Consider the following 56840-nt stretch of genomic DNA (forward strand, 5'->3'; position numbering starts at 1 on the left):
GAGCTAATTTGTGAGCAAGCGAGATTGGAAGTGGCATTAACTCTTGTGTTTCATTACATGCGAAACCAAACATTAAACCTTGGTCTCCTGCACCAATTGCCTCAATCTCAGCGTCAGTCATTTGACCTTCGCGTGCTTCTAGCGCTTGGTCAACACCCATAGCGATGTCAGCAGATTGCTCATCGATAGATGTTAAAACTGCACAAGTTTCTGCATCGAATCCGTATTTTGCGCGTGTGTAACCAATGCCTTGAATTGTTTCACGAACGATTTTTGGAATATCTACGTAAGTAGAAGTCGTAATTTCCCCCGCTACCAATACTAAACCAGTTGTTACAGTTGTTTCACAAGCTACACGTGCATTTGCGTCTTTTGATAAGATCGCATCTAAAATTGAATCAGAAATTTGGTCACAAATTTTATCTGGATGTCCTTCAGTTACAGACTCAGATGTGAACAGATGACGTTTTTTTGTCATGTGGTAAACCTCCCTACAGTAATTGTATATATTGTACGGAACTCATCCTTAATTTGCCACAAACTGCGACATACATTTATTCTCCCACACAAGCATACAGAAAAACCTTTCCTACTTTACATAGAGGAAAGGTTTAATTTGCTACTTGCATACTGCTTTTTGCCCTTCGCTCTTATCGTTCGAGACCTGTAGCCTCGCACAGGTTTTAGCACCTATTCACCTGTATTTACCACTACAAGTGAGGTTGCTGGGCTTCATCGGGCCTGTCCCTCCGCCAGCTCGGGATAAGAGAGTATCCGTCCCAACCTATACTAAAGAAATGATATTCATTTGTCAATTAATATTCACATTTTCCTGAAAGTTTTTCTCAATACGCCTGAAATGAAATATTAATAGGGAAATAATGCATTCACACAAACAAAAAGAAATAAATAGTATACATTATTTATATAATTGTGTTATACTCTTGTTGGGGATTACGAGAAATATTTCATTAAATGAAAAGGATGGTATATAAATATGAGTACTGTGAATGTCCAAATTGGTTTACACGAATTATTGAACGGAAGCAATGCACAGATTCAACTAAGTGTTCCGCAATTAGTGGAAAAAGTATTAATGCGAAATGAAGGGAAATTAACTTCGACTGGTGCCGTTTCTGCTTCAACTGGAAAATATACAGGACGTTCTCCTAAAGATAAATTTATTGTGAAAGAAGCATCGGTTGCTGACAAAATTGCTTGGGGAGCTGTGAACCAACCGATTTCTGAAGAACATTTTAATAAATTATATACTAAAGTTTTAGAATACTTAAAAGAAAAAGAAGAGTTATTCGTCTTCAAAGGATTTGCAGGCGCTGACCGCAATTACCGCCTACCAATTCAAGTTATTAACGAATATGCATGGCACAATTTATTTGTACATCAATTATTCATTCGTCCAACTGAAGAAGAATTAACAACTCATGAATCAGAGTTCACAATTGTTTCTGCACCGAATTTCAAAGCTGATCCAGCTGTTGACGGTACAAACTCTGAAGCATTCATTATGGTTTCATTCGAAAAACGTATCGTACTAATTGGTGGTACAGAATACGCTGGAGAAATGAAAAAATCAATCTTCTCTATTATGAACTTCTTATTACCTGAACAAGATATTCTTTCTATGCATTGCTCTGCAAACGTAGGTGAAGAAGGCGACGTAGCACTATTCTTCGGTTTATCTGGAACAGGTAAAACAACATTATCTGCTGATCCAAACCGTAAACTAATCGGTGATGATGAGCACGGTTGGTCTGATAACGGTGTATTCAATATTGAAGGCGGTTGCTACGCGAAATGTGTAAACCTTTCTCACGAGAAAGAACCACAAATTTTCGATGCAATCACATTTGGATCTGTTTTAGAAAACGTTATCATTAATGACCAAACACGTATCGCCGACTACAACGATACTACTTTAACAGAAAATACTCGTGCTGCATACCCTATGCATGCGATCGACAATATCGTACTGCCAAGTGTTGCTGGACACCCAAATACAATTATTTTCTTAACTGCTGATGCATCTGGCGTATTGCCTCCAATCAGTAAGTTATCAAAAGAGCAAGCTATGTATCATTTCTTAAGTGGTTACACTAGTAAACTAGCAGGAACAGAGCGCGGCGTTACATCTCCGCAAGCAACATTCTCAACTTGCTTCGGTTCACCATTCTTACCACTTGATGCATCTCGCTATGCTGAAATGCTTGGTGAAAAAATCGAGAAACACGATGCGAAAGTATTCTTAGTAAACACTGGCTGGACTGGTGGCGAATACGGCGTTGGTAAACGTATGAACTTAGGTTACACTCGTGCAATGATTCAAGCAGCATTAAACGGTGAACTTGCGAAAACTGAAACAGCTAAACATGACATCTTCGGTCTTGAAGTTCCACTTCACGTACCAGGTGTACCTGACGAAGTGTTAATGCCTGAACAAACTTGGGCTGATAAAGCTGCTTACAAAGCAAAAGCAATCGAACTTGCAAATGAATTCAAAGCTAACTTCAAAAAGTTCGACAGCGTATCTGAAGACATTATTAACTTAGGCGGTCCAATCGCTTAAATTAAAACTTTCTGTTGGAATAACCCTTTACTCATATGAATAAGTGTCGTGTAACCGTAAAGTTTCGCGTACTCACCGACAAAACCCAATGCGGCTTAACGGTTACACACACTTACATAAAAAAGAAGCTTACGTGAAAACGTAAGCTTCTTCAGGCTGTGGAGAAAGTCTTCTCCACAGCCTGTTTTTGTGTCTGAACCTCTTTTTATGTGTCAACACTGATAAAAAAGAGGAAAAGGAGAGATTTTTTATGATGGGTGCTTTAAAAAATCATCGTGATGAGCGTGTATCTGTTTCTGTAGAAGAGTTGGTTCCACAAGAACATTTCCTTCGTGCAATTGAAGCGACAATTAGTTTTGATTTTATTGAAGAGAAGTTACGCCCTTATTACTGTGAAAACAATGGACGCCCGTCCATTCATCCTATTGTTTTATTTAAGATGATGTTTATTGGATATTTTTACGGTATTCGTTCTGAGCGTCAATTGGAAAAGGAAATTAAAACGAATATTGCCTACCGTTGGTTTTTAGGGTTTTCTCTATCGGATACTATTCCGGATCACTCTACAATCAGTTGGAATCGTCGTACTCGTTTTATTCATACAAATATTTTCGAAGAAATTTTTGATGAGATTGTGAGACAAGCGACGGAGCACCGGATGGTAGGAGGACGTGCACTGATGACAGATTCTACACATATTAAGGCCAATGCCAATAAAAATAAATTTGTACATAAATATAAAAAAGAAAAAGCAAAGTTTTATATAGACGAGCTAGAAGCTGCGGTAATCGAAGATCGTGAGGTACATGGAAAAAAGAATTAAAACCTAGAAAGGAAAGTGATACCCCTACCAAAAAAACTCGTATAAGTACAACGGATCCAGATAGTGGATTTTTAATGAGAGATGGAAAACCAAATGGTTTTCATTTCTTGGATCATCGTACGACTGATGCGAAGTACAATATTATTACAGATACCTATGTAACGGCTGGAAATATGGCAGATTCCGAGCCGTATTTAGCACGCCTCCAAGCTCAGATTGATAAATTCGACTTCAAAGTAGAAGCTGTTGCCCTTGATGCTGGCTATTTTACAGGATATATCTGTAAGAAACTATCAGAACGGAATATATTTATGGTGATGGGGTATCGCCGATTTGGAAAACGGAATAAAGAAGTACCGAAAAGCCAATTTAAATATGTAGAAGAAATGAATGTTTTCGCTTGTCCGATGGGATGTATTCTAGAATATGTAACAACTGATCGTGAAGGATACCGTCAATACAAATCGAATCCAGAAGACTGCGCTGTTTGTCCGTTACGTGAGGTGTGCTTTTCAAAGAAACAAAAACAAAAAGTTATCACTCATCATGTGTGGGAGAAATATAAGGATATTGCTAGAAAAAACAAGCTAACAGCTACAGGGAAAAGGTTGTATAAAGTACGCTGTTCCACTATAGAGCGAAGCTTTGCAGACGCCAAAGAACTACATGGCTACCGCTATGCCCGGTTTCGAGGGCTGAAGTCTGTCCAAATGCAAGCTTATCTCACCGCAGCTTGTCAAAACATGAAAAAAATAGCCCTCCACCTGACCAAAAAGGGTCAGGTGGAGGGCTATTTTTTAAAATTCTATTATTTTATGTTGTTTTTATTCGCTAAAATCAAAAAAGATTCCAGAGTGTTGGGAACCCTAAAGGGTTTCCCAACACTCTGAAGAAGCTTACGTGAAAACGTAAGCTTCTTTCTATATCTTATATAAAGTGAAACGCTAATCTCTTCATCTGTGACCTAGATTATAAAATTACAGCTTCGAATATATACATTATATCCCTACTCACTACATCTCTCGGGTTTCACATCGTATGGGGCTAAAAAAGGCCCTGACCGCTTCTATTCGTGACTGGATCATCTATTCCATCTAAAAAGAAGTCTTTTATCTCTTTAGCTCTTTGTTAGTTCTTTCTCATCTTTCATGCTATAGTAACCTAAGTTCACAACGATTAAAAAATAACCGCCCATAATCCCTACTGCAAATGCCCACATCACCATATGGTGCTCAATTTCGTACATAATAATAGCGCCCAAAATAGCAGCCGCAAAACGATTAAACATACCAAGCGTCGGTGCTTTCGTTTTCTTTACGATACTATCTCCAAGCTTCTCAATTCTTCTCCCTAAAAGCCAAACGCAATACATACTTACGATAAGTCCAATTCCTGCACCTAAAAAATGTGCTGAAAACGGTGTTATCATCCAGCCTAGTAAAAGAATACCTAGTATATAATACGATTGAATTTTAAATGATCTTAGTGACATACTAATCATGCTGTACCTCTCTTCATTCGTTCTTATCTATCCAACAAAAAATTTCTTTCAAATTCAAATTAAAAACAACATAAACAGTATGTTTATGTTGTTTAAATGTTTTTAGAAAATAATATTATACAAGATTTCAAACATCATATTCTCATATTTTGTGACGGTTTTTCAAACTTTTTTCGTCCATTTATGAAAAAAATGATATCAATCTATGAACATACGGATATGATGTAATAAGCACACAAATAAAGGGGGCGTCTAATGATTTATTTTTTAATGGCTCTCATTCACCTCATTATCCCTGCACTTATTGGACTTTCATTGTATTGGTACACGAAAAATCATAGCATTTTTTACGCTGTCCTCGGTGTTCTTCTTCCAGGTATTATTCTTATTACACTCTTCCGTATTCCATTTTTAAACTTAATTCCACTTATTACTGCTATCTTGTTTCTCATCTTCTTACCAAAAATAAAAAAATAGGAAAGCAGATCATAGGTGATCTGTTTTCCTATTTTGATATAGGTTCCTCTGCAATAGAATGAACTTTTACTTTCTCCGATTTCACAAACCATAGACCGACAAAAATGATAATTCCACCGATGATTTGTTGAAACGATACATATTCATTTGCCCAGACAGCTGCAAATAGAACCGCTACAAGCGGCGTTATATACATATATACCATCGTATGTGACGCCCCAATTTTTTGAACACCAACATACCACATTACTAGACCAAATACTGTTACAAAGAAAATAGAATATAGTAAAGCAAATAGTGTCATTCCGTGAGTAATGTGAAATGGCATGACAAACACATGTGGACCACTTAACAATAATAGCGGAATCGCACCCACTAATGCAGACCATGCAGTAACACGTAATGCTGAATATTTTTTAATTAATGGTCCTGCTAAAACAGGATAAAGCCCCCAGCATATTGATGTAATAAGTCCAATTCCATTGCCATAAAAAGAACTAGTAAGTGAATGTCCTGCTACTAAAACTAAGGCTACACCAACAAAGGCAGTCATAGAACCGATTAACTTTCGAGAAGAAAACTTTTCTTGTTTCAAGAAAATCGCAAATGCAGTTGTAAAAATAGGTGAAATAGAAATGAGTAAAGAGGCATTTGTAGCGGATGTATATTTGACAGTTTCCATAAATAACGTTTGATACAGTACAATACCTACAACGCTAACGATAATTAATCTAGGTATATCCGTTCGCTCCATATAAACCGACTTTTCAATACAAAAGGTAAGGAGTAACAGAAGCGGTGCCGCCGCCATCATACGAAGTGCAGTAAACTCAATTGCTGTAAATTCTAAAAGTCCATACTTCGCAATTGTATAGTTAATCCCCCAAATAATAACAACACTTAAAATTAATAACTCAATTCCCCATCTTCTCATGCGTATCCCCTCCGCAAAGAAGATTATACAGAAAATTCAATCACATGTACATTTCATTATGTGAAAAATCTTTTTATTATATGAAACGTTTTGGTAAATGAAATTATATCGGTGCAACTCCATTTATATCAGCGATTTTTTCAATATATCAACTTATAAAATAAAAAAAGTGAGTCCAAAATACATTTTGGACTCACCTTTACTATACTCGAACGTGTAATTTCATATTTGGATTATAAAACTGGCTTGGGCTCTTCAACTGAAAAGTTCCTCCACCTTCATGCCAATCAACCGTTAACTTATCGTCCATAAATACAAGCTTTGTACGATCAGCGATAAAATTCATTGTGCTTGATTCAATATCCACATCGCGCTCATCTTTCTCTGCTACAGCTACTAAATCGATGATTCCGCTCATAACACAACCGCAACCTTCATTATCATAAAATAACTTTATATATTTCGCTTCACTTGGAATCGTATCCATAATCTTTTTATATGCTGCTTCTGTTACAGTAACGTACATATGTTAATCTTCATCCTCTCTTCTCTTATCATTCATATATTGTATCACCATTTTTCTTAAAAGTTATATACAGAAAATTAAGACTAATATACAATGTATGTGATAAAGTTTCAGCAATCGAGCTTTTATGAGTAGTTCATGCAGGAGAAAGGATGTTTACTATCTGTGTTCAAACTACAACGATATCCCATGTTATTAGGTGTATTTAGTAGTTTCTTCATTTCTAGCGGAATGCTATTACAGCATGTACTTCCCTATTCTCCTTCTATTAGCTGGATTCTAGGTTTTATTTGTTTCCTATCCGCTTCTTATTTTGCTACGAAGAATACAAACAACTCATAAAGCAAGAATCATCTTAAGGAGGATTATCAAACATGCCAGCCTTAAAAAAAATAGAGCAATCACTCGATCACTTATTCCAAATTGAAAAATACGGAAAAGATAGTGCCTTTAGTCGATTTATCCCAGCCGTATATGATCCTATCAAATTTCCTTGGCAACAATTTTTCGAAGCAAATTTTGTAGATTTATTTAACGGCCTTATGATGCACGGATCTGAAAATGTAAACAAAGTATTTTTAGCTGTATTCCCTACAGATGACGTTCTTGAAACATTCATTTCACAATCCACACCCGGTGATTTACTCTTTATGCATCATCCCCTTGTAATGGAGTGCGGTGATCCGCTTGGAAGATCAGGCCGCGGTTTCTTACCAATTCCTGAAAAATATTTGCAAGGAATAAAAGAAAAACAACTTTCTATAATATACATGTCACGTACCAATGGATTTTCATCAAACACATGGAACGAGTATTTCAATTGCAAAAGCATTAAACGCTACTGTAGTGGACGACTTTGCATATGGAGGTCCAGAACAAGAACCAGTTGGCCTTATTTGTGAAATAGATGAAACATCAACAGAAGCACTCCAAAAACATCTAAAACAACTCTTCCAGATTCCTTACACAGACTTCGAAGGTAAACGACATGATTCCATCAAAAAAATCGCAATTATCGCTGGATGTGGCGATGTCGTATCTTTAATGAAGGAAGCAGAAGAAAAAGGTGCTGAAGCATATATTACAGGAGAAATCCATTGCCATATCGATAATGATTACGGCAGACATAAATACTCGCTCATTATGGATTATGTAAAAGAAACGAATATGTCTCTAATTGGTGTGTCACACTCTGCCTCTGAATATTTAGTGAAAGAGACATTGATGTATGATTGGTTTAAAGAGAATTTTGATGTGGATGTTATTTTACTTCCTCAGGAAAAATGGTGGCTCTAACACTACTTAATTCTCCTCCCGCTATCTTTTGAAATCTAGACACAAAAGACGATCTGCCACACAAAATTATAGAATTCATAATATATATATATTAGTTCTATTTTAAAAACTAGATTTTGAAAATATAGAAAGGAGAACATATATGTACCCACGTAATTTTTTTAGTTGCGATGGCAGACGCAACAGCGGTTCTAACGGAAATACTGGACCCACGGGGAACACCGGAACTACGGGGAACACTGGACCCACGGGGAACACTGGACCCACGGGGAACACTGGACCCACGGGGAACACCGGACCCACGGGGAACACCGGAACTACGGGGAACACCGGAACTACGGGGAACACCGGAACTACGGGGAACACCGGACCCACGGGGAACACTGGACCCACGGGGAACACTGGACCCACGGGGAACACCGGACCCATGGGGAACACCGGAACTACGGGTAATGCTGGACCTTCCGGAGCTGGTTTCCAAAGTACTACCACCTTTAGTCTAGCAGCGGCTCCCAACTATAAAAAAGGACAAGTTGTCACTTATACGGGCAGTGGCTATGTTGTAAAAAAAGATGCACCTCAAGGGTTTCCTAATATATCTCCAGATTATATCGTATTAGTAGAAAGTGGACCTACCGGTAGTACCGGGCCTACCGGCATCACTGGGCCTACGGGGAACACTGGACCTACGGGCATTACTGGACCTACGGGATCTGCCGATAGTGCTTCAGCAAAAAGTATTGTTTTTCAAGGAACAAATGCTGGTTTTCAACGTATAGCGGGTTCTCCTGGAATTGACTCCAATGTTATTCCATATGTCACTGCTGGAGCCGGTAGTATTGTCGGCTTTTCTGCGTCTATAAATATAAATAATTTACCTGCTGCTATTTATACGATTAATATTTGCAGAAATGTCCCAACAAACCTCACACCCCCTTCTTCTAGCTACATCCTATCTACTATTACCTTAACTACTACTGACAAAATTACCGGAACTATGGTATTTTCCATTAAACCAACGGATAGCGGAGCAGGACAAATTCAAGTATTTAATCCTACTCCGGCAGTAGGTCCCGCTACTGTAACTTGGACTAGTATTACAACTGGAAACCCAGTTGCAAGAGGAGATGCTATATCCCTTTATATTACCCCTGGAATTACTGCAAGTGCTGTATATTCTATTTTTCTAATTACCGATATATAGCAATTCATTTCATAAAAAAAGACCCGAAATTCGGGTCAACAAATAGAAATATAAATGAACTACAACAAATAACAGACAAAGCCATTATATATTTTTCATAGTAAAACATCCATTATTTTCTTTTTACACTATCAATATATTATTTTTCGTTATCGTCCTCTTTTTTAGAACGTCTACCTAAGAAGAACACAAGAACTAATAATATAATTAACAGTAGTACTCCGCCGATAATGTAATATAGTGTGTAGTCTTTTTTCGCTTCTACCGCTGTATCATTTAACTTATCAGCTGTCTTGCCTTCAATTGTAAATTTTTTCGTCCATTCCCATTTTTGATCGCCATCAGTAGCTTTCACTTCTACTCGGTACGTTCCTGGATCAAATGCTTTGTTTTCCCAGCTAATAGCGTAATCAAAGTTTGAGTTTGGCGCCATTCTTAAATTTTCTTTTTTCGCTTCAAATAAAACGTCCGTACCTTTTTCTTTATATATCTTTGCATCAACACTTAAATTTTTTAACATTGCTGGCTTTACGTTTTGTAAATTTGCAGTAACGACGTTACGCCCGTTAATTTGTGTTGGCTTTACTTCGTTTAATTTCATGTCTGGTTTTACTTCAGCATCTGTTTCTTTTAAAACAACACCAATTGCGTATGCATATTTATTTTCAATTTGCACACCTTCATCTTTTTTCTTTGCATTCTCATCTTCTTTTTCTTTAAAGTATAAACCACCTAGAATAACACCATCAAACGACTCACTTGGCATTTCCAAGTTTATATCAACTGTCACTATGCTGTTAGCTGGGACTTTCGTTTCTTTTGGCATTTTAGCAATTTTAGAAAACGGATATTTCAAAGTAGAATCCGTTTTTGGTTCTACTGTACTATAATCTGTAATACCATTGCTATTCGTAATTGCTGTATTAGCAAACGATTCTACCACAACTTCTTTATTCGTATCATTTTTCATTTGGACTTGAATTGTTTGCTTTTGTCCAGGTTGCATTTTCAAATCAAAGTACGTTTGATTTTTATCAATTTGATTTTCTGGTATAACTGCTGTCACAGCAAATTTCATTTCAGCTGCATATACTGAAAAAGCGTTTATCATGAAGAATGTAATTAATAGTAAGCTAGTAAATAGTTTTTTTACCATCTCTTATGTAGTCCCCTTCATATCCATTTTATAGACAAGAAAGAGATAAGGTTAAAGCCATTCCCTTATCTCTTCTCATTTTCCTCTTTTATCTTAAAATTCCTCTTACCTACATAGGAGCGTCTGTTAGCTCCCAAGTTAGTGAAGTTGTGTATTGTGTTTGTTCTTTTTTCGTTTTACCTGGTACAGATAACTCTACGCTTTGTTTCGCTTCTGTTGCATCTTTACCGAACGTATTTACCCACGTACCCATACCTTGGTTTTCTTTTGCATCGATTAAATCAGATGCTGCACCACTTGGATTTAATGTGATAGATTGCTCTGCTGTTGGTGCGTCGCTACCTGCATTTGATTTCAAAGCTGAATTTTTTAATGTTAATGCCGCGCCATCCAACGCTTTATCATCTGCAGTTTTGAATTGACCATTTTGTTTTACTGTTAAATGCCATCCTGCATTTGTACCACGGTTATCTGTTACTTGAACGTAGTTTGGCACGTCAATTACAGAACCGTCTACTTTTTTCTTTACTTTATCTAATTCTGCAAAATAGATTTCGTTATTCCCTGATGCTTTTTGTGTTTTAAAGTTGAAGTTAGATACATAATCAATACTTAGTGGACCATCTGTACCTTTTTTATCTGGATCAACTGGATCTACAGTTTCATCTGGATTCTCTGGATTAACAACATCAATTTTATCTGTATTTTTCTCGAATTTAATGAATGCTTTTGAATCTAATTTCCCGCCATCTTTCTCAGCTGCAAATGCAGACGTCCCTACTGATACTGATGATAATGTTACCGCTCCAATTAATGCTAATTTTGCTAGTTTCATAGTTTTATACTCCTTTATTTTTTAAAATTCATTTATTCTTAATTTTCAATCTTACACAACCTTAGTTTGGTGTATCTTCTAAAGTCCAAGTTAGCTCAGCTGAATATTTCGCACCTTTTTCTTTTGCTGTCGTACCTGGTACGAATAAGCTCACACTCTGTTTACCTTGTTCTGCTCCTTTACCGAATGCAGTGTCCAATCACCCATACCTTTATTCTTTGCGGCAGTAGCAATTTCCACCGCATCTCCACCTGGAGCTAACGTTACTTTATTTTTAAATGTGGTAGGTGCATATTGTGCATCAGTTACAGAATTTACAGCTGGGTTACTTAAGCTTAAAGCTGCATTTGTTAACTCACTATTACCACTTTTAAATTGTGCATTTTGCTTTACTTTCAATTTCCATCCTGCATTTGTACCACGGTTATCTGTTACAGATACGAAGTTAGGTACTTCAACTGTTTTGCTCCCTTGTTTCACTTTGTCCAATTTTGCAAAGTACGTTTGATTATTACCAGAGATAACTTGCTCGCCGAAGTGTAAGTTAGAAACGTAGTTAATACTTAATGGACCTTTTGTTCCTTTTTCATGGTCACCAGGGTTCTCTGGTGTAACTTTTTCATTTGGATTTTCTGGATTATTTGGATCTGTTATGCTTGTATCTTCAATAAACATTACATCTGTTTTAGATTTCATATTTGCTTTTTCTTCCGCAAATGCTGAGGTTCCTACTGCTGCAACTGATGTTAATGATACTGCACCAATTAATGCTAATTTTGCTAGTTTCATATGTACCTTCCCCTTTTCTCTGTTTTCATCTATTTTTTATTTTGAATACACTTGCTTTCCCCTAATTCTTTTGAATACATATAGAGATAAAACAATAGAAAACAATCCTATATATTGTTTGAAGTCCCGTGTCTGGCCTCCTGTTTTCGGTAAATATTTATCTCCATTTTTATTTTTATCAACTGTCTCTTTTTTTGGATTTATCTTTGTCGGATCAGTTGATGTATTTGGTGTATAGCTATTCGAAAATGTAATACCTGCTTTTGAATTCGCACTTGTAGCCGTTACTACATTTGCCATAAGAAACGGCACACATATAAATGTGGAAACGATAATACCAACTATTTTTTTCATTACTCTCTCCTTTCTAAAATTTATATATTTCATATATTTTTAGAGAGGAGCATCGGTTAATGTCCATTCTAGCTGTCCGGAATATTTTGTATTTGCTTTGACATTCGGCCCTGGTTTTACTTGTAAATGAATTCCCTCGTTTTCCTTCCAATTTAGTGAAACCTCCTCGTCGTTTTTAGAAGTATACGAGAATGCTTCTATACTAGAAGTACTTAAAGGTGTATCCTTTCCATTTCGTTTGTAAATCAATGCTCCTGTCAATGTGTCATTTTTTGCTGAAGTTAATGGTGTGATTTCCTTTACATATACACTCCATTTTTGCTTTTTAACACGATCATCGGTTACCTTTAAAGGATTTGAGATCGCTTTCGGTGCGTATGTCGTTGTTTTCGATGGAATTGTTAAATCTCCAAAGGTAATTTCTTTTGGTACGTCTACTAACTTTAAAGTTCCATCAACAACAGTAACTGGAACTTGAATTTCCGCTTGTACACCTTGCTTCGTTTCAATTACAACCGTTACAGTATGATTCCCTATTATTTTGGTATCCGGAATATTGATTAACTTCACTACTGATATTGGTTTATCTACATCCAAATTCGTATCTACAGATAAATCTGTCACAAATTTAGAAATATCCATTTTTGTTAAATCTGTTCCTTGCACTACTTTTTGTGGGACTGATTTCCCAATTGGAATACCTTTATACCTTATTTTTGCGATTCCATCTCGATTACTATCTTGCCCATTCTTATCGCCATCTAAATAATTTTTAGCTGACACCGGTATTTCAAGATAACCACCTTTGTAATATTTCATTACATCGGCACCTTTTACAGGAGAACCTGTAATTGTCATCTCGTAAATTTTCCCGTTGAATTCTTCTGTTTTTAGCGCATTTTCTTTCGCAACTGCAGTGACTTTATTGTTTTTCCTACTAATATCAAAGAAGCTACTTACATCATCTCCACTCTCCACATCTTGAATGGAAACATCATTCACAGTAAAATCCAGGGTTCTGGTGCAAAAAAGCGAAATGATTTGAAAATGCTCTTTCAAACTTGGCAATACTGGTGCTATTACTAAAAAAAGGTGTGTGATCAGTATGGAAAAAGAAAATATATTCAAATGGAAACAGTATCAGCCTGATATCATTGTATTAACCGTACGTTGGTACCTGCGGTACAACTTAAGTCTTCGTGATTTAGTGGAAATGATGGAGGAAAGAGGATTATTCTTAGTACATACAACAATTATGCGATGGGTGCATCAATATGGACCAGAATTAAATGAGCGTATTCGAAAACATTTGAAACCAACCAATGATTCTTGGCGTGTGGATGAAACATACATCAAAATCAAAGGAGAGAAAATGTACTTATATCGCGCGATTGATTCTGAAGGAAACACGATTGATTTTTATTTAAGTCGTAAAAGAGATGCGAAGGCTGCCAAACGTTTTCTAAAGAAAGCCTTGGCTTCTGTTCATGCCACAAAACCTCGTTCGATAACTGCTGATGGCGATAAAGCCTATCCTGTTGCAGTACGTGAACTAAAGGAAGAAAAGTGTATACCACACGGTATACCACTTCGTGTAAAAAAATACTTAAACAATATCATTGAGCAAGATCATCGGTTTATCAAAAAACGGATTCGGAATATGCTAGGATTGAAATCATTCCCTACAGCTATAAAAATGATTACTGGAATAGAAGCTATGCATATGATCAAAAAAGGACAAACTCTCCAAGGGGAGAAGTCTGTCCAAAAGCAGATATATCTTATCAATGAACTCTTTGGTTTAACAGCATAAAGTTCCATTCCGTTAGGAATCTTCTATTCTTTTTTCACATTCCACTATTGTTGCACCAGAACCTAAAATCCTTATTCACTTCACTTTCTAATACAAAAGATTTCGCATAGTGAATATCTTTCGATTGAGCAGGCATATTTTGATATACCTTATAAGAAAGTTGACGGGAATTATCTTCCACAATATCTCCTATTACACTTGGAGCTGGAATTTCAATTTGTGTGATCGCTAATTGGTCGTATGCTACATTAACACCTGAAGCATTTAATCTAACTTCTAGCGGTAATTCTGTTAAATTATCAAATGTAATTGTCATATCTGCTTCTGGAGTAGCTACTGGGCCTGCTGTTCCAGAAAACTCTATTTTATTATTCCCTTTATCTTGATACCTAATTGAACTCGTATCATACACGTATAAATTCGTTAAATGACTACCATCATTACGCAACGTAACATTTTTATAACTATTTATCCTTTTAAAATTCCACATTGCCGTTAATGGTACTTTTTTACTTGTTCCGTGCTCATAAAATTCAAAGGAAGCATTATAAGTTTGTCCTGCCCTTCCGTTCCCATATAATTGTAAAAAGTTTTTTGCATCACCTTTAGTTATTGGTGTTTTAACATCTACAGATGAAGCTGTCATAGATTGAATATTAATACGGACATCAATCCATTTCCCTTGATATTCACCAGCTTTTTTTACTAATACGTACTGTTCTCTATTTGAATTTCTAAATGTATATTGACTTTGACCAGTTCTGTCATCGCTACTACCCTTTACCTCATATGTTACTTGTGGGCTCCAAACAAATCTAAAAGCATATTTACCCGAGATAGAAGGCCCTTCACCTGTTCTATTATTTATTACCTTTACATTTGGATATTTAAGAATACTTGTAACAGGACTAGCAGCTAGTAGAGATTGGCTCTTTAATACCTTCTCAGCTTGAATAGCAGGTAATTCCTGATTATTTTCGTTGACCTTATTGCTCTCTTTTAATTCATTTTCCTTTGATACGAGTTCTTCATTAACCTTTTCTTTCGCTAAAGTCTTCGTTTCTTTTGGAATTTCAGCATTAGTAGCATTTATTTCTTGTTTTTTATTTTCTTCCGATACTTTCACTTTTTCACTGATTTCTTTTTTCACAACTTCCTCTGAAACCTTTGGATTTTCATCAGAAATAGCTACATGTAAAGCCTCTTTTTTCTCTCCAACATGCAGAGAAGGAGATTCAATTTTCTTTTCATTCCCTTCAAACTTCACCATCGGTTCAAATTTGTACTCTCCAGCTTTTTTCATTTGAATGACTACATATACGTCACCGATAGAATGACTTTGTTCATTCTTTTCAATTTTTACAATGTGATCTTCTGTTACTGAAATGTTTTGAATCGCTTTATTGTTTTCATTCATTTTTTTCGTTTCTGCTTCATTAAACAGCTGCTCATTAGATAATTTCAGCTCGATATTAGCATCTTGTTTATTTGTATTTGTAATCTTTAATACTACATTTTCATCAACTTTTATTTCTTGTTTATCCATATGAACGATAAAACGTCCTTGCTCGTCGTTTGTAACCGCATAAACTTTCGTTGCAGAGTAGTCTAGCACACCAACTTGTGTAAATAATATTCCTCCAGCGAGAAGTATACGCCCAAATTTCCCTATTTGTTTTTGCAATGTACTTCCCTCCCTCGCTTCCTATATACTGAATATTTCGAACATTAAATTTATTTTCTAGCTAAATTTACAATCATAGTGTATATTCCTAGAAAATAAAAAGCCTGGTTGCCTTTTCGATTTTCATACATCACAACATGTGTGAAAATCCAAACTGCAACCAGACTATCATAGTAATTTTCATTACCTTAGACTCTTAGCTTTGCGACCTATCCTTTCGAATAGTGTGCCAAATATAGGTATTTATTTATCGTGTTTTGAATATACCATTAAAACCCAAAAAAGAAAATAGTTTTTTTAGAAAAAAACTATTAATTTTTATAATCTGATTTTTTTCTAGGAAATCCATATTGAAAACTTTCAAAAAACATTTTGATGCTAGAAACACATCATACATTCTTTATCGATAAAATGAGATTTTTACCATACACAAATAGCGAGATAAAATAAAAAAACATCACTTCCAAATAAGTGATGTTTTTTGTAGTTAATGCAGTGGTAACATAACTTCAACCGTCGTTCCAACCCCAACTTCACTTTCAAAACTTATTTTACCGTTGTGGTCTTTAATAATTTTTTCTGTAACTACTAAACCTAGACCAGTTCCTGTTTCTTTCGTTGTATAAAAGGCTTCATTTAATTTTGGAATTTTATCTTTCGGAATGCCGCATCCCTCATCTTTCACTTGAACGATGATTCCATCTTTTACAGTAACTTTAATCGTAATTGTTCCGCCAACTGACATTGCTTCAATTGCATTTTTGATTAAATTAAAAAAGACCTGTTTTAATCGTTTTTCATCACATGTAATTGATGGTAAGTCTTTACTGTAAATACCTTGTATGTAAACTCCTTGTTTTAAAGCTGGCTTTTCCATAACTCGAATAACATAAGAAATAATTTCTTGTATGTTATGAGTTTCTGATTCTAGTGATTTAGATTTCTCAAATCCACTAAGTTCTGTAGCAATTATATGAATCCGATCTACTTCTTGTTTCATAATATCACTATAAATTTTATCCTCTGGATGCTTGTCTGCTTGTTTATTCACAAGTTTTTTTAAGTTTGCTAAAGGTCTTCTAATCTTATAACCAATAACCGTTGCCATCTTTCCAACAGCTGCTAGTTTTTCTGTCTGTTTTATTTCTTTGTCCATCATCTCAAGCGTACGAACGTAAGACTGAACCCTTAAAAATATAATCCAACATATGATAGTAAATACGCTATATAATGCCATTGGGATTAAAACGAGAGAAGATTGAATAATGATTCCTGTAAGAGCATACTTTCCGATAAGTATCGCTGGAACTAACCAGAAATATCTTTTATTCACAAAGATTGGTGCAAACAAAATAAAAAATCCTTCTACTATATTTCCACCGTCAAATTCTGCATCGCTACCATAATAAATCATAATGTTATGGATACAATCTAATACATTATAGCCAATTAGAATAATATACTTTACCGCAAAAGCATTCTTCCATTTCATAAAGTATATTCCAATGCAAAACAATACCACCATCAAAAAGTAAAGCCATAAACCTAAACCATCTTCAAACTCTCCTACACCTTCTTGCTCTCCACCGATTAATGGTACGATAAATTCATAGGCAAGATCATATACAAAAAATATAATAAAAAATAAACTTAAAAATGCTTTCAGCGCCTTTATTTCTTCATTTTTAAATATATAGCCTTTATTCATATGGTAACTCCTAGCTTTTCTTCCACTTGGATTTCAGTATTTCCACACTTCCTTGGGAGAATGATGTCTATTCTCGTTCCAGTATCTTTTTCACTTGAAATATGCAACTCACCAAGGTGCTCGGCGACAATTCGATTCGCTACCGTCAGTCCCAGACCAATTTTATCTTGTTTCGTTGTATAAAAGGCCTCTGTAACACGGGGTAAGTTTTCTTGCTTAATACCATGACCATTATCGATCACACTGATCATTACATATTCTTTCCCTTTATTTTCTAATTGTAAATGTAATATACCACCTTGTCCCATTGCCTCTAAAGCATTTTTTATCGTATATAAAAAGACTCCTCTTATTTTTCGTTCATCACATTCAACTTCTATTGTTTTTTCTTCCACATTAGAAATAAACTGAATGTTTAATTCATCTATTTTTTCAAGAAGACTTGTTATTACTTGTAATACAATTTTTCCTACATCATGTTTCTTATAAATAGAAGGTTTGCATGTAGCAACTTCCATTAACTCACTTATCATATTATTCATATTTTCTATTTCAAAAATCATACGTTTATAAATAGGATCCTCTTCATGCTTCTCTCGTTGTAATTGCGTAAATCCTTTTAATGAAGCAAGTGGATTTTTAATTTCATGTCCAACCGTCGCTGCCATTTTTCCGATTACTGCTAATTTCTGTGATTCACTAGCAATCGCAATACTTTCCTTTACAGCTGAAAGATATTGTAAAAATCGGTTTAAAATGATATATGCAGCTATTAACATAAGTGTATACATAATAAGGAACATAAATGCTTTTACTTCCTCTAATACAAATAAATAAATTAAATATTTTCCTACAATAGAGGAAAGTAAAAACACATAGAATTTTTTATTTAAAAATATAGGTACAAAGAAAATGAGAATAATTTCTATTATATTTGTCGCATCAAACGCCGCCTTATTATAAAAAACATACGAAAATATATTAGCGAGTTCTATCCCTATGTATGCAAATATCCATGCATATTTAACAAGGTTTGCCTTCTCTTTTTTCATTAAATATATATTCACGCACAGTATTGCTACTCCGCAAATAACTTGCCATATTATGCTGTATCCCTTATCCATTATTGATTTATCTTCTAATACGATTGCATAGAAAATTTGATATACAATAACAATGACATATAACACCCATAAAAGGATTTTTGCATTTCTTTCTTCTTTATATGATAGAAAACTTTCTTTCACTTCAACACCCCTTCAAAATAATATCTCGAAGAATACCATTTATTATAATAAATGATTTTCATAGACAAACAAAGATAAATCGAACATTTGAGGAAAATCATGCCAACTATGCAATATCTTCATGCTATATACAAGCATAAAAAACATAAACAATAATACGTATATTATGGGAGGTGTTTTTTATGGATGGCAAAAAAAATAAAAAGACCGAACAACTCCAATCTTTCATGCGTGAAAATGAAGGAAAGGAGATGACAACAAATACAGGTATTAAAATTTCAAACGATGAAAACTCTTTAACTGCCAGTGATCGTTTCCGAACGATTAGGCATAGTGCAGGGAACGCCAAATGGACAGTGGGAAGTAAATGATACTTTCTTAACAGGCTCACCACTCTTTTATGATGGATTACTTCTTATCGGCGGAAAGATGGATGATCATTTTCTTAACAACGCAAGTTCATTTGTCGTAGAATCATATAATCACTTTAAGCCGATTGGCTCCTTCCAAAACGGCTCTTCTATTATTCAATCTTTAAATATCGAAGGAAAGCCTGGTGTTTTAATAGAACAAGACTCTACGCGACTAGCAAATAAATTTATTAAAGCTATGACAAAACAACGCTTTTGGGATCGAGTATATTCATAGAATAGGGGGACATTTATGTTTGTTACTGTCGAGAAAGATGTGCATATTTTTGTGCAAGACGTTAATCCTGGTCCAGGTAGTAAGACTGTTTTCTTCGTTCACGGATGGCCTTTAAATCATCAAATGTACCAATATCAACTCAATGTTTTACCTGAGCATGGCTTTCGCTGTATCGCCATGGATATACGAGGGAATGGGCAATCTGATAAGCCATGGACTGGTTACACGTATGATCGATTAGCCGATGATATCGCAATTGTTCTGGAAGCACTTCAAGTAGAGAACGCTACATTAGTCGGTTTCTCAGTTGGTGGTGCTCTTTCTATTCGCTATATGTCTCGCTATAATGGACGCCGCATTTCTAAGCTCGCATTAATTGACGCTGTCTCCCCCTCTTTCGTTAAAAATCAAGAGTCCCCTTACGGTGTACCGAAAGAACAAGCAGATGCTCTCATTAATCAAATGTATGCTAATTTACCAAAATTTTTAAATGATGTATCTTTATCCTTTTTTAATAGAAACTTAGAGGCTGCAACCCTTGAATGGTTTTCTTATCTCGGTATGCAGTCCGCTTCTTATGCCCTTATAAAAATTTTACAAGCAGCTGCAAATGAAGATGTAACGAAAGATTTAAATAAAATTAACGTCCCAACAAAAATCTTCCACGGCGTTCACGACCAACTAATTCCTTACAAAAGTGCTGAGCTTACGCAACAACGAATTAAAAATTCTCAGTTACATGCTCTTACAAATAGTGGTCATGGTTCACCAATCGATCAAGCGGATGAATTAAATAAAGAACTGATAAAATTTTTACATGCATAACAACTGCAATACAAGAACGAAAGTTAATACAATCGATTTTTCACAAAATATAAAATTCACATATTTCTCACAAATACACAAATAAAACGATTACATTTTCATATATACTAAATGTACAGGTAATACTCCCTAAACCCAGCTTGTCTGGTTACCCCGTTAAATACTATGAAAAAAGAACTTGTATCGTTATACAAGTTCTTTTTGTTTCTTTTATTTAAAGAGGATATCTTTACTATATTGATTTCCGACGAGTAAATCATATTGGAGCATTTTATATTGCTCTAACATTTCTTTTTGTTTCTTTGTTAAATCATTGATTACTTCTCCATTTTTATCAACTTTTAATTCATCTCTAAGCACTGGTATTTCCTTGTAAAATTCCGATAAAAATTGATAAAATAAGGATTTATTTAATCCTGCATAATCAAAAATAAGATTAGAAAAATGAATTGGGCTTACTAAACCTAAATTATCATTTGGCATATCAAAGTTTGCATACATTAATAACGGCGTTTGCGCCATCGCTAAACGTTCATTCGGTGTTTTTTCATTCGTTATATACCCATTTTCTTTATAAAAAGATTTATTTGTTCCTAATGATGGAAGATGATCTCCAAAGAATACTAATAATGTAGGTCTATCTAAATTATCTAGTTGCTCTATTAAATATTGAAGAGCCTCATCTGAACGTCTTAATCCTTCTGTATACGTCTCTAATTCTCCCTTTGAATCTTCATTTTCTAGACCGCTAATTTCTATTAGGTTTTCACCAAATCGGCCCTCTGTAAATGGAAAATGATTTTGCATCGTAACTGCATGAATAAATGTAGGTTGTTTTTGTTCCTCTAACTCAGCAATTATCTCTTTACTCATCGCTAAATCACTAATATAATCTCCATCAATATCCACATTTTCCATCGTGTCCTCTGCATTAAACTTATCAAATCCTAACACCTTATATACATCGTCACGTTTAAAGAATGTGCGACCAAATGAATGAATTGCACTTGTATAATAACCTTCTTTTTTCAACGCCGTAGGGATTGATGGAATTTCTTTCTTATTTGTAATAACCTGCTGATATGGTATAGAACCTGGCTTTAACAAACTCATTGAATAACTTGTTAATGCCTCAAATTCAACGTTCGCCGTATTTCCCCCAAATGTAGGAGAAATAGTTTGTCCACCAGGAAAGTTTTCTATATAATGATGTAAATTTGGTACAGGATCTTCACTAAAAGAAAGGTTAGTTACTTTCGTCGGATCCCAAAACGATTCACTCATTACAAAAATAATATTCGGTTTCTCTTTTTTCTTTTGGCTCCCTATATTTCCACTATATTGTTTTTTTATATCGTTTGCTATTTGAAGCATATTTTCTTTAGAATAATTTTTTGGTTTTTCCATAACTGTTGTATCTAAATTGCTAATAAACCCAAGTACAAAACCATTTGAAGCATAGTTCTCATTTTGATTCCACAAAACAAAATCTACACCTGATTTTTGAAATACTTTATTCATAAATGTATTCGCAAAATTACCATACGTATATAGAACAAAAATAGACCCTACTACTAATAAGGCTCTTATTCCTAGATGAATCTTTACATTTTGAATATACCTTCTCATATATATCCCTGCTACAATACAAGCTACGATACTTAAGATAATGACAAAAATATAACTCCAACTAAAATAGTCCATCACCATCGGTATAACAGATTGCATATGCGTAATTTGTGTAAAATCAGAAGGATATAACGGATCACCTCTGAAAATAAGCTTCAAATAATTCACAATACATAAAATGACTAACGTACAGCTCGTTAAAACCATACTTAGAAAAACCTTACCTATTAAATTATATACAAGAATATATATTGCATAAATTACTACAAAACTTAATATAAACTGCATATTATAAAAGTAAATCCAATTCATTGCCTCTATGAAACTCATATTAACTTGCATGACAATATAAAATAACGCTACTGTATGAGCTAGCAAAAATAATATAAAATGCACTCGTAGGGATGCTCTAAGTATAGACATCTCTTTTTTATTGAAATGCGTAATATAAAACGTTATGCCCCATACGAAAATCATCATAACACTTAAAACAAGCTTTTGATTTAAATGATCTTTCATCATGTCTAAATTGAAAACCTTTAAAATCATAAACAGTATAGTTATTACTAATAAAGTCACCATACTACTTATAATGCTAGAAATTAATATATTTCTTTTTGGAAGATGAAAAAGTGTAGAACCATACTTCAATTCATTCCCTCTTTTCTATGTATTAATTTCACCTCGCATCGAAAAAACTATTTGTATTAAAATAACATATATCCTATATTTCGTCTGCAAACTTGCTTCTACTATAAATATATTTCCTTAATACTTCCTTAATCAATAGTTAAATTGTGGCATACAAATTACTCATTCTTGAAAAGCTTAATTTTAGCACTCCACTTTATGATATAATAACTATTTTTTAGAAATCCTTAATGCTATTAAAGATTCCACATGAAAATACGAAAGAATTAATAAACAAGCGTTGTACGTTTTTAACAACTATTACTATAACGAAAAGAGAAGATGGTTAGCATGTGTATTATATAAAAGGAAGCAGCCATATTTTCCATACGATACATACGAGTACTGTAACTACAAAATCAAAAAAATCTAATCTCGGGCCTTTTTTCATATTCATATGTAGCCACATATGAAACCATTTTATTTTTGTATATTTATGGATGTTTTTCTTTGCAAATCGGTAAATAAGCATTTGCATAATAAAAAATCCGGCCACAAAAATAAATAATAAGATGAGAAATCCAATCACAAAATTCCTCCTATTTTTGTAGCGTTTTTTCTACTATCCGATTTTTCAAAACCCACTCTTCAAACTGGGCACTTCCAAATTCCCAGCTAAGATCGCGAGCATGTACAGAAAAAACGTAATAACCGGCATATTCATCCATAAACCTACCTAACTCTACATCGTCTTTCTGAATACCGTATACTCCAAAATTAAAATACACATCCCATACGTCTTCATTCTTTCTCTTATAAGCAATCGATTCCATATCACATTCTGTCCCGAAATAATCAAGATGTAAATGTACGCTATCATCGTATTCGTACTCCATTTTATCACCCCTTATATTTGTACTTCTTTACCACCAAAAAAATTCCTGCTATCTACACTCACATATGGGCGATTACCTACATATCATGCTTGTAGAGTGACTTCTAGGAGGTGTTATATAGTGAAAAAATTAATCGCGATTTTTTGCATCATGTTACTAGCTGTTTTTACTTTTGCTGCTTGTAGTAGTAAAAAAGAAGGTACGAAAGAACAAACTCAAAACATTCGCGTCGGCGAAGTTACCCATTCTCTCTTCTATGCCCCATTATATGTTGGGATTGAAAAAGGATTTTTTAAAGATGAAGGACTAAATATTGACCTACAAACAACAGCTGGTGGCGATAAAACGATGACCGCCCTATTATCTGGCGGAATTGATATTGCTCTCGTCGGTTCTGAAACGTCTATTTACGTTCATCAACAAGGAGCGAAAGACCCTGTCATTAACTTTGCACAGCTTACACAAACAGATGGGACATTTTTAGTTTCACGTAAAAAACTAGACTCTTTTAATTGGAATGACGTAAAAGGTGTTACATTTTTAGGACAGCGTAAAGGCGGCATGCCGCAAATGGTTGGGGAATACGTTTTAAAGAAAAATGGCATTGATCCTCGTAAAGATACGAACTTAATTCAAAATATCGAATTTGCTAATATTGCAAATGCCTTTGCATCTGGTACAGGAGAGTTTGTCCAGCTCTTTGAACCGACTGCAAGCATATTCGAAAAAGAAGGTAAAGGTTATATCGTCGCTTCATTCGGAAATGAATCTGGTACTGTTCCTTATACAACATTCATGGCAAAAGAAAGTTTCTTAAAGAAAGATAAAGCTGCTGCTGAAAAGTTCACACGTGCGCTCTATAAAGCACAGCAATGGGTTGATACACATAGTCCAGAAGAGATTGCTGATGCTGTTTCCCCGCTATTTAAAGACACTTCAAAAGACATTACAGCAAAAGTAATTGAACGGTATAAAAAGCAACATTCTTATGCGACAAATCCACTACTAGATGCGGAAGAATGGAAACAGCTCCAAACGATTATGAAAGACGCTGGTGAATTACAAAAAGAAGTCCCACATGAAGCGCTCGTCAATACAAAAATTGCCGAAAGCGTTATTAAGAAATAGAGGCGAAGTGTATGAGTTTTTTACAAATACGTAACGTTTCTCACTGCTTTTTTGCAAAAGAGAATGCCAAACTTATTCTTGAAGATATGAGCTTACAAGTGGAAGAAGGCGAATTTATTTCTATACTCGGCCCAAGTGGTTGCGGTAAAACAACGCTCCTCTCAATCATTGCTGGGTTACTTGATCCAATTGATGGTATTGTCTTTTTAGATGGTGAACCAATTACAACGAAAACATCATCTATGGGATATATGTTGCAGCAAGATTACTTATTCCCGTGGAAAACGATTGAAGAAAATATTATGCTTGGACTTCATATTCGAAGGATTTATGATGAACAAATGAAAGAACATACTTTAAATCTTTTAAAGCAAGTCGGTCTACATGGGGTAGAAAGACAATATCCTCGTGAACTATCCGGCGGTATGCGTCAACGTGCTGCTCTCGTTCGAACGTTAGCAACTGATCCGAAAATTTTATTACTAGATGAACCATTCTCCGCACTCGATTATCAAACGAAATTAAAACTAGAAGAACTCGTTTTCAACTTACTAAATAAATATAAGAAAACATCACTACTTGTTACTCACGATATTGAAGAGGCGATTGCGATGAGTGATCGTATTTATTTACTTCAAGCGAATCCTGGAAAAATCGCGAAAACCTTTATCGTCCCGGAAAGTATCCGTTCTTTATCACCGTTAGAAGCACGCCATCACTACGATTTCCCAGCCCTCTTTCAAGATATATGGAAGGAGCTGGAACGACTTGGATAATATAAAACAACTACATGAACAATTTCGAAAGAAAGAACGCAGGCGTGCTTGGATTGCTCGCTCACTACAGCTTTTACTACTTATTCTTTTCTTTGCACTATGGGAAATAGCTAGCAAAAAAGAATGGATTGATCCTTTACTCTTTAGCTCTCCTTCGAGTATTTGGGATCTCTTCTTAACGAAATGGATCGACGGTTCACTTTGGGTCCACATATGGACGACATTGCTGGAAACAGGAGTAGGCTTCATTCTCGGAACGGTACTCGGTGCTATTATTGCCACGTTTCTTTGGTGGATGCCACTTCTAGCCCGCGTACTTGATCCTTACCTCGTCGTCCTAAATGCAATGCCAAAAGTTGCACTCGGTCCAATCATCATCGTTATTTTCGGTCCAAACATTTCATCTTCTATCGCAATGGGAGTAATCATTTCCATCATCATTACCATTCTCGTTATTTACAGTGCATTTCAAGAAGTCGATTCTAACTATATAAAAGTGATGGATACATTTGGCGCAAATAAATGGCAATGTTATAAGCAAGTCGTTCTCCCTGCATCCTTTCCAGCAATTATCTCAACGTTAAAAGTAAATGTTGGTTTATCCTGGGTTGGTGTTATTTTCGGAGAACTTCTCGTTTCCAAACAAGGACTTGGCTACTTAATTAGCTACGGATTCCAAGTCTTTAACTTCACACTCGTCTTACTTAGCGTACTACTCACATGTGTTCTTGCAACTCTTATGTATGTATTTGTTGAGGCATTTGAAAAAATTCTAATTGGAAAAAGAAAAAGAAGCTGACTCAAAACAGTGCGCTATAGTCAGCTTCTTTCTTTTACCTTTTATCACACATTTTCGTTTCATTTGTAATGTTTCCATCCGCAACCGTAACTGTATGGAAACAGTCTTTCACACGTACTGTAACGACATTATCTTTTCGATCTATCACATGATAATCATTAAACTTTTCATTCAAAGCACTACGAATTTGCTCCCCTTCAAAAATCGGAAAACCGTGAGACATTACCCAAATGAGACCAGCAACAGCAAGAATCGTTTTCATACGTTTCATTACCTCCTCGAGAGTAAACTTATAGTCCCTACAACACGCGCATTATAATTGTGTCTAAATTGTGACATTTTTATACTAATTCTCTTTTGTGCCTCCAGTTCCTTCTTCTTTTTGATAAAAATACAGAATTTTCAATTTTATCAACATAAGAAAAAACGCAAAGAATTAAAAATTCTTCACGCTTTTCTTTAACGAAACTATATCGAAAGCATAACTCACATTAGTCTCCACTTTGTTGTTCTATCGTTTTCGAAACATCATATAATCCTGACAGCACTTCCGCTCTCATTTTTACAAGCTCAGGGAACTGATAGAAGAAAGCAATTTTCTTATATTTTAACTCTGTTCCTTCTTTCACTTTTTTTGAATCTTGTAAAATGAACGCCGTAAATGTATCTGCGATATCTTCCGTTACATTTGTTGTTCCATATAGCGATACAAAATCATCATGCTTTTCTTTATAAAATTCAATTTGTGCCTCTTCACTTTCTTCTACTTTCTTTTCTGTCCACTCTTGCTCAATTGGTTTCCAAAATTCATTATAAAATTGGTTAATATACGAACTTTTTCTCACACATCCATTTTTCACGAACACCGTTTTACATTTATTTCGATATGATGAAATGTCTTTCTCTTCATCAAACGCCTCTAAATACTTTCTATCCACTGGTACTTGTTTATGTCCAATCGTTAATAGGTGAGCCGTTTCATGAATTAATGTTTTCATCACTTCATCTATATTCACCCCAGAATCAAGCACGTCTAAACTAAGCACCCAATCTCTCGGGTCATCTATACTTGGCATGACATGGGCAACAACGCCATCATAACCATCCGTTATTAGACCAAATCCTGTTATATTCTCACGATATTTCACTGGGACGAGAGTGCGATACATGTCCCATAAAGTTTCATGATACTCTCTATCTTGTCGCTGACTTAACAAATCATCTTTTGCTACTTCGTCATCTGCAAAAACTTTATTCAATCTCTTACGATCCAATCTCTCAAAATAAGGATCTACAATTTCATCATCATCGATATAATAAGAAGCTAAAAAGAAGTAATTGTCATCCTCTTCTTTTTTCTGTTCCGCCTCTTTCATATTCATACTTTCATACTCTTCTATGTCATAATCCTCTACTTTTTCAAGTTCTGAAAGTTCCTCTATCTTTTTATATACTTTTTGTAATGTTTTATCTCCTATTTGCGTGCACTCTTCTTCTGTTTTACAAATTTCTTTTTCTTCCGTAACCTCGATAGCACTATCGCATCCTGCAACTAAACTGCTTGCTATAATACAACACACTAACTTGCCATACAATTTCTTCATACAATCCCCCATTATTCCATTCTACAAAATATCATAATCATTTTTTTACGAATATGCGATAATTAATTATAAAAACTGCAAGGAGGCTTCTCATGATTCGTGCAATCTTATTCGACTTAGATGGAACACTATTAGATCGACGCCAATCTTTAGAACAATTTATTTGTGAGCAATATAATCGCTTCTCCTCACATTTGATGAGTATAGAGAAATCAGAGTATTGTTCTCGATTTCTTGAACTCGATAATAATGGCTATACGTGGAAGGATAAAGTATATGCTACTCTCCTTTCCGAATACAACATTACTACTTTAACGCAAGAGCAACTACTACACGACTATATTACAAACTTCCAACATCATTGTATTCCTTTCAAAAACACGCATGAACTACTTCAACAGTTAAAACAGCGAAACATTAAAATTGGTATTATTACAAATGGTTTTACTAAATTTCAGATGAGCAACCTTCGAGCACTACATATACATACGTATACAAACACCATTCTCGTTTCAGAAGCTGAAGGAATTAAAAAACCTCATCCTGAAATTTTCGAACGTGCTTTGCAAAGACTAGATGTGAAGGCAGAAGAATGTCTTTATATTGGAGATCATCCAGAAAACGATGTGCTTGGTTCTGAACAAGTAGGGATTCTTGGTGTTTGGAAAAAAGATTCGTTTTGGGGTGATTTTAAGCATTCACGTATCGTAGATGATTTGTTGGAGGTGCTTTCGTTTTTAGAGGTGGAGGTGGAGATAAAAATACAATAATAGTAATTAAATTATATCAACAATTTTCACAATATATTGATTTACCGACAAAAAATAATAAGAGGAGGCAGTTGTTCAAAAATGCCTCCTCTTATTATTCATATACTGTAAACTGCGGTTTACTCGGATGATCTTTTACTAGCGCATCATCTGGAAACTTTGAAACTTTTTGATATAAGACAATGTCGCCGATACACCCTGCTGTTAGTAGAATTCCTAAAAATGAGAGTGGCTCCAGATTCATAGCTAATCCCAATACAATTGGCAAAATTCCAGTTGGTAAAAACGGAAGCATTAACACTTTCTTCATTTGCTTTACTGTAACCGCCTGTTTAGAATGAGCATATGCAACACCTAATTTCCAATTAACGCCCCATTTTAGTTCACTCCACGGAACACCTCCGATATAGCGAAAGCCAATTAAATGTATCGCTTCATGAATACAAACGAGAACCATCATTGCGATAATAAAAAGAAACATCGTTAATAATGTAACTTCGACTTGAACCCCACCTGAAAGAAATATATGCAAATAACCAATTCCAAACGACAAGGCAATTATTATAAAAAATAAAGAAAAGTTTAATTTAACCATCGAAACAGTAACAGTCGTTTCTTTTCTTTTATCCATCTTCCCCCTCCTAAAATGTAAATATATCTTTACAAAATTGTATAATATCCCCAAAATAATGTAAAGATATGTTTACATTTATTCTTACATACAAAAAAAAGAAACCGGCTACTTTACTTCGTAAAACAGCCGATTTCTTCTATATGTTTCATCGTACGCGCTAATACGTCATCGCGCATTATAAAGCTAAATTTTCTATTCGTTTTAATGTTGTCAGGAATGTCTTTTAATAAAACAGACCCTTTCGTTTCTTCGTAATGCGTATGTTCTTCTACCGCACTAATTGTTGCAAAATAAATGTTTTTAATGATTATTTTGTCTTTTCCAGATACTTTGTATTGTCCTAAGTAAGTTAAATCAGAAACTATGCCGCCGGTTTCTTCATGAACCTCTCGAACTGCCGCTTCTTCCGGTGTTTCCCCTAGTTCTACTTTACCACCTGGAAATTCAAGACCGCGACGTAAATGATGCGTTAATAACCATTGATCCCCGTACCGACATACAACCCAAACATGCTTTGGCTCAGGAGAAAATGGATAACGTTCAAACGATAATTGTACAGTGTTGTGGTAATAATCTTTAAATTTGTACATGCCATTACTCCCCTATTGATGGTTACAAGTTTTTCCTACCACAAATTGTAGCATATTCTCGCTTTTCTGCATAATATTATCCAATTACAATCCATTGATTATTCCCATTTGTGCGACTAATTCTTTCGTCTCATGATTTCCTAAATCGTAAATCATTTTATATGCTTTTTGTAGTTGTTCATCATATCGGTCATTATTTGAATCGTGATGATACTCAACAAATGGAACGTGGGAGCGTACAAATGACCCTAAATCTTCTACATATGCTTGATCAAAGTGCTCTCTTAATTCCGTAATTTCCTCATCATTTGCGGAAATCTCAAAATTATACGTATCCGCCGTCTTCACTTGTGAAATTTGACCGTTTCCTATTGATATATAATATGTTTTTTTCGTCTCCATGTAACACCCTTCTTTCATCCTTTTATTTTCTATTGTTTTCATCAATTACAAAATTATGTAAAATAAAGAAAAGGAGGGATTTTATGTTCAAAATATTAATTATCGGTATTATCATCGTCCTAATCATCCTCGTACTCTCCGTCATGACAATTAATAAAGGCTATGCTTATAAACATTCCGTCGATAAACTAGAAGACAATCCTTATACAAAAAAGAATAAGGAGAATTCCTAATATGCTTCGTATACTTCGCATCATAGTAGCACTCACTGTAATCGTTATGTCGGCAATTGGATTATATACAGGTCAAAATAATTCTTTACCTCTTTCACAATTTCTATTAGGGGCTTTAATGTTTCTCATCGCATTTGAACAAATAAAGAAAAGGGAATCAGCAACTGGACTTATTTGTATTATTGCCGGTGCTTTCATTTGGATTGTTCTCATTATTACCTACATAAAATAGAGGAGGTCTTTTATGCTAAAATGGGGACGGATTACTTTATCACTTATTGCCTTATCTATAGCAATCTATGGATTTTTTACTGGTAATAGAGAAATAATCCCTTATATGTTCATCTTTTTAGGAGGTATGGCCCTCACCATAAGTTTAGAGGAAATATTAAAACAGCAAACAGGAGGTAGTGTGCTCGCTCTACTAGCAGGAGCCGCTGCTTTATTTATTGGTTTCACAGAAATATTCTAGTAAATGGTCTAAAGGGGGCTATACGATGCTAACTCTAACTATATTACGGATTTTTTTAGCATTTTTCATGCTTCTCTTACTCACTCTAAGCACTTATGTCCATTTTACCGATAATTTTTCACTTCTCCCATACGTACAATTTATTCTCAGTTGTTCCTTTATTCTTCTAGGAATTAATGAGTATCCCGTATTTTTTCGTTTCTAGTCTCATATTCTTCTTTTTAATATCAAACTCTTTCGCTACATGTAGAATAAAATTTCGATCAATTTAGCATTTATAATTATTTTCTCTCAGTAACTATTTCTTTCTACTTAAGGGGGATTCCATGTTAAAAAACATTCAAATTATAATCGCCACTATCGCTCTTTCTCTCGCCCTATTTAGCTTCTTTGCAAACTTCACTATTCTTTTACCTTACGTGTTTATCCTTTTAAGTATTATGTTTATCCTTTTTGGAATTGATGAAATGAAGAAACGGGAAAAAGCAAAAGCATTTGTTTATTTTCTCGGTTCTGCCTTTGTTTTATATGTTGGAGTATCTAATATATTTTCATAAAAAAGAAGAGTATGTTCGCTCTTAGTACAATAAAAAAACTGCCCTTTCACAGGCAGTTTTCCTTTTTATCCAAACACTTTCTCAAGTTCATCTTTATCTTGGCTTAACCAGAAGTTCATTAAGCGTTGCGCTCCTTCTAAGTCGTGAAGCTTCGCTTGACCACATTGTGTTTCATTTGCAGCTGGAATTTCTGTAATTTGAACCGCATCTTTTAATGTTAGTTCTAATAAATCAATGATTTCTCGTACTGTCGGTGTTCCGCTTACTACAAGATAATATCCTGTTTGGCAGCCCATCGGTGAAATATCGATAATATCAAAATGCGGATAACGATCAATATATTTACGTAAATTAAATGCTAATAAATGCTCTAACGTATGAATAACATCTGGTTTCATTGCTTGTTTATTCGGTTGGCAGAAACGAATATCAAATTTATTTACAATACCGTCACTACCTACATTGTGAACTCCGCAATGTCTTACATAAGGTGCCTTTACAATCGTATGATCTAATTCAAAGCTTTCTACTGATGGCATACAACATCTCTCCCGCTTTTAATTTAATTCCGTTATATCCAATATGATATAACGGAAATGTACATTAGTAAAGTATTATGTACAGTCGTGCTATAATACTTTAAGAATATGCTGAAAAGGAGACCGTTATGAAACAGATTTTTATTGGGATTATACGCTTTTATCAAAAATTCATTTCTCCGATGACACCACCAACATGCCGTTTTTATCCGACTTGTTCTCATTACGGATTAGAGGCGTTTCAAAAACATGGTGCACTCAAAGGTTTTTGGCTTACTTGTAAGCGTATATTAAAATGTCACCCTTTCCACCCGGGAGGATTTGATCCTGTCCCAGATAAAAAGGATGACAAAGTAAATTCTTAATTGTCGTAACCATTCACAACTAAATCTAATTTTCCTGTTTCAGGATCGATAACAAGACCATGAACAGGTACTTCTTCTGGAAGTAACGGATGGTTGCGAAGTATCGATACGCTATGTTCTACACTTTCTTCTACACTAGAGAACCCTTGTAGGAATCTTTCTAAATCGATTCCAGAATAACGGAGTGTATCTAATTTCTCATTTGTTATACCGCGCTCTTTCATCTTCTCAATTGTACTGCTTGCCTGAATTTTTGCCATACCGCAATCGTGGTGACCAACTACACAAACTTCATCAGCACCAAGTTCATATACAGCAACTAAAATACTACGCATAATACTTCCGAATGGATGTGAGATAACAGCTCCTGCTACCTTAATAATTTTCACATCACCGTTACGCATATTCATTGCTTTTGGTAATAATTCAACAAGACGAGTATCCATACAAGAGATAATTACCATTTTTTTATTCGGGAATTTTCCTGTTTCATACTCTTCGTATTTTTTCTCTTCAACAAATTTCTCATTGTACTGCAAAATCTCTTCTAATGACTTCATAGTAAGGAACCCTCTTTTCTCTCATTTACACTACATAAATAGTGTACCAAAATATGAAAAACTCAAAAAGGATATCGCTTTATAGTAAAAATAAGATATTTTCAGATAATCGACATAATTCTTTCAAAATATACACACAGCTTTGTAACAAGTTTCACATACTTTAAACGTATTTTCACTATAAACTGATTGTAGATAATGTAAAAAAGGAGTGAATATTTATTATGTCCGACGTTCTGTTACTGAGTCGTTTTCAATTTGCAATTACTATTTTTTATCACTTTTTATTTGTACCTTTGACAATCGGACTTGTCATTTTAGTAGCATGTATGGAAACTCAATACGCCCGCACATTGAATCCAACATACCGCAAAATGGCAAATTTCTGGGGTAAATTATTTACAATTAACTTCGTAATGGGGATTATAACCGGGATTACAATGGAATTCCAATTTGGAACAAACTGGTCTGAGTACTCCAAATATATGGGAGACATTTTCGGATCACCTCTCGCAATCGAAGCACTTGTTGCCTTCTTCTTAGAATCTACTTTCATGGGAATATGGTTATTCGGTAAAGACAAAATTTCACCAAAGTTCCGTGCCTTCTGCATGTGGATGGTTGCACTTGGAACAAATATTTCCGCCCTTTGGATTATTACAGCAAACGGCTTTATGCAAAACCCTGTTGGCTACGTAGTACGTAACGGCCGCGCTGAATTAAATGATTTCTGGGCACTCGTTACGAATCCATACGCTTGGAATATGTTCTTCCATACTGTAGTTGGTTGTTATATTGTTGGTGCTTTCTTCGTTATGGCAATTAGTGCCTATCACTTATTACGTAAAAATGAAGTTGAATTCTTCAAAAAATCATTTAAGTTCGGCTTAATGTTAGGCTTATTCGCCGCAACAATTACACCGTTTATGGGACATCAATCTGGTGTATCAGCGGCTAAATATCAACCCGCAAAAGGAGCTGCGATGGAAGCAGTTTGGGAAACCGGAAAAGGACAAGGCTTCTCAATAGTTCAAATTCCTGATGTGAAAAACGAGAAGAATTTTGAATTCCTTACGATTCCAAAACTCGGAAGCTTCTTCTATACAAACTCATTTGATGGCGAAATTGTTGGTTTAAAGGATATTCCGAAAGATGAACGTCCAAATGTTAACCTCGTGTATTATAGCTTCCGCTTAATGGTTGCACTCGGTATGTTCTTTATGGCATTAACTTGGTATGGCTTCTATTTAAACCGAAAAGGAAAACTAGAAAACTCAAAACGTTATTTAAAAATTACAATATGGTCTGTCTTACTTCCTTATATTGCGATTAACGCAGGATGGATTGTCGCTGAAGTAGGTCGCCAACCATGGACAGTATATAAACTAATGCGTACAGCAGAATCTGTATCGCCTATATCTGTCCCGCAAATTTGGTTCTCATTAATTAGTTTAATTTTATTCTACACTTTACTTTTAATCGCAGATGTATACTTAATGCTGAAGTTCGCGAAAAAAGGACCTGCCGCATTAGAAGAATCTGCTACTGAGGGAGGTGTGGCTCATGTCTCATGATATGCTTGCAATCATCTGGTTCGGTTTATGGGGCGTGATTTGGACAGTTTACTTCATTCTTGACGGGTATGCACTTGGTAACGGAATGATTTTTCCTTTCGTTACGAAAGATCGACAAGAACGAAATCAATTACAAGAAGCAATTGGCCCGTTCTGGGGCGGTAATGAAGTATGGTTAATTACAGCTGGTGGCGCAACATTTGCTGCCTTCCCAGTCACATATGCTAATATGTTTAGTTATTTATATACACCGTTATTCTTAGTATTACTTGCACTATTTGCTCGTGCCGCTGGACTGGAATTCATGCATAAAGATGATTCACCAATTTGGCAAAAAACTTGTAAATGGGCATTTGCAATTGGCAGTTTCTTAATCGCCTTTTTATTCGGTGTTACATTTGCTAACTTGTATTACGGACTACAAATCGGAAAAAATGGCTATGAAGGAAATTTACTTAGCTTACTAAACCATTACGGTATTTTAGGAGGGTTGTTCTTCACTGCTATATTTGTCGTATCCGGTGCCCTTTGGGTCATGATTAAAACGACTGGTGAAGTATCTGATCGTGCTTATAAAATCGCAAGGCCATTTTCAATGGCAGCTGCTATTATTTTAGCTATCTTCTATGTAGCGACTGCTAATCGAACAAACTTATTCCAAAACTTTACGGAATATCCGGTACTATTCATTCTTCCAGTACTTGCAATGCTAATGAGTGTACTCGCACTAATTATGGTGTACAAACATAAAATTGGCCTTGCCTTCACATTCGTTTGCCTAACAATCGCAATGTTTATGACAACTGGCTTTGCAGGTATGTTCCCAAGAATGTTACCATCTCGTATTAACGATGCATACAGTACAACGTTATACAACGCAGCCGGTAGTCAATTAAACTTAAAAATTATGTTCTTCGTTGCAATGGTCATGGTACCAATCGTTATTGGATATCAGCTTTGGAGCTACAGTATATTTAAAAATAAAATTCATAAAGACTCTGCTAAAGGGTATCACTAAGGTAAAAAAAGACACTTCATTTGAAGTGTCTTTTTTACAGAGTGTTGGGAAACCCTTTAGGGTTCCCAACACTCTGGAATCTTTTTTGATTTTAGCGAATAAAAACAACATAAAATAATAGAATTTTAAAAAATAGCCCTCCACCTGACCCTTTTTGGTCAGGTGGAGGGCTATTTTTTTCATGTTTTGACAAGCTGCGGTGAGATAAGCTTGCATTTGGACAGACTTCAGCCCTCGAAACCGGGCATAGCGGTAGCCATGTAGTTCTTTGGCGTCTGCAAAGCTTCGCTCTATAGTGGAACAGCGTACTTTATACAACCTTTTCCCTGTAGCTGTTAGCTTGTTTTTTCTAGCAATATCCTTATATTTCTCCCACACATGATGAGTGATAACTTTTTGTTTTTGTTTCTTTGAAAAGCACACCTCACGTAACGGACAAACAGCGCAGTCTTCTGGATTCGATTTGTATTGACGGTATCCTTCACGATCAGTTGTTACATATTCTAGAATACATCCCATCGGACAAGCGAAAACATTCATTTCTTCTACATATTTAAATTGGCTTTTCGGTACTTCTTTATTCCGTTTTCCAAATCGGCGATACCCCATCACCATAAATATATTCCGTTCTGATAGTTTCTTACAGATATATCCTGTAAAATAGCCAGCATCAAGGGCAACAGCTTCTACTTTGAAGTCGAATTTATCAATCTGAGCTTGGAGGCGTGCTAAATACGGCTCGGAATCTGCCATATTTCCAGCCGTTACATAGGTATCTGTAATAATATTGTACTTCGCATCAGTCGTACGATGATCCAAGAAATGAAAACCATTTGGTTTTCCATCTCTCATTAAAAATCCACTATCTGGATCCGTTGTACTTATACGAGTTTTTTTGGTAGGGGTATCACTTTCCTTTCTAGGTTTTAATTCTTTTTTCCATGTACCTCACGATCTTCGATTACCGCAGCTTCTAGCTCGTCTATATAAAACTTTGCTTTTTCTTTTTTATATTTATGTACAAATTTATTTTTATTGGCATTGGCCTTAATATGTGTAGAATCTGTCATCAGTGCACGTCCTCCTACCATCCGGTGCTCCGTCGCTTGTCTCACAATCTCATCAAAAATTTCTTCGAAAATATTTGTATGAATAAAACGAGTACGACGATTCCAACTGATTGTAGAGTGATCCGGAATAGTATCCGATAGAGAAAACCCTAAAAACCAACGGTAGGCAATATTCGTTTTAATTTCCTTTTCCAATTGACGCTCAGAACGAATACCGTAAAAATATCCAATAAACATCATCTTAAATAAAACAATAGGATGAATGGACGGGCGTCCATTGTTTTCACAGTAATAAGGGCGTAACTTCTCTTCAATAAAATCAAAACTAATTGTCGCTTCAATTGCACGAAGGAAATGTTCTTGTGGAACCAACTCTTCTACAGAAACAGATACACGCTCATCACGATGATTTTTTAAAGCACCCATCATAAAAAATCTCTCCTTTTCCTCTTTTTTATCAGTGTTGACACATAAAAAGAGGTTCAGACACAAAAACAGGCTGTGGAGAAGACTTTCTCCACAGCCTGAAAAAAAGACACTTCATTTGAAGTGTCTTTTTTATACGTATGATTTTCGATAAGATGTTATATTTCTAATCTAACAACTATACTACAGAAGAATCATTAACAGCTCACAGCTAGATTGTATCATAGGGCAACTTCATCATTTTATGCAATTTTACATACTGTACTATAAAGTAAACTGTATCCCCTGATCATTCGCATCATTATCCCATACATCAGCTGTACTAATCCCGCTAAACGTTTGTACTTTCATTCCTGTATTTGATGATCCCGATCCATTATAAGCCTTCGTCTTTTCAATCGGCTGTACGTTATATTTGTCACCTACATTAATTGTTCCATTGCAGTTTTCAATAATAACACCTTCCACAACTGCCGGCATTTTGTCACCCACTTTCATTTCTTTACTTTTATTTTATGAAAATCGCCTAGAAAAATAGCATGTTTCAATAAGAAAAAGCACTCAATTTGAGTGCTTTTTCTTTAAGCATAAAGACAAGTTTGGAGACAGTTGACTTCTTCAAAATTTTATTAGGGGTAATATTTTGAAAAAGAAAGCCTTTCATATGTAGGTTAACACCACTGGAATATATAGTAAATTGATAATATTTATACGGAAGATTGCTAATGTTTAGTATAGATAGTTTACACTATGCTAACAGTGTAAACTATCTATACTAATAAAAAAAGGTGCCTTCAAAAAAGACACCTTTCAAAAACAGACACTATAAAACAGAATTATTTATTGTTATACGATTGTTAGATACAAAAAGTAGAGGGAAATGTTTGTATGAAATTCTGCTTTATAAAGTCTGTCTACAACTTATATTGTAATCCTCTTCATTTGAAAAAAAATATAATATGCACAATTGCATACAAAAAGAAAAAGCACTCTACTGAGTGCCTTTTCAACCATTTTACTTTTAATATATCGCTTTGAATATATTGTAACATACGTATCTATATATTTTATTGAGAAAATTCAAAATCCTTTTTCTTTCATTTTCACTTATAAAATCATGTAATATAAAAGGTATGTCAAATTCTTATACAAGTTGAGGTGTACTATATTTATGATGTATTTCGGAATTATTCCTCTTATATTATTTATTATTTTTCTTATCTCATATTTAAAAGATCCGCGAAAAATAATAAACGGCTTTTTATTTAATGCCTTTATCTGTTTTTTCCTTCTTTTTTGTGTGATTGTATCATTGAACTCAGATAGTGATGTCCTACGCTACATTATATTTTTACCTTTTTTAGCACTTCTCATTATGCTTCCTTTCGGTATTGTTGCTTTAATGTTTGGGCTATTTCTTAATGCTAGAATTTTAATGAAGCGAGAAGGACGACGGTTCACTAACTGTTTAACACTCCTTGCTGCTTTAGGGATGTTATTCTTTATGTTACTCCCTATTATAAATCCAGCAAGTTTGGTTTCATCGCATTTAGAGCCTATTTTTGCAGCTATTTCTCTTATAAGCATATATTTCTTTATACACTTATCTAACTTCTTAAGTGCATATTTTTTATACCAATTCAACAGACCAAGACGTAATCAAGATTTCATCATCGTTCTTGGTAGCGGCTTAATTAATGATAAAGTACCACCTTTACTTGCAAGCCGCATTAATAAAGCGATTGACTTCTATTGGAAACAAGCCGCTGTTAATACACCACCAACAATTATTTTTTCTGGTGGACAAGGTCCAGATGAAGGTCTTCCAGAAGCGGAAGCGATGCAAAGTTACGCTGTTGAAAAAGGAATTCCTCTTGAACATACAGTCCAGGAAAATCGCTCTGTAAACACATATCAAAATATGCTGTTCTCTAAAGAAATTATGGATTCTTTAAAACCAGAAGGTAAATATAAAAGTATTTTTACAACGAATAATTTCCACCTTTTCCGTGCTGGTATATATGCAAGACAAGCCGGTCTTAATAGCCAAGGAATCGGATCAAAAACTGCATTTTATTACTGGCCTAACGCAATGATCCGTGAATATGTTGCGATTGTCGTAATGGGACGCAAGCGCCATATGAAAATATGTGGAACTATTTTAGGTTTCGCTTTATTCGTATCAGTACTTAGTTTTATATTTTCTTAATAGCATCCCATCCTTTGAAAGGATGGGATTTCTTATACTGATTTCAAAAATATTTTAAAGATAATATGGTGATAATATTCCCTGCATACATCCATTAAAGGAGAATTTTTTCAAATTAAATGTTAAAATAAAATTTAGGTGTGAATTACGTAACAAATAAGAAACTAGTTTGAAACGAGGAAATTACATGGAGAAAATTATCAAAAACAAGCCCAATAAGCTAAGAATTGCTTCAAAAGCTTTGATGATTATTATTGGGGCATTTATCACAGCGTACGGATTAGAAGCAGTATTAATTCCAAATAACGTATCAGACGGTGGTGTAACTGGTTTAAGTATCGTTAGTTCAAGATTATTTGGATTGCCATTAGGAGCTCTAATCGCAGTTATTAACATTCCTTTCGTTTGGTTAGGGTATAAGCAAATCGGTAAAAGCTTTGCGATTTATTCTATTATCGGAATTGCTTCATTAGCAGTAGGTACCGTTGTCATGCACGGAATACCAGCTATTATTGAAGGCGATACATTATTAGTTACAGTTGTTGGTGGTATTATCATCGGTTTTGGTATGGGACTAGCATTACGTAACGGTGGGGCATTAGATGGAATCGATATGCTTGCTGTATTGCTTTCTCGTAAGTTACCATTTGGAACGAGTGACCTTATTTTATTCTTAAACATGTTCGTATTTATTTTCGTATCAACGGTATTCGGCCTGCAAGGAGCTATCCTTTCGGCAATTGCTTACTTTATCGCTTCGAAAGTGATTCATATCGTTGAAGTTGGTTTAAGTGGTTCAAAAGCATTTAAAATTATTACAAAAGAGCCTGAATTAATGGTAGAAACAATTCGCGATCGTTTAGGCCGAAGTGCAACATATAACGAAGTATACGGTGGTTATTCAAGAGAGAAGTTTAAAGAAATTTCATGTGTAATTAACCGTTTAGAAGAAAGTAAAATGAAAGAACTTATTAATGAAATCGATCCACACGCCTTTATTACAGTTTATGACGTAGCAGAAGTAAAAGGCGGTAACTTTAAGAAACGTGATATTCATTAATCGTTATGAAAAAGAGGGTGTGCCAAAATTTTGGCACACCCTCTTTTTATTATTAAGTTGCTATCGTTGTCAGTTTTTGTCGGTAAGTCGATATATTTCAATAATCGCTGATATATTTTTACTTCCTCCCTTATGCCTAAATCGTACCACATGAGAGGAATTAATTCCCATAACAAAAAAAGACCAAAAAGCAAATTCCACTTTTCGGTCTCTACACTATCTTCTCTTCGTAATTTTTCCTGAACCACCGACCCTCGTTTTCGGAGGAGATGTATTCCTTGGCGGCGTTTTAATAGATGATTTTGGCTTCACATCTGATCCGCTTGAACCGCCTGGTGTTTTTGTAATTTTACCCTTGCTTCCAGTAGAAGGTGGGGGCGTCGTATTACTTCCTTTTTCAGTAATACTTCCCTTATCACCTACTGATGGTTTCGAATCTACATTATCGCCTCGCTTAATGATAGACCCTTTCCCTTCCTTCGTAATTGGAGGTGGGGTTTTCTTTTCTTCTTTTGTAGGTGGTCTCTCTGGAATAACTGGTTTATGATTTTGTCTATCGTTATATCCTCGATAATCACCGTATGATGATTTTCGTGAGCCGAATATATCGTTTAATATGCTACCCATAATATATCCTTGCAAGAAGGACGGTTGGTAATTTTGACGGACAAATTCTTTATTACTTATTTCAATTAACGTATCAGATGGTTTCTCTTTATCCTTTTGCAGGTTATAAATCTTATCAGAATAAACGAGGAACATTTGATTTTCGTCTTCTTTAGACGCTTGCTGCGGTTCTCTTTCATTAATGAGTTCCTTTGCGACTTCAGGAACTGACCGATTGGCGGCCCTATACACGTAAGATTCTTGTTTACCTTCCTTGGCAACAGATTCAAGTGGATAACGGTCTTGAATCGACTTTGTCTGCCCGCCTTGACAACCTGATAAGGCATAACCAGCAACAACAAGTAATATAACGATAGCAAGTATAGGGATCACAAACGATTTAATCATGGTAAACAATCGGTTTGACATGATTACGCCCCCTTACGTTGCTCTTATAATTTGTACATCAGCAGGAATGATTGCTTCTCCCTCATACATCATTGTGCGACCATTTTGCCATTCAATACGCAATAATTTTCGATTATCTGATTGGAATTCCCATATATACTGTTCTTCTGAAGCTGAGAATGGAGTTTTTCCCATCACAACAACACGTCCGTTATATTGTTCTTCCATATGATACTCGGTATCATCCATTTCAATTGTCGTCGGAATTTCATCAATTGAATCTAAGCGACCATCAATTGGAGTATATAATTTGTAATACGTATTTTCTCGGTCTTCAATTTTTAAATAACGAATATCTTTTCCATCTTGCAATGTCAAAACAATTTCCTTACGCGAATGCATACTCGTTTTCCCAATTAATTCATACATAACTAATGAAACTTCAATCATATCGCCAGGAGCTAACGTTAAAAGACTCTTTTCCGGCTTCGGTGGCTCTGGGCTTTTCATTATATTTTTAATTCGTTTAAATAAACTCATGATCTACCCCTCCTTTTCTCTTTATAAACAAGCACCTAAAATTAGTGCACCAACAATATGTAATGATCCGGCTAACATCGCATGTGCAACGCTACCTTCTTTCGTACCTTCTTCTAAATCAAGACCAGACATTTTCTTTAATACGAATTCGATAAACATTTCTACCACTAATAAAATAACGAAAGAAACTGCTGATGCAAGAAGTGCTTGCCATAAATCATTTGCTTTCGTTATCGATTGAGATAAAATGTACCCTTGTGCAAATAATTTCATAATAAAACGAGTTGTTACAGCTGTATTTCCATTTTTGATTTCTTTTAAATCATTGTATTTTGTAAAAATTGAATCAACCCACATAATTGCAAATAAAAGTACTGCACTCGCTCCAGTCCATACAAGCATGGCAACTACATTCATCCATGTCATTGCAAAACCTCCTCTAAAATATAATAGAAAACCGACATGAATATATTTAGACATGTCGGTTCATTTGTCTTTATTCTATATTATTTCTCATACTGCTTCATAATACGAGCTAATTCATCGTCAACAGCAGAATTTTTGTTTAAGCTTGCGAATTCATCATCTAATGATTTTTCTTTCTTATAAACTTCACCGCTTGCTTCCGCTTCAGCCTCTAATTGAAGGGCTTTCTCTTCCATACGGCTTAAACCAGCTTTTGCTGAATTTGAATCAAATCCAGACATCGCCTGATTAATATTTTTCTGTGCTTTCGCAGCATTTACACGTGCTACAAGTGTTTCACGTTTATTTTTCAGCTCTGTTAATTGCTTACGCATTTCTTCTAGCTTTAGGCGCAGGTTATCAGCAGCAGCTTTATTTTGCTCGTAGCTTGCTTTATACTCATTCATTTTTTGCTCTGCATTTTGTTTTTCTTCTAATGCACGACGCGCAAGATCTAAGTTATTAGCTTGAACAGCCATATGAGCCTGCTCTTCACGTTTTTTCACAAGTGCTTCTTGCTCTTCAAATAATATTTTGAATTTCTTCTCAAGTGCGATTTGAGCTGCTACACTTTTCTCAGCCTCTTGTACATCGGCTTGCATATCGCGTAAATATTGATCAGTCATCTTAACTGGATCTTCCGCTTTTTCAATTAACGAATACACATTCGACATTGTTAAATCTCTTAATCGTTTAAATACAGACATCTAAATTCCTCCTATGATATACCTCATATTTCAAATTCACTACTTGGAAAACTGAAAAATCTCCCTTTACAGTAAAGAATATTCATTTTACAGCCTATGTGTTTATTATAACAAAACTAATATGTCCTTACATGTTATTTCCAAAATACATCCATTATAATATGACATTCTATATACAATATTGTATTTCTAATATATTCTCATTATCCCTCTTTGAAATTAACTTACTTTTGTGCAATTTCACTAAATTACATAAGTGTAATGTTACTGTAAGCTAACTCGATAGTTGCATTCCGATATTTCTTATACACTAATACCAGAAGCAACAAACAAGCTTCTTCACATGTAAGCACTAATACAAAAATTGTATTTACTATAAAACATATAAAAGGAGAAATCATCATGAAAAAATTAGTAGGAATCGGATTAGCAGCAGCAATTTCACTTGGAGCATTATCAGGTTGTTCTTTATTAGGAGAGAAAGCGAACGGCTTTGTACTGTACGGATCAGAAGAACAAGTTCAGCAAATTACAGATAAAAACAAAAAAGAAGTGAAAGAAAAAGACTTCTATAAAATGAAAATGACAACATTAGATGGTAAAAAAGTTCTTGTAATGGATAAGAAAACTGGTGAAGAACTAGTGAAAAAAGAGTTACTTAGCAAAGTTGATGAAAAAGACAACACGAAACCACTTGATAAATTACCAGCTGTAACAACAGAACAAGGTGTATTATTTGCAAAAGAAAAAGTAGAAAATGCTGCACTTGATGGGGCAAAATTAAAATATGAAGGCAACACAATTATCGGAAGTGGTCGTGCATATACAGATATGTATGCGATTGTCGATGACGCAACTTACAGCAATGTAAAAGGTGATGAAAAATCTGTAGGTGTATTAAAATTTGATAAAGACCCAAGTAAAGAATTCCCTGGTTACAAAGGCGTAGAAGCTTCTCAACTTGTAAAAATTAAAAAGTAAAACAAAAAAGCTTTGCGAAATTCGCAAAGCTTTTTTCTATTTATTATGAGCAATTTGCTCCATATCCGGGCTACAAGTTTGCGACTGACATGACTTATTTAAAGAACATGCCGCGCATTTTCCTTTTTTACTTCTCTTTACAAAATTAACTAACGTATATGCTGCATAACCAAAAATGATAGCTCCAATTATAATATTGACCATCATCACAATACATCTCCTTCTAGAATCCGAGTAAGGATCCAACTTGGTATATAATGAGCGTTAATACATAAGCAACTACGAGTGGATAAACGACTGAGAAAATCGTCCACTTCGCTGATCCTGTTTCACGTTTAATAACAGCTACCGTCGCTAAACACGGAACATATAATAAAATAAAGAACATAAATGCATAAGCTGATAATGCTGTATAATGTGCTCCCATTACATTTCCAAGCACATCTTCTTTAACTGCATAAATAATTGCCATTGTAGAAACGACAACTTCCTTCGCTAAAAATCCTGTTAAAAGGGATGCTGCAGCTTGCCACGTTCCGAAGCCGAGCGGTGCAAATAGTGGTGCGATAAATCCACCAATCATCGCTAAGTAACTGTCTCCCATATCAACGCCAAATCCTGATGGACCTGCATAGTTTAATAACCAAATGACAACCGAACCACCAAAGATGAATGTACCAGCTTTACGAACAAATCCTTTTCCTTTCTCCCACGTGCTTAGCCATAATGTTTTTGCTTGTGGCACACGGTAAGGCGGTAATTCAATTACGAAAATAGACTTTTCCGCTTTCAAAATTGTAAGAGACATAATTTTTGTAACTAATAACGCAAGAACAATCCCTGCAACATATAAAGAAAATACAACAGTCGCCTGACTATGCGGGAAAAATACGCCCGCAAATAATGCATATACAGGTAATCGTGCTGAACAAGACATAAATGGTGTTACTAAAATGGTAAGTAAACGTTCTTTTTCCTGTTCAATCGTTCTCGCAGCCATGATACCTGGAACGTTACATCCAAAACCGATAATCATCGGAATAAAAGCTTTTCCGTTTAAGCCGAAAAACTCCATAATTCTATCCATAACAACTGCAATTCGCGCCATATACCCTGAGTCTTCTAATAATGAAATAAAAAAGAATAGTGCAAAGATTTGTGGTACGAATACTAATACAGCACCAACACCGGCAATAATACCTTCTGTAACTAGTGCTTGAATAAAATCAGAAGCTCCAATACTTGTAAGTCCAGCCGTCACCCAATCCGTAAGCTGGCCACCAAAAAACTCATCTAACATATCCGATAAAGGTGTACCAATCCACGTAAACGTAACCTGAAAAATAAAAAACATAACTGCTAAAAAGATTGGAAGTCCTAAAATTTTATGTGTAATTAATCTATCAATTTTTTCTGAAAAAGGAATTTTCCCTTCTTTCTCATGCTTCATAACATTTGTTTTTAACTTTTCAATATACGCTTCACGAGTTTTGTAAATGTGCTCTTCTAACGTACAATCAAGTCTTCCTTCTAAGCGAGATCGAATGGCTATGAGTTCCTTATAAATTGGTAATGCTTTCATTTCTTTTTCTACTACTTCGTTATTGCTTAAAAATTGAAGTGCTAACCATCTCGGATGCTCGTAATTCGCTGTCTCTAAAAGAGCAATTACTTCTCCAATTCCTTCATCCATTTGTACACCATATGAAATAAGGAATGGCTTTTTCTCTTTTTTGTCATTTTCTTTAAGAGTCGTAAGCAGTTCTTCACAGCCTTTTCCACTTCTTGCAACAACAGGAACGACTGTTACACCTAATAGCTCTGATAATCGTTTTACATCAATGACAATTCCTCTTTGCTTCGCCACATCAACCATGTTTAAACCAATTGAGACTGGCTTACCAAATTCAAGTAACTGCAACGTTAAATGCATATTTCTTTCAAACTGCGAGGAATCTACGATATTTAACATATGATTAAATTCTTCTGTTAATAGAAAGTTTGTTACAACACCTTCATCACGTGAAACTGGATTTAAATCATAAACACCTGGTAAATCAATTAATGTTCCTTGTCTATCTTTTAATTTACCAACCTTTTTTTCTACTGTTACACCGCTCCAGTTTCCTACGTATTCATAAGAACCAGTAAGTGCATTAAATAATGATGTCTTCCCTGTATTCGGATTCCCTAGCAAAGCTACCTTATTCACGCTAATTCCACCTTTATCATTTTCGCGTCACAATGACGAATACTAATTAACTGTCCACGACACTCCAATGTACAAGGACCTTTGAACATCGCTTTCTGTTTCAGGCGAAGTTCGCTTCCTTCAGCAAGACCGAAAGCAGCTAGTCTACGCTTTAATAGCTGATCTAAAGACTGAATACTTTTTACTAACACTTTCTCTCCAATTTTAATATCTACTAAGCTCATAACCTTCCCCCTCAGAAGAGAATGATAATTATTTTCAAAAAAATTATACCACACCCTATTTCTCTTGTACTATACCCTTTTGCTTCATATTTATTAACATTTCGCTACAATTCTATTTCAATTATTGTCATACTGTATTCGTTTGCCATTCTCATCCATTTCGCTTACAATAAACAATAACAAATAAAGAATTTCGTTATCACTGGGGGAGCCATGCCGCTGAGAGGGAACACTTCGTTCCGACCCTTCGAACCTGTTAGTTAATGCTAACGCAGGGATTGTGCAAACGTCCGAAATACATACCTCATTTTTATTTACGTATTTCGTATCCTCCTATGATATCTATTCTTTTTTGTACAACTTGGATTTAGGGGGAGACAACATGCGTAACACCAATTTACAAGCGATGATCGAATCTGCTATTCTTGCAGCCTTCGCCATGATTATCGATATTTTACCATTATCACTTAAACTTCCAACAGGCGGTTCTATCTCATTCGCTATGATTCCTATTTTTATTATTGCTTACCGCTGGGGCTTTAAATCAGCTTTCTTAGGCGGTTTAGTTTGGGGACTATTACAAATTGTCGTGGGAGATGCTTATATTTTAACACCTGTTCAAGCATTCATTGAGTACTTCATTGCCTTTGCTTTTATCGGATTTGCTGGCTTATTCTATCGTCCAATTCAAAAAGCACTTTTAACATCCAATGAAAATAGCTTAGAACAATCAAATTTAGGTAACCGTAAAGACAAACATTCATCAAAACAAAATCAGGGTAAGAAAGTCCTTGCTTATATTATCCTTGCTACATTTATCGGTAGCTTTGCTCGCTATTTCTGCCACTTTATTGCCGGCATTATTTTCTGGGAACAATATGCGCCGAAAGGTCAATCAGCTGTGTTATATTCATTAATCGTAAATGGAAGTACAATGCTTGGTTCTTTTATTTTATGTACCGTTTTACTTATATTTTTATTTATCACTTCACCACGATTATTCAAAAGCATCAGTGCTTATCAAATGAATACACAAAAAAAGGGTGCTTAATGAGCGCTCTTTTTTCATATCGTAATATCAATTAAAAATACAATAAATGCGCAAAAGAAAATAAATACCATTATACTTAGCCAATTGCTATGCACGGTTCATCGACTCCTTACATAACCTCATATTCTAAACAAATTATACTGATTAAAAATAAAGATTAGGTAAAGATAATATGAAAATAAATTAAAAAAGCATAGATCATATTGTCTACGCTTTTTTCGGTAAATAGAAATAAAATAATACACCATCTTCTGTATTTTCTGCCCCATATTCAGCATCATGTAGTTCTAAAATATTCTTTGAAATAGCAAGCCCAAGCCCCGTCCCACCTTGTGAACGCTGACGAGCTGTATCCACGCGATAAAAACGATCCCAAATTTTATCTAATTGCTCTTCTTCAATATGAGTACCTTTATTTTCAATGCACACTTTTATACGATTCTTCTCATCTATTGTAGAAATAATAATATCCTCTTTATTTGGTGTATATCGTATAGCATTCGTAATGAAGTTCACGATGACTTGTTCAATCCGGCCTTGATTTGCAATCACTTCAAATGAACTTATATTTTTATGAATATGAAGTTCTTTTTTCTCTATTTCCACAGATAGATGTTCACATATACCTTCAATTACTGTATCAATATAAAACGAATCTTTTTTCATTTTATATGTACCAGATTCAAATTTAGCTAACTCAAGCATATCCAAAATTAACGTATCCATTTTGTCTACTTCTCTCTCCATTGCCTGAAAATAATACTCTTTTTTATGTTCAGCTACCCCATCTTTTAAAATAGAAATACAGCTTTTCATAATACTTAGCGGTGTTTTTAATTCATGTGAAACACCAGAAATGAATTCTTTTCGCGTCTTTTCTAACTTTCTTTCCTTTTCAATATCTTCTTCTAACTGTCCAATATGCGAATGGAGTTTATTTGATAGCACATTAATATTTTTCGATAAATCTCCAATTTCATCTTTCGAAGTAATCGGTATTTTTTCTGTGAAGTCTAAATGCGCTATTTTCTTTGTTGTATCATTTATTTTCAATAATGGCTTTGCAATTTGTTTTGAGTAATAGAACGAAGCTAAAAAAATAAGAACGACTACAAATGCAATGATATAGATATAATAATCTTGCACCATTTGTACAGCTTCATCTACCGGCTGTAAAGAAGCCATCGCATAAATATATGTTACCGATCCGTCTTTTTCTTTTATTGGTTTCATTAATAATTTATATTTTATATCATTCTTTTCGTAGTCCATTGTCTTTGTTGAATACTCTATTTGATTACTCTCTTTTAGTAACACATCCGTTTGAAATTCTTTTATACTATCCAAAAATAAAGTGTTTTTATAAATTGGATTTACGGGGCCTTTTACATCTGGAAACTGTACTTTCGTAACACGCCCTCCTATGTAAACATCTGGTTCTTGAGCAGCTTGCTCCCGAACAGCCGGCTTCTTTTCCTTACCAAGTTGTTCCACAGCTGCTTTCTTTTTCTCCTCATTTAATTTACTCATTTTCTCATTAAATGCTTTTTCTAACGGTTTATTAGATCCGCTTAAATTCTGCTTAGATAAAGAAAAAGAGAATGGAATAAAACTATCTTCTTTTCTCACTCCAGAAAAATAAATTTCTTGCCCTAAAAAATGCTCCGATAATTTATTATCAATCTCCTCTATATTGACGAGATTGCCTAAAGGAATTTTAAATATTTGTTGTCCAAAGCTCTTTTGTTGCCTACGATCTATCGTTACCTCAAAATAAAAATCATCTGCATGTTTTAAATTCCCGTTCTTATCTAATGTCGTAATCCACGTATTATTTTCTCTTAAAAAGTCTTGCTCTAGTTTCTGAATTTCTTCTGCATTTCCTGCATGATTTAAATAGTTCTTCTCAAAGGAATTTAAATTCACTTTAATATCTTCCACTTTTCGATTCGCATAATATTGTTTAAAAAATATCGTTTGTCCAATAAATATCGTCGCTAAAATTAACATGCATAATGCTGTTGTAAGAGTAAATAATTTTAGAACAATCCCTTTTCTCATATATTCCCCTCAAATTTATAACCAGTTCGTACTACAGTTGTAATATACTTTGCTTTCTCTCCTAATTTATTTCTTAAATTACGAATATGGCTATTCACCGTTCGATCATCGCCAGCAAATTCATATCCCCAAATTCTTGAAATGAGTTGCTCTCGCGTTAAAACAATTCCTTGATTTTTCATGAAATACGCTAATATTTCAAATTCTGTATGCGTTAAATTAATATCGGTTCTATCTACCGTAACAGTGCGAGACGGAAAATGAACGTGAATACCGTGGATTGATAATGTATCATCTTCATTCTCTAAAAGTTGCTTTGTCACTTTTCTGCTTTCTAATAACCTTTTCGCTCTTGCTAATAAAATTGGCGGACTATACGGCTTCGTCACATAGTCATCTGCCCCAAGTTCAAAACCAAGTAACGTATCGTCTTCATCTACGCGCGCCGTCAGCATAATAATAGGCACCTCGGACGTCTTTCGAATTCTTCGGCAAACAGACCATCCATCGAGTTCTGGCAACATAATATCTAAAATAACTAAATCAACCTCTTCTTCTTCAAATACAACTAAAGCCTCTTTCCCGTCCCTCGCTTCAAACACTACATATTGCTCACTTAAAAAATAATCTTTTAATATTTCACGTAATATGTCTTCATCTTCAACAATTAAAATATTTTTTGACATAATTTATATATCCCCCTCCCGCTTTCAGAAACTATAATTTCACTTTGAATAACTGCCAGTTAACTTCGCCTCGATAATATATCTATCTGGTGCATTCCCTATATAATTAAATGGGTAACAAGTTGTCAGTGTTAATATCGGTTCTTCTTTTTTTATAATAACAGTACGATCATCCGCATGAGTAATCCATGTCTTTTGAATTTCATATGTGTACGTTTTATTATCATACTCTAAAACAAGGGTATCCTTTTCTTTCAACTCTCCTAAATCTGTAAATACAGTATCTCGATGTCCACTTAGTACAGTATGTCCCCCTCCAGATGGAGTTGTCGTTAAATCACTAACGAACATACCCACTCCTTTTTTCAAAGTCGTATCATCCGCTCCCCAATATATAGAAAACTTCTTCTTTATTTTTGGTATGTTTAACATCGCTACCTTTTCTCCTTCTTTATGTTCTGTTTGAGAAGAAGGCACTTGAGAAGTTACAGGTGTTTCACGAGAAAGTTGAGTATCTTGTATATTTTTAAGACTCTTTATTTCTTCTGCAGTTAATTGCCCGGCAGAGCTTCTTCCTTTATACCATTCCACAGCATAATAGGATCCCATGAATAGCCCTATAGCCATCAATATGATACCGATATAATTGAGTAACTTCATTCTTCATTCCTCCATGCCAAAAATGGTAGGAGTAACCTACCATTTTTAATATATGAAATTATCCCATTCTTTATAGGAAAATATTTTATTTACGCTTTAATCTTATTGCGACGATTCAAACCAAATAATGTACCTACCGCTACAAGACATGCACTTAATCCCATCATTGCTACATTATTTGATGCTGTATTTGGTAATTTTTCACCTTGTACAACTGGCTTTGCTACTTCTTTTTTAGCTACTTCATTCTTTTGCTCGGCTTTTATCGCTGCTTCTTTTTTTGCCATATCGTTTTTTAACTGTTCTTGCGCTATTCTCTTTTTCTCTTCTTCACTTTTTTTCTCAACTTTTATTGCTTCCTCTTTTTTAGCCATATCACTTTTTTCTTGTACTTGCGCTGCTTGCTTTTTCTCCTCATCACTCTTTTGCTGTTCCTTAATTGCTTCTTCTTTTTTAGCTTTATCTTGTTGCACTTGTGCTTCTTCCTTTGTTACTGTTCCAGTATCTGCACTCGCTACTGAAGAATATCCTACTGCTAAAAGTGCCATTGCACAAATTGGTAATAGTCTCTTTTTCATTTTCATTCTCTCCTTATATTTTATTCTCATCAACTCGCACCGGATGTATTACTAGAATAAGTAAGAGATATAAATATAAGATGCAGATGAAATATATTTCATTTAAAGATTTCATTGTAGAAAAAGAAAAAAACATCGCAATATGTACGATGTTTTTTTCGGGTGTGTGTCTCAATTATTTACATGTTACTTTCGCGTGATTTGGAAGTAGAACGGGCTGGAGCGATAACTAATTGTCTCGGCTCAGTTTTCTTGAAGTGATTTTTGACGTTACACTTACGACGTTGAACAACCCACGCTTTAATAGGGTTTGTTAAAATAATCTTTTGCTCTTCGTTAGGGGCCTCTTCTTCAAACCTACAACTCTCGCTCCATTTATTCCATTTCATTGTAAATTTAGAAGAAGAATGATCATCTTCACGATCAAACAAGTGCAAAAAATCCATTTTTCCATCTAGCATTACGGTGTTACTAGTCGCTAAAAAAGAAAAGGTCGTCCAGCGTTTCTCCATGCCCTCCTACTCCTTTTTCACATATAGAGTGCCTAAAACTTAATTTACCTAAAATATGCTTGCCTTTTACCTTACACCCATAGTTTATCCAAAATGCTATTATGCAACTATCGATTTGCCTTACAACTACCTTACATTTTTGTAAGAAACAAAAAAACCTTCACTCTATATAATGAAGGTTTCTTACTTTTTATCTATATGATCTCTCATATCATCAAGTCCAGCTTCTTTTAGCTGCGACATCATACCGTGCGAAATTGCTCCTAACACTAAAGTCATTCCAATTAATGAAATACGAATCGCAGGTACATCAATTACGTAAGCCAACAGGCCAAGAACAATTGTTAAAAGTAATGCTTTTATAAATGTTGCACTTGTGTACTGTTTCTTCTTCATCATATTCACCCTTTATGGAAGCGTTTTCTTAATATACTTAGTATATCATATCATCAGATGATTTTGTCGTTATCTTTGTAAAAAATTACTATCTCCTTTGACTTTTTCTATTCTATCCTTTACAGTCGAAATGTTCATAAGTTTTACACTGTAGGAGGATTACAATGAATATTGAAATAAAAGACACTTTAATTTCTGAAGAACAATTACAAGAAAAAGTAAAAGAACTAGCACTTCAAATCGAACGTGATTTTGAGGGAGAAGAAATCGTAGTAATCGCTGTATTAAAAGGATCTTTCGTATTCGCTGCTGATTTAATTCGTCACATCAAAAATGATGTAACAATTGACTTTATTTCTGCATCTAGCTACGGAAATCAAACAGAAACAACAGGAAAAGTGAAACTACTAAAAGATATCGACGTAAACATTACTGGGAAAAACGTAATTGTTGTAGAAGATATTATCGATTCTGGTTTAACACTTCATTTCCTAAAAGACCACTTCTTTATGCATAAACCGAAAGCATTGAAATTCTGTACGTTACTTGATAAACCTGAGCGACGTAAAGTGGATTTAAAAGCTGAATATGTTGGCTTCCAAATTCCAGACGAATTTATCGTTGGCTACGGTATTGACTGTGCTGAAAAATATCGTAACTTACCATTTATCGCTTCAGTTGTAACGGAGTAATATAAATAGAATAAACTTCTATCAATCATTGATGGAAGTTTATTTTCTATCACGATTCGTAAAAGACAAAGGGAGAGAATAAAATGACAAAGACAAAATTTGAAAAAGTACTCCTCATCATAAATCCGAAAGCAGGACAAGGTGATTTACATACGAACTTAACGAAAATCGTACCACCTCTTGCGGCAGCTTTTCCTGACTTACATATCCTTCATACGAAAGAGCAAGGCGATGCAACAAAATATTGCCAAGAGTTTGCTAGTAAAGTAGATTTAATTATCGTCTTTGGTGGTGACGGCACTGTATTTGAATGCACAAATGGCTTAGCACCTCTTGAAACTAGACCTACACTTGCAATCATTCCAGGCGGAACTTGCAACGACTTCTCTCGCACACTTGGCGTTCCGCAAAACATTGCAGAAGCGGCAAAACTTATTACAGAAGAACATATAAAACCAGTTGACGTTGCAAAAGCAAATGGACAACATTTCTTAAACTTCTGGGGGATTGGTCTCGTATCTGAAGTATCAAACAATATCGATGCAGATGAAAAAGCAAAGCTTGGTAAAATCGGTTACTATTTAAGCACAATTCGAACTGTAAAAAATGCTGAAACATTCCCAGTAAAAATTACTTATGACGGACAAGTATATGAAGACGAAGCTGTCCTTGTCATGGTTGGAAATGGTGAATATCTTGGTGGTATTCCATCCTTTATTCCGAACGTAAAATGTGATGACGGAACACTTGATATTTTCGTAGTCAAATCAACAGGTATTCAAGCATTTAAAGATTACATCGGAAAGAAACTATTCGAGGATTCAAATGAAAATGACATCTTCCACGTAAAAGCAAAATCCATTCATATTGAAACGAAAGAAGAAAAAGAAGTAGATACAGATGGAGAAAGTTCGCTTCATACACCTTGTCACATTGAATTATTACCAGGACACTTTACGATGATTTATAATCCTGCGGTTGTGTAAAGAAAAAAACGAGTGCTAGCACTCGTTTTTATCAACTCTCCTCAATATCATCCAATTGAGTCTTATAACATTCATCACACTCTGGCCTCGTAGGAAGAATCCCTCTTTCATCAGGTAATAAAACCCTCAAAACTTCTCGATCCATCTCTACGAAAGACTTCATAATAATGGGATATCCTTCAATAATATTCGTATACTCAATCCCTTGTTCAAACTTTTTTCCGCTCTTTATTTCTTCTATTATGGTACAAAAAACACTATGCGCGACTTCAGGATCCATATTTAATGCTATTTGTAAATCTTGATGATTAAAGTTATCTCTTAGACCATGTGTATGATAATTAGCATGGATGCCATCAATATCTTCTGCTAATATGCTATGCATGTACCATCCATACTCTTGTAGCATATTTTCTTCCCATTCATCTGCATCCTCTTCTAAATCTTCATCAAACAAATTCGGCTCATACCACACGTCCTCGTAATCTCCAGCAATTAAAAATCTCCAACCAGGTGGTAACCCTAAATACTTCTTTATTTCAGGTGCCCATTCATCAATATGTTGAACGTGTAAAGGAAGAAAGAAATCTTCTTCTGTCCCCATTTCTTCACCAGCCCAAATGTACCAACCTGTCGTTCCGTTTTCTATAGGCATTCGTAACCCATTAATCGGAGCGATACCATCTTTCACATTTTGCGCTATTCCTAATTTCAAGTCATTCGGAGATTCTACATACTCCGCTTTATATTTATCACATATACTCCTCTGTTCTTTTATGTATTTTTCCATCCTTTTAGCACACTCCCCAATTTTTGAAAGATAGATTTCTTTGCCGAAGCACTCTCTAACTTCCATACCCCACACGGATTATAAAATGGATCCTCTTGTTCATAACACTTATCTATATAATGAGATAAAAGATACACTGGAGCATCTTCTGTGAAACTAATTGTATCTCCATCTTTCAAATTAGGTTTTTCCAATATATTATGTAGGTTAAAATCATTTAATAAATCTACAGCTACTTCCGGATCTATCCCTCCGTCTAAAACAACGTCTGGTAGATTAAATGCTTGCATTCCACATGAATAGTAACCGTCCTCTTCATCTCCAACTAAAGTTACAAGGTGCGAATACATCGGGAATATTTCCTTATTCTCTGCAAGCTCTTGCCATTCTTCTTTCGAATAAGCCACACCTGCTGTTTCAACTTTTAAAGCAAGTCCCCCTGCATTTAAAAGTTCCATTCCTACATCAATTACTTCTTGTAATCTCTCTTTATCGTCAACTTTGGCAATAACATACACTATATAAGTATGCTTCTCCAACTCCTGAAGCAATTCTTCATCAAAACGCTCACCACCTGCATAGAAGAAAGCCTCTCTCAAAGAAGGGTCTTGTTCATATATATCAATTTCAAAGCCAATCTCTTTCTCCTTATGGTGCATAACATTTCCCGCTAATATATAGTTACTTTTACTCACAACTTCTTGTATTAATTCTGTTCTATCTTTCCATAAACCAGGTACTCCAATAACGATTTGTGTCTCCATCATATGCACTCCAATTCTCATCTATTTTCAATCTATTCTTTCAATCTTCCAAACTAAATTAGCTGGGATATCTTTCTCTAAAAAGGTTAACATCCATACAGTTTTTCCTTTATCATTCATCAGTAGCACTTTATGATTTAACTTCCAAGCCACTTCACTAACATGATGAAACATCTTATACATATCTTCTTCTCTAATAAGCTTTTCCTTTTTGATTAACCGCCTCGTTCTATACTCTCTTATTTCTAAGTACACGTCAGCATAAGCCACTTCATGCTGACATGTTATACTACATACGTATTTTTTATTCGGACTACTCTTTTTTATATATACGAACTCGTTTCTATAATTCAATTCTAGTATCTTATTCTTCACTTTTTCTAACTCTTCTATATCCCAATCATATTTCACAGCTAAACGCTTCATTTCAACATGAACGATTTGAAGGGCTAATTCTTTTTTCTCTCTATCTGATAAATATGGAAAACCCTTCACACTCTCATACTCCACAAAAACATTCATATATTCAGGGAAAATTCTATATTTCTTCTCCCACTCATCGAGTAATGAAATATCATCCACACAATGAATCAAAATCCCTTTCTCATAATCCATTCTTAACTTTGGCATATGTCGACAATATAAAGAAGTAATACTGCTCGTCTCTTTACCAAAAGAGATGTCTTCATCGTAGTTGCTTGTAGATGTTAACTGTAATGCCTCTATGTTTCTGGTATGCTCTTTTACTTTTAGAAAACTCAATTGTATATCTCTTATAACCGGCATTTGCTCTCTCCTCTTCGCAATACAACTATGAAATATCTTTGTTAATACGCCTTAATCAATTTCAAGCCAGCCCATTCCCATAGAAAGAAATAACAGTCCGATTACCAAAAAGAGACCCCCAGTTAAAAAATAGAATGGCGCTCCGTGCAATGGATCACTAAATAACTCTATCAAATTTCCAGCTACTACTTTCCATTTCTCTCTCTTTGAATTTTTTTCTTTTAATTCTTTTACAAATCGATAAATACTGAAACTGATTAAAGTGATACCAATTAATAAACATCCTGCTATGATAAGAATTTCCAAATGTAACACTCCATTTAAATACCATTTTCATGCACACCTCATTTTAACTAAAAAAAGCGAAAGAGAACATAATTTTCACTATGC

The 56840-nt window shown here is 34.8% G+C and carries 60 protein-coding genes, 7 pseudogenes and 3 riboswitches (1 of these 70 cut by a window edge); of the genes and pseudogenes, 26 read left to right on the forward strand and 41 right to left on the reverse strand.

Annotated features, from left to right (window positions below):
* A protein-coding gene (gene metK / locus AC3WVZ_RS22725; RefSeq protein WP_233935437.1) for a methionine adenosyltransferase crosses the window boundary here: on the reverse strand, positions 1–478 show its start. The gene continues 722 nt to the left of window position 1, outside the view; 478 of the gene's 1200 nt are visible here — the first part of the coding sequence; it begins with the start codon at positions 476–478; the stop codon falls past the left edge of the window.
* A 169-nt stretch (positions 479–647) separates the two neighbouring features.
* Positions 648–769: riboswitch (SAM riboswitch) on the reverse strand.
* Positions 770–997: 228 nt separating this feature from the next.
* Here metK and pckA point away from each other — a divergent pair.
* Both pckA and AC3WVZ_RS22735 read left to right on the forward strand, forming a co-directional pair.
* Positions 998–2584, forward strand: a complete 1587-nt coding sequence (gene pckA / locus AC3WVZ_RS22730) for a phosphoenolpyruvate carboxykinase (ATP) (protein ID WP_000108802.1) — start codon at positions 998–1000, stop codon at positions 2582–2584.
* Between the two features lie 250 nt (positions 2585–2834).
* A pseudogene (locus AC3WVZ_RS22735) lies at positions 2835–4204 on the forward strand (IS1182-like element ISBth7 family transposase); the annotation flags it as partial.
* Between the two features lie 320 nt (positions 4205–4524).
* On the opposite strand, the gene AC3WVZ_RS22740 reads toward AC3WVZ_RS22735, so the two are convergent.
* Entirely contained in the window at positions 4525–4908 is a 384-nt protein-coding gene (locus AC3WVZ_RS22740; RefSeq protein ID WP_000624922.1) for an ATP synthase subunit I, read from the reverse strand.
* 255 nt (positions 4909–5163) lie between these two features.
* On the opposite strand from AC3WVZ_RS22740, the gene AC3WVZ_RS22745 reads away from it, so the two are divergent.
* Positions 5164–5385 (forward strand): hypothetical protein, encoded by a 222-nt coding sequence (locus AC3WVZ_RS22745; protein WP_000639042.1) that lies wholly within the window; start codon positions 5164–5166, stop codon positions 5383–5385.
* A 28-nt stretch (positions 5386–5413) separates the two neighbouring features.
* Here the strand turns inward: AC3WVZ_RS22745 and AC3WVZ_RS22750 are convergent, their stop codons facing one another.
* Positions 5414–6319, reverse strand: a complete 906-nt coding sequence (locus AC3WVZ_RS22750) for a DMT family transporter (protein ID WP_233935439.1) — start codon at positions 6317–6319, stop codon at positions 5414–5416.
* Between the two features lie 202 nt (positions 6320–6521).
* Complete coding sequence (locus tag AC3WVZ_RS22755; RefSeq protein WP_000289570.1) at positions 6522–6845, reverse strand: iron-sulfur cluster biosynthesis family protein; 324 nt, start codon at positions 6843–6845, stop codon at positions 6522–6524.
* Between the two features lie 374 nt (positions 6846–7219).
* Here AC3WVZ_RS22755 and AC3WVZ_RS22760 point away from each other — a divergent pair.
* Together AC3WVZ_RS22760 and AC3WVZ_RS22765 are read left to right on the forward strand one after the other, a co-directional pair.
* A pseudogene (locus AC3WVZ_RS22760) lies at positions 7220–8141 on the forward strand (Nif3-like dinuclear metal center hexameric protein).
* A gap of 142 nt (positions 8142–8283) precedes the next feature.
* Positions 8284–9345, forward strand: coding sequence for a collagen-like protein (locus tag AC3WVZ_RS22765; protein WP_233935441.1), 1062 nt, complete (start codon positions 8284–8286; stop codon positions 9343–9345).
* A 139-nt stretch (positions 9346–9484) separates the two neighbouring features.
* Here the strand turns inward: AC3WVZ_RS22765 and AC3WVZ_RS22770 are convergent, their stop codons facing one another.
* From AC3WVZ_RS22770 to AC3WVZ_RS22790, 5 genes and pseudogenes are all read right to left on the reverse strand, one after another.
* Positions 9485–10501: a WxLIP family cell surface protein gene (locus AC3WVZ_RS22770; protein ID WP_000239421.1), complete on the reverse strand. Its 1017-nt coding sequence runs from the start codon at positions 10499–10501 to the stop codon at positions 9485–9487.
* 109 nt (positions 10502–10610) lie between these two features.
* Complete coding sequence (locus tag AC3WVZ_RS22775; protein WP_000761535.1) at positions 10611–11336, reverse strand: WxL domain-containing protein; 726 nt, start codon at positions 11334–11336, stop codon at positions 10611–10613.
* A 61-nt stretch (positions 11337–11397) separates the two neighbouring features.
* A pseudogene (locus tag AC3WVZ_RS22780) lies at positions 11398–12125 on the reverse strand (WxL domain-containing protein).
* A gap of 36 nt (positions 12126–12161) precedes the next feature.
* Entirely contained in the window at positions 12162–12479 is a 318-nt protein-coding gene (locus AC3WVZ_RS22785) for an EF2685/EF0750 family sortase-dependent surface protein (protein WP_025710008.1), read from the reverse strand.
* Positions 12480–12518: 39 nt separating this feature from the next.
* Positions 12519–13490, reverse strand: a pseudogene (locus AC3WVZ_RS22790) (WxL domain-containing protein); the annotation flags it as partial.
* 94 nt (positions 13491–13584) lie between these two features.
* Between AC3WVZ_RS22790 and AC3WVZ_RS22795 the strand changes: the two are divergent.
* On the forward strand, positions 13585–14292 hold the full coding sequence (locus tag AC3WVZ_RS22795) for an IS6 family transposase (protein ID WP_100910607.1): 708 nt from the start codon (positions 13585–13587) through the stop codon (positions 14290–14292).
* Between the two features lie 64 nt (positions 14293–14356).
* Here the strand turns inward: AC3WVZ_RS22795 and AC3WVZ_RS22800 are convergent.
* The 3 genes and pseudogenes from AC3WVZ_RS22800 to AC3WVZ_RS22810 form a co-directional block, all read right to left on the reverse strand.
* Positions 14357–15976 (reverse strand): annotated as a pseudogene (locus AC3WVZ_RS22800) (WxL domain-containing protein); the annotation flags it as partial.
* A 152-nt stretch (positions 15977–16128) separates the two neighbouring features.
* A riboswitch (cyclic di-GMP riboswitch) is annotated at positions 16129–16217 on the reverse strand.
* Between the two features lie 246 nt (positions 16218–16463).
* Positions 16464–17684: an ATP-binding protein gene (locus tag AC3WVZ_RS22805; RefSeq protein ID WP_001032628.1), complete on the reverse strand. Its 1221-nt coding sequence runs from the start codon at positions 17682–17684 to the stop codon at positions 16464–16466.
* The gene (locus AC3WVZ_RS22810; protein ID WP_233935443.1) at positions 17681–18931 is read right to left on the reverse strand and encodes an ATP-binding protein; all 1251 of its coding nucleotides are present in this window, start codon (positions 18929–18931) and stop codon (positions 17681–17683) included. Before AC3WVZ_RS22810 ends, AC3WVZ_RS22805 begins: the two co-directional genes overlap by 4 nt.
* A gap of 182 nt (positions 18932–19113) precedes the next feature.
* On the opposite strand from AC3WVZ_RS22810, the gene AC3WVZ_RS22815 reads away from it, so the two are divergent.
* The 3 genes and pseudogenes from AC3WVZ_RS22815 to AC3WVZ_RS22825 all read left to right on the forward strand — a co-directional run bounded on the left by AC3WVZ_RS22815 (position 19114) and on the right by AC3WVZ_RS22825 (position 20404).
* The gene (locus tag AC3WVZ_RS22815; protein ID WP_000348759.1) at positions 19114–19302 is read left to right on the forward strand and encodes a hypothetical protein; all 189 of its coding nucleotides are present in this window, start codon (positions 19114–19116) and stop codon (positions 19300–19302) included.
* A pseudogene (locus AC3WVZ_RS22820) lies at positions 19235–19579 on the forward strand (catalase); the annotation flags it as partial. The gene AC3WVZ_RS22815 and the pseudogene AC3WVZ_RS22820, both read left to right, overlap by 68 nt.
* 15 nt (positions 19580–19594) lie before the next feature.
* A complete protein-coding gene (locus AC3WVZ_RS22825; protein ID WP_233935445.1) occupies positions 19595–20404 on the forward strand; it encodes an alpha/beta fold hydrolase in 810 nt (269 codons plus the stop codon).
* A 210-nt stretch (positions 20405–20614) separates the two neighbouring features.
* On the opposite strand, the gene AC3WVZ_RS22830 is transcribed toward AC3WVZ_RS22825, so the two are convergent.
* From AC3WVZ_RS22830 to AC3WVZ_RS22840, 3 genes are all read right to left on the reverse strand, one after another.
* Positions 20615–22684: an LTA synthase family protein gene (locus AC3WVZ_RS22830; RefSeq protein ID WP_233935446.1), complete on the reverse strand. Its 2070-nt coding sequence runs from the start codon at positions 22682–22684 to the stop codon at positions 20615–20617.
* Positions 22685–23021: 337 nt separating this feature from the next.
* On the reverse strand, positions 23022–23252 hold the full coding sequence (locus tag AC3WVZ_RS22835) for a hypothetical protein (RefSeq protein WP_000578982.1): 231 nt from the start codon (positions 23250–23252) through the stop codon (positions 23022–23024).
* A gap of 10 nt (positions 23253–23262) precedes the next feature.
* Complete coding sequence (locus AC3WVZ_RS22840; RefSeq protein WP_000455580.1) at positions 23263–23559, reverse strand: DUF3986 family protein; 297 nt, start codon at positions 23557–23559, stop codon at positions 23263–23265.
* Positions 23560–23679: 120 nt separating this feature from the next.
* Between AC3WVZ_RS22840 and AC3WVZ_RS22845 the strand changes: the two genes are divergently transcribed.
* From AC3WVZ_RS22845 to AC3WVZ_RS22855, 3 genes are read left to right on the forward strand one after another with little or no spacing between them, the layout of a single operon-like run.
* Entirely contained in the window at positions 23680–24687 is a 1008-nt protein-coding gene (locus AC3WVZ_RS22845; RefSeq protein WP_233935447.1) for an ABC transporter substrate-binding protein, read from the forward strand.
* 11 nt (positions 24688–24698) lie between these two features.
* The gene (locus AC3WVZ_RS22850; protein WP_000009036.1) at positions 24699–25463 is read left to right on the forward strand and encodes an ABC transporter ATP-binding protein; all 765 of its coding nucleotides are present in this window, start codon (positions 24699–24701) and stop codon (positions 25461–25463) included.
* Positions 25456–26262, forward strand: coding sequence for an ABC transporter permease (locus tag AC3WVZ_RS22855; RefSeq protein WP_000368771.1), 807 nt, complete (start codon positions 25456–25458; stop codon positions 26260–26262). Before AC3WVZ_RS22850 ends, AC3WVZ_RS22855 begins: the two co-directional genes overlap by 8 nt.
* Before the next feature lie 34 nt (positions 26263–26296).
* On the opposite strand, the gene AC3WVZ_RS22860 is transcribed toward AC3WVZ_RS22855, so the two are convergent.
* Together AC3WVZ_RS22860 and AC3WVZ_RS22865 are read right to left on the reverse strand one after the other, a co-directional pair.
* Positions 26297–26524, reverse strand: coding sequence for a hypothetical protein (locus AC3WVZ_RS22860; RefSeq protein ID WP_000849112.1), 228 nt, complete (start codon positions 26522–26524; stop codon positions 26297–26299).
* A 229-nt stretch (positions 26525–26753) separates the two neighbouring features.
* Positions 26754–27866: a recombinase family protein gene (locus AC3WVZ_RS22865; protein ID WP_233935449.1), complete on the reverse strand. Its 1113-nt coding sequence runs from the start codon at positions 27864–27866 to the stop codon at positions 26754–26756.
* A gap of 92 nt (positions 27867–27958) precedes the next feature.
* On the opposite strand from AC3WVZ_RS22865, the gene AC3WVZ_RS22870 reads away from it, so the two are divergent.
* On the forward strand, positions 27959–28636 hold the full coding sequence (locus tag AC3WVZ_RS22870) for an HAD family hydrolase (RefSeq protein WP_233935450.1): 678 nt from the start codon (positions 27959–27961) through the stop codon (positions 28634–28636).
* Between the two features lie 94 nt (positions 28637–28730).
* Here AC3WVZ_RS22870 and AC3WVZ_RS22875 read toward each other — a convergent pair whose 3' ends face one another.
* From AC3WVZ_RS22875 to AC3WVZ_RS22885, 3 genes are all read right to left on the reverse strand, one after another.
* Complete coding sequence (locus tag AC3WVZ_RS22875) at positions 28731–29267, reverse strand: DUF3267 domain-containing protein (RefSeq protein ID WP_000361293.1); 537 nt, start codon at positions 29265–29267, stop codon at positions 28731–28733.
* Between the two features lie 113 nt (positions 29268–29380).
* Positions 29381–29860, reverse strand: a complete 480-nt coding sequence (gene mutTA / locus AC3WVZ_RS22880; protein WP_000276385.1) for an antimutator 8-oxo-(dGTP/GTP)ase — start codon at positions 29858–29860, stop codon at positions 29381–29383.
* 84 nt (positions 29861–29944) lie between these two features.
* A complete protein-coding gene (locus AC3WVZ_RS22885) occupies positions 29945–30262 on the reverse strand; it encodes a hypothetical protein (protein ID WP_000448409.1) in 318 nt (105 codons plus the stop codon).
* 83 nt (positions 30263–30345) lie between these two features.
* Here AC3WVZ_RS22885 and ytzI point away from each other — a divergent pair, with 83 nt between their 5' ends.
* From ytzI to AC3WVZ_RS22905, 4 genes are all read left to right on the forward strand, one after another.
* Positions 30346–30495: a YtzI protein gene (ytzI, locus tag AC3WVZ_RS22890; protein ID WP_000472794.1), complete on the forward strand. Its 150-nt coding sequence runs from the start codon at positions 30346–30348 to the stop codon at positions 30493–30495.
* Between the two features lies 1 nt (position 30496).
* The gene (locus AC3WVZ_RS22895) at positions 30497–30727 is read left to right on the forward strand and encodes a DUF3953 domain-containing protein (protein ID WP_000944458.1); all 231 of its coding nucleotides are present in this window, start codon (positions 30497–30499) and stop codon (positions 30725–30727) included.
* A gap of 12 nt (positions 30728–30739) precedes the next feature.
* Entirely contained in the window at positions 30740–30967 is a 228-nt protein-coding gene (locus tag AC3WVZ_RS22900; RefSeq protein WP_000922253.1) for a DUF3953 domain-containing protein, read from the forward strand.
* 326 nt (positions 30968–31293) lie between these two features.
* The gene (locus AC3WVZ_RS22905; protein WP_000916668.1) at positions 31294–31524 is read left to right on the forward strand and encodes a YczI family protein; all 231 of its coding nucleotides are present in this window, start codon (positions 31294–31296) and stop codon (positions 31522–31524) included.
* A gap of 65 nt (positions 31525–31589) precedes the next feature.
* Here AC3WVZ_RS22905 and luxS read toward each other — a convergent pair whose 3' ends face one another.
* Complete coding sequence (luxS, locus tag AC3WVZ_RS22910; RefSeq protein ID WP_001141371.1) at positions 31590–32063, reverse strand: S-ribosylhomocysteine lyase LuxS; 474 nt, start codon at positions 32061–32063, stop codon at positions 31590–31592.
* 128 nt (positions 32064–32191) lie between these two features.
* On the opposite strand from luxS, the gene yidD reads away from it, so the two are divergent.
* Positions 32192–32428: a membrane protein insertion efficiency factor YidD gene (gene yidD / locus AC3WVZ_RS22915; RefSeq protein ID WP_000809334.1), complete on the forward strand. Its 237-nt coding sequence runs from the start codon at positions 32192–32194 to the stop codon at positions 32426–32428.
* Here the strand turns inward: yidD and AC3WVZ_RS22920 are convergent.
* A complete protein-coding gene (locus AC3WVZ_RS22920; RefSeq protein WP_000838169.1) occupies positions 32425–32988 on the reverse strand; it encodes a beta-class carbonic anhydrase in 564 nt (187 codons plus the stop codon). The genes yidD and AC3WVZ_RS22920 overlap by 4 nt on opposite strands.
* Positions 32989–33212: 224 nt before the next feature.
* Here AC3WVZ_RS22920 and cydA point away from each other — a divergent pair, with 224 nt between their 5' ends.
* Together cydA and cydB are read left to right on the forward strand one after the other, a co-directional pair.
* A complete protein-coding gene (cydA, locus tag AC3WVZ_RS22925; protein ID WP_233935452.1) occupies positions 33213–34562 on the forward strand; it encodes a cytochrome ubiquinol oxidase subunit I in 1350 nt (449 codons plus the stop codon).
* On the forward strand, positions 34552–35580 hold the full coding sequence (gene cydB / locus AC3WVZ_RS22930) for a cytochrome d ubiquinol oxidase subunit II (protein WP_000017662.1): 1029 nt from the start codon (positions 34552–34554) through the stop codon (positions 35578–35580). Before cydA ends, cydB begins: the two co-directional genes overlap by 11 nt.
* Positions 35581–35709: 129 nt before the next feature.
* Here cydB and AC3WVZ_RS22935 read toward each other — a convergent pair.
* Together AC3WVZ_RS22935 and AC3WVZ_RS22940 are read right to left on the reverse strand one after the other, a co-directional pair.
* Positions 35710–37079, reverse strand: a pseudogene (locus tag AC3WVZ_RS22935) (IS1182-like element ISBth7 family transposase); the annotation flags it as partial.
* A gap of 261 nt (positions 37080–37340) precedes the next feature.
* The gene (locus tag AC3WVZ_RS22940) at positions 37341–37574 is read right to left on the reverse strand and encodes a spore germination protein (RefSeq protein WP_002001299.1); all 234 of its coding nucleotides are present in this window, start codon (positions 37572–37574) and stop codon (positions 37341–37343) included.
* Between the two features lie 673 nt (positions 37575–38247).
* On the opposite strand from AC3WVZ_RS22940, the gene AC3WVZ_RS22945 reads away from it, so the two are divergent.
* Both AC3WVZ_RS22945 and AC3WVZ_RS22950 read left to right on the forward strand, forming a co-directional pair.
* Positions 38248–39285 (forward strand): YdcF family protein, encoded by a 1038-nt coding sequence (locus tag AC3WVZ_RS22945; protein WP_000990094.1) that lies wholly within the window; start codon positions 38248–38250, stop codon positions 39283–39285.
* A gap of 187 nt (positions 39286–39472) precedes the next feature.
* Positions 39473–40345 (forward strand): YitT family protein, encoded by an 873-nt coding sequence (locus AC3WVZ_RS22950; protein WP_000411246.1) that lies wholly within the window; start codon positions 39473–39475, stop codon positions 40343–40345.
* A 216-nt stretch (positions 40346–40561) separates the two neighbouring features.
* Here the strand turns inward: AC3WVZ_RS22950 and AC3WVZ_RS22955 are convergent, their stop codons facing one another.
* The 4 genes from AC3WVZ_RS22955 to AC3WVZ_RS22970 all read right to left on the reverse strand — a co-directional run bounded on the left by AC3WVZ_RS22955 (position 40562) and on the right by AC3WVZ_RS22970 (position 43071).
* Complete coding sequence (locus AC3WVZ_RS22955; RefSeq protein ID WP_000071199.1) at positions 40562–41380, reverse strand: DUF4247 domain-containing protein; 819 nt, start codon at positions 41378–41380, stop codon at positions 40562–40564.
* Between the two features lie 12 nt (positions 41381–41392).
* Positions 41393–41899, reverse strand: a complete 507-nt coding sequence (locus AC3WVZ_RS22960; protein WP_000051745.1) for a DUF4178 domain-containing protein — start codon at positions 41897–41899, stop codon at positions 41393–41395.
* Between the two features lie 21 nt (positions 41900–41920).
* Complete coding sequence (locus AC3WVZ_RS22965) at positions 41921–42325, reverse strand: DUF350 domain-containing protein (protein ID WP_000220087.1); 405 nt, start codon at positions 42323–42325, stop codon at positions 41921–41923.
* Between the two features lie 80 nt (positions 42326–42405).
* Entirely contained in the window at positions 42406–43071 is a 666-nt protein-coding gene (locus tag AC3WVZ_RS22970) for a PspA/IM30 family protein (RefSeq protein WP_000110281.1), read from the reverse strand.
* Between the two features lie 402 nt (positions 43072–43473).
* On the opposite strand from AC3WVZ_RS22970, the gene AC3WVZ_RS22975 reads away from it, so the two are divergent.
* A complete protein-coding gene (locus AC3WVZ_RS22975) occupies positions 43474–44052 on the forward strand; it encodes a lipoprotein BA_5634 family protein (protein WP_000737501.1) in 579 nt (192 codons plus the stop codon).
* Between the two features lie 36 nt (positions 44053–44088).
* On the opposite strand, the gene AC3WVZ_RS22980 is transcribed toward AC3WVZ_RS22975, so the two are convergent.
* From AC3WVZ_RS22980 to AC3WVZ_RS22990, 3 genes are read right to left on the reverse strand one after another with little or no spacing between them, the layout of a single operon-like run.
* A complete protein-coding gene (locus AC3WVZ_RS22980; RefSeq protein WP_000989598.1) occupies positions 44089–44259 on the reverse strand; it encodes a FeoB-associated Cys-rich membrane protein in 171 nt (56 codons plus the stop codon).
* A gap of 16 nt (positions 44260–44275) precedes the next feature.
* Positions 44276–46264, reverse strand: coding sequence for a ferrous iron transport protein B (feoB, locus tag AC3WVZ_RS22985; RefSeq protein ID WP_001044840.1), 1989 nt, complete (start codon positions 46262–46264; stop codon positions 44276–44278).
* On the reverse strand, positions 46261–46488 hold the full coding sequence (locus tag AC3WVZ_RS22990; RefSeq protein WP_000060512.1) for a FeoA family protein: 228 nt from the start codon (positions 46486–46488) through the stop codon (positions 46261–46263). Before AC3WVZ_RS22990 ends, feoB begins: the two co-directional genes overlap by 4 nt.
* 194 nt (positions 46489–46682) lie before the next feature.
* Positions 46683–46784: riboswitch (TPP riboswitch) on the forward strand.
* Positions 46785–46870: 86 nt separating this feature from the next.
* Between AC3WVZ_RS22990 and thiT the strand changes: the two genes are divergently transcribed.
* Complete coding sequence (thiT, locus tag AC3WVZ_RS22995) at positions 46871–47539, forward strand: energy-coupled thiamine transporter ThiT (RefSeq protein ID WP_233935453.1); 669 nt, start codon at positions 46871–46873, stop codon at positions 47537–47539.
* Between the two features lie 207 nt (positions 47540–47746).
* Here the strand turns inward: thiT and AC3WVZ_RS23000 are convergent, their stop codons facing one another.
* The 6 genes from AC3WVZ_RS23000 to AC3WVZ_RS23025 all read right to left on the reverse strand — a co-directional run bounded on the left by AC3WVZ_RS23000 (position 47747) and on the right by AC3WVZ_RS23025 (position 52435).
* Positions 47747–49600, reverse strand: a complete 1854-nt coding sequence (locus tag AC3WVZ_RS23000; RefSeq protein WP_001225338.1) for a sensor histidine kinase — start codon at positions 49598–49600, stop codon at positions 47747–47749.
* Positions 49597–50286 (reverse strand): response regulator transcription factor, encoded by a 690-nt coding sequence (locus AC3WVZ_RS23005; protein WP_000041856.1) that lies wholly within the window; start codon positions 50284–50286, stop codon positions 49597–49599. The genes AC3WVZ_RS23000 and AC3WVZ_RS23005 overlap by 4 nt, the downstream gene beginning before the upstream one ends.
* A 39-nt stretch (positions 50287–50325) precedes the next feature.
* A complete protein-coding gene (srtD, locus tag AC3WVZ_RS23010; protein ID WP_000771595.1) occupies positions 50326–50946 on the reverse strand; it encodes a class D sortase, LPxTATN-specific in 621 nt (206 codons plus the stop codon).
* An 89-nt stretch (positions 50947–51035) separates the two neighbouring features.
* Complete coding sequence (locus tag AC3WVZ_RS23015) at positions 51036–51524, reverse strand: LPXTG cell wall anchor domain-containing protein (protein WP_000746703.1); 489 nt, start codon at positions 51522–51524, stop codon at positions 51036–51038.
* A gap of 179 nt (positions 51525–51703) precedes the next feature.
* Positions 51704–52036: a hypothetical protein gene (locus AC3WVZ_RS23020; RefSeq protein WP_000415613.1), complete on the reverse strand. Its 333-nt coding sequence runs from the start codon at positions 52034–52036 to the stop codon at positions 51704–51706.
* Between the two features lie 183 nt (positions 52037–52219).
* Complete coding sequence (locus AC3WVZ_RS23025; RefSeq protein WP_002183996.1) at positions 52220–52435, reverse strand: hypothetical protein; 216 nt, start codon at positions 52433–52435, stop codon at positions 52220–52222.
* A 161-nt stretch (positions 52436–52596) separates the two neighbouring features.
* On the opposite strand from AC3WVZ_RS23025, the gene hpt reads away from it, so the two are divergent.
* Together hpt and AC3WVZ_RS23035 are read left to right on the forward strand one after the other, a co-directional pair.
* The gene (gene hpt, locus AC3WVZ_RS23030; RefSeq protein ID WP_001019304.1) at positions 52597–53124 is read left to right on the forward strand and encodes a hypoxanthine phosphoribosyltransferase; all 528 of its coding nucleotides are present in this window, start codon (positions 52597–52599) and stop codon (positions 53122–53124) included.
* Positions 53125–53207: 83 nt separating this feature from the next.
* Positions 53208–54110 carry a diacylglycerol/lipid kinase family protein gene (locus tag AC3WVZ_RS23035; RefSeq protein WP_000167877.1) on the forward strand — a complete coding sequence of 301 codons (903 nt, stop codon included), beginning with the start codon at positions 53208–53210 and terminating at the stop codon, positions 54108–54110.
* Between the two features lie 31 nt (positions 54111–54141).
* On the opposite strand, the gene AC3WVZ_RS23040 is transcribed toward AC3WVZ_RS23035, so the two are convergent.
* From AC3WVZ_RS23040 to AC3WVZ_RS23055, 4 genes are read right to left on the reverse strand one after another with little or no spacing between them, the layout of a single operon-like run.
* Positions 54142–54900 (reverse strand): DUF4262 domain-containing protein, encoded by a 759-nt coding sequence (locus tag AC3WVZ_RS23040; RefSeq protein WP_233935455.1) that lies wholly within the window; start codon positions 54898–54900, stop codon positions 54142–54144.
* Positions 54885–55664: a DUF4261 domain-containing protein gene (locus AC3WVZ_RS23045; RefSeq protein ID WP_063220432.1), complete on the reverse strand. Its 780-nt coding sequence runs from the start codon at positions 55662–55664 to the stop codon at positions 54885–54887. The genes AC3WVZ_RS23040 and AC3WVZ_RS23045 overlap by 16 nt, the downstream gene beginning before the upstream one ends.
* 27 nt (positions 55665–55691) lie before the next feature.
* Positions 55692–56450, reverse strand: a complete 759-nt coding sequence (locus AC3WVZ_RS23050) for a hypothetical protein (RefSeq protein WP_016125892.1) — start codon at positions 56448–56450, stop codon at positions 55692–55694.
* Positions 56451–56501: 51 nt separating this feature from the next.
* A complete protein-coding gene (locus AC3WVZ_RS23055) occupies positions 56502–56756 on the reverse strand; it encodes a hypothetical protein (RefSeq protein WP_000404317.1) in 255 nt (84 codons plus the stop codon).
* Between the last annotated feature and the right edge of the window lie 84 nt (positions 56757–56840).

It is taken from the genome of Bacillus sp. CPT56D-587-MTF (assembly GCF_058792335.1).

Bases quoted from the DNA above. Each gene is read 5' to 3' on its own strand.
- pckA (WP_000108802.1), top strand. From the start codon at position 998: ATGAGTACTGTGAATGTCCAAATTGGTTTACACGAATTATTGAACGGA.
- AC3WVZ_RS22740 (WP_000624922.1), bottom strand. From the start codon at position 4,908: ATGATTAGTATGTCACTAAGATCATTTAAAATTCAATCGTATTATATA.
- AC3WVZ_RS22745 (WP_000639042.1), top strand. From the start codon at position 5,164: ATGATTTATTTTTTAATGGCTCTCATTCACCTCATTATCCCTGCACTT.
- AC3WVZ_RS22750 (WP_233935439.1), bottom strand. From the start codon at position 6,319: ATGAGAAGATGGGGAATTGAGTTATTAATTTTAAGTGTTGTTATTATT.
- AC3WVZ_RS22755 (WP_000289570.1), bottom strand. From the start codon at position 6,845: ATGTACGTTACTGTAACAGAAGCAGCATATAAAAAGATTATGGATACG.
- AC3WVZ_RS22765 (WP_233935441.1), top strand. From the start codon at position 8,284: ATGTACCCACGTAATTTTTTTAGTTGCGATGGCAGACGCAACAGCGGT.
- AC3WVZ_RS22770 (WP_000239421.1), bottom strand. From the start codon at position 10,501: ATGGTAAAAAAACTATTTACTAGCTTACTATTAATTACATTCTTCATG.
- AC3WVZ_RS22775 (WP_000761535.1), bottom strand. From the start codon at position 11,336: ATGAAACTAGCAAAATTAGCATTAATTGGAGCGGTAACATTATCATCA.
- AC3WVZ_RS22785 (WP_025710008.1), bottom strand. From the start codon at position 12,479: ATGAAAAAAATAGTTGGTATTATCGTTTCCACATTTATATGTGTGCCG.
- AC3WVZ_RS22795 (WP_100910607.1), top strand. From the start codon at position 13,585: ATGGAAAAAGAAAATATATTCAAATGGAAACAGTATCAGCCTGATATC.
- AC3WVZ_RS22805 (WP_001032628.1), bottom strand. From the start codon at position 17,684: ATGAATAAAGGCTATATATTTAAAAATGAAGAAATAAAGGCGCTGAAA.
- AC3WVZ_RS22815 (WP_000348759.1), top strand. From the start codon at position 19,114: ATGGATGGCAAAAAAAATAAAAAGACCGAACAACTCCAATCTTTCATG.
- AC3WVZ_RS22825 (WP_233935445.1), top strand. From the start codon at position 19,595: ATGTTTGTTACTGTCGAGAAAGATGTGCATATTTTTGTGCAAGACGTT.
- AC3WVZ_RS22840 (WP_000455580.1), bottom strand. From the start codon at position 23,559: ATGGAGTACGAATACGATGATAGCGTACATTTACATCTTGATTATTTC.
- AC3WVZ_RS22850 (WP_000009036.1), top strand. From the start codon at position 24,699: ATGAGTTTTTTACAAATACGTAACGTTTCTCACTGCTTTTTTGCAAAA.
- AC3WVZ_RS22860 (WP_000849112.1), bottom strand. From the start codon at position 26,524: ATGAAAACGATTCTTGCTGTTGCTGGTCTCATTTGGGTAATGTCTCAC.
- AC3WVZ_RS22865 (WP_233935449.1), bottom strand. From the start codon at position 27,866: ATGAAGAAATTGTATGGCAAGTTAGTGTGTTGTATTATAGCAAGCAGT.
- AC3WVZ_RS22870 (WP_233935450.1), top strand. From the start codon at position 27,959: ATGATTCGTGCAATCTTATTCGACTTAGATGGAACACTATTAGATCGA.
- AC3WVZ_RS22875 (WP_000361293.1), bottom strand. From the start codon at position 29,267: ATGGATAAAAGAAAAGAAACGACTGTTACTGTTTCGATGGTTAAATTA.
- mutTA (WP_000276385.1), bottom strand. From the start codon at position 29,860: ATGTACAAATTTAAAGATTATTACCACAACACTGTACAATTATCGTTT.
- AC3WVZ_RS22885 (WP_000448409.1), bottom strand. From the start codon at position 30,262: ATGGAGACGAAAAAAACATATTATATATCAATAGGAAACGGTCAAATT.
- ytzI (WP_000472794.1), top strand. From the start codon at position 30,346: ATGTTCAAAATATTAATTATCGGTATTATCATCGTCCTAATCATCCTC.
- AC3WVZ_RS22895 (WP_000944458.1), top strand. From the start codon at position 30,497: ATGCTTCGTATACTTCGCATCATAGTAGCACTCACTGTAATCGTTATG.
- AC3WVZ_RS22900 (WP_000922253.1), top strand. From the start codon at position 30,740: ATGCTAAAATGGGGACGGATTACTTTATCACTTATTGCCTTATCTATA.
- AC3WVZ_RS22905 (WP_000916668.1), top strand. From the start codon at position 31,294: ATGTTAAAAAACATTCAAATTATAATCGCCACTATCGCTCTTTCTCTC.
- luxS (WP_001141371.1), bottom strand. From the start codon at position 32,063: ATGCCATCAGTAGAAAGCTTTGAATTAGATCATACGATTGTAAAGGCA.
- yidD (WP_000809334.1), top strand. From the start codon at position 32,192: ATGAAACAGATTTTTATTGGGATTATACGCTTTTATCAAAAATTCATT.
- AC3WVZ_RS22920 (WP_000838169.1), bottom strand. From the start codon at position 32,988: ATGAAGTCATTAGAAGAGATTTTGCAGTACAATGAGAAATTTGTTGAA.
- cydA (WP_233935452.1), top strand. From the start codon at position 33,213: ATGTCCGACGTTCTGTTACTGAGTCGTTTTCAATTTGCAATTACTATT.
- cydB (WP_000017662.1), top strand. From the start codon at position 34,552: ATGTCTCATGATATGCTTGCAATCATCTGGTTCGGTTTATGGGGCGTG.
- AC3WVZ_RS22940 (WP_002001299.1), bottom strand. From the start codon at position 37,574: ATGAAAGTGGGTGACAAAATGCCGGCAGTTGTGGAAGGTGTTATTATT.
- AC3WVZ_RS22945 (WP_000990094.1), top strand. From the start codon at position 38,248: ATGATGTATTTCGGAATTATTCCTCTTATATTATTTATTATTTTTCTT.
- AC3WVZ_RS22950 (WP_000411246.1), top strand. From the start codon at position 39,473: ATGGAGAAAATTATCAAAAACAAGCCCAATAAGCTAAGAATTGCTTCA.
- AC3WVZ_RS22955 (WP_000071199.1), bottom strand. From the start codon at position 41,380: ATGTCAAACCGATTGTTTACCATGATTAAATCGTTTGTGATCCCTATA.
- AC3WVZ_RS22960 (WP_000051745.1), bottom strand. From the start codon at position 41,899: ATGAGTTTATTTAAACGAATTAAAAATATAATGAAAAGCCCAGAGCCA.
- AC3WVZ_RS22965 (WP_000220087.1), bottom strand. From the start codon at position 42,325: ATGACATGGATGAATGTAGTTGCCATGCTTGTATGGACTGGAGCGAGT.
- AC3WVZ_RS22970 (WP_000110281.1), bottom strand. From the start codon at position 43,071: ATGTCTGTATTTAAACGATTAAGAGATTTAACAATGTCGAATGTGTAT.
- AC3WVZ_RS22975 (WP_000737501.1), top strand. From the start codon at position 43,474: ATGAAAAAATTAGTAGGAATCGGATTAGCAGCAGCAATTTCACTTGGA.
- AC3WVZ_RS22980 (WP_000989598.1), bottom strand. From the start codon at position 44,259: ATGATGGTCAATATTATAATTGGAGCTATCATTTTTGGTTATGCAGCA.
- AC3WVZ_RS22990 (WP_000060512.1), bottom strand. From the start codon at position 46,488: ATGAGCTTAGTAGATATTAAAATTGGAGAGAAAGTGTTAGTAAAAAGT.
- thiT (WP_233935453.1), top strand. From the start codon at position 46,871: ATGCGTAACACCAATTTACAAGCGATGATCGAATCTGCTATTCTTGCA.
- AC3WVZ_RS23000 (WP_001225338.1), bottom strand. From the start codon at position 49,600: ATGAGAAAAGGGATTGTTCTAAAATTATTTACTCTTACAACAGCATTA.
- AC3WVZ_RS23005 (WP_000041856.1), bottom strand. From the start codon at position 50,286: ATGTCAAAAAATATTTTAATTGTTGAAGATGAAGACATATTACGTGAA.
- srtD (WP_000771595.1), bottom strand. From the start codon at position 50,946: ATGAAGTTACTCAATTATATCGGTATCATATTGATGGCTATAGGGCTA.
- AC3WVZ_RS23015 (WP_000746703.1), bottom strand. From the start codon at position 51,524: ATGAAAAAGAGACTATTACCAATTTGTGCAATGGCACTTTTAGCAGTA.
- AC3WVZ_RS23020 (WP_000415613.1), bottom strand. From the start codon at position 52,036: ATGGAGAAACGCTGGACGACCTTTTCTTTTTTAGCGACTAGTAACACC.
- AC3WVZ_RS23025 (WP_002183996.1), bottom strand. From the start codon at position 52,435: ATGATGAAGAAGAAACAGTACACAAGTGCAACATTTATAAAAGCATTA.
- hpt (WP_001019304.1), top strand. From the start codon at position 52,597: ATGAATATTGAAATAAAAGACACTTTAATTTCTGAAGAACAATTACAA.
- AC3WVZ_RS23035 (WP_000167877.1), top strand. From the start codon at position 53,208: ATGACAAAGACAAAATTTGAAAAAGTACTCCTCATCATAAATCCGAAA.
- AC3WVZ_RS23040 (WP_233935455.1), bottom strand. From the start codon at position 54,900: ATGGAAAAATACATAAAAGAACAGAGGAGTATATGTGATAAATATAAA.
- AC3WVZ_RS23045 (WP_063220432.1), bottom strand. From the start codon at position 55,664: ATGGAGACACAAATCGTTATTGGAGTACCTGGTTTATGGAAAGATAGA.
- AC3WVZ_RS23050 (WP_016125892.1), bottom strand. From the start codon at position 56,450: ATGCCGGTTATAAGAGATATACAATTGAGTTTTCTAAAAGTAAAAGAG.